The organism is Ahrensia marina, from assembly GCF_042140245.1.
Taxonomy (GTDB): Bacteria; Pseudomonadota; Alphaproteobacteria; order Rhizobiales; family MH13; genus MH13.
In genome coordinates this window covers 967,189-1,024,125 of record NZ_CP159483.1, presented here as the reverse complement: position 1 = coordinate 1,024,125, position 56,937 = coordinate 967,189, and the positions used below count along the sequence as shown (strand labels likewise).

Genomic DNA, 56,937 nt, shown 5'->3' with positions numbered 1-56,937 from the left:
AGCTGGGTGGCCGGGTCAAGCCCGGCCATGACGTTGGGTGGAAGGTAGTTAAGCCGCGTGCTTCTCCAGCACGCCGCCAACAGCATTGCGGATATCGGCCAAGGAGAACGGCTTCATGATCACGTCCTCGACCAGTGATTCAAGCCCATGGGCCCGTTCGCGCTGATTGGCATAACCGGTCATCAGCAAAATCGGCAGGCCCGGATAATCACGCACAGTGGAAAGTGCCAACGCGATACCGTCCATGACGGGCATCTGAATATCGGTCAAAAGCAGATCGAAAGCGCCGCTTTCTTCAGCCAACACTTCCAGTGCCATAGCGCCGTCCTCGGCGGTGCGCACCTCATGACCGTCCAGCTCAAACGCTTTTTCTAGAAAGGCCCGAACGGCCTCGTCATCCTCTGCAACCAACAGCCGTGCCATCGCGATGCCGTCCTATGTTTCTTTGGCAGACGCAAAAGGTGATTCTGTTCAGTTTAACACGGCGTGAACATCGGGCCAGATAGGCCGATTGGCCACAGTTTGCTGTCAGTTGATCGCGCCCGGAAGGCGCTCGTCTTCTTGCAGAAAGCGGACAGAAACGCTGGCAACGGTTTCAGGCGGTGCAGTCAGTTCGCTAAAAACGGGCACGCTTTGCTCTGGCAGCAGCTCGGTGGCAGCCGGGTCCACCCGCCAAACAAAAAGCTCCGCGCCAGTTTCTGCAAGCAATGCCATGCGCAGCGGCGCAACGGCGCGTGTGCTGTCATCGGCATTCACCATGCTGCCTTCAATGCGCAACACTGTCAGCCCGGCAACCAAAGCGCGCTCAGCGGTGAAAGGCGAGAACTCGATGCCACGCACGTTCACATCCAAACCAACCATTTGATAAAGCCGCGCCAAATCCGGCACTGCGCGTACAACGGCATCACGCGCCGGGATCGCCAACACAAGACCAATCAAGCCAAGGGCAACACCGGCAGGCGCAGCGACAGTGGCAGCTCGACGCAGAATCTGTTCAAATTTGGATGGACCAGAGCGTTGGCCTTTCAGGCGAACCCGGCGATGCTTACGTGGAACCGGTGCTTCAACCCCGGCATCAACCGGACCCGATGCTAATGCATCTTGCGTGGCGTCGGTCGCAACCTGGCTCTCGTCCCAACTGGCAAAGTCACCATCACCCTCGCCGACACCGTCCTCAGCCACAGCGGCAAAGCCATCCATTGCATCGCCACCACCAGCCATCGCCTCCTCGTTCTGGACATCACCAGCCTCGAAAAGAGCATCGATGTCAGCAGTCGACGCTATCTCTTCTTCTGGCACAGCGTGCCAGATCTTTTGGCATGAGGCGCATTTCACCTTGCGCCCGTTGGGGCCAAGCATATCGTCAGCGACGTCATAGTCAGACGAACAATGGGGGCAGACAATTTTCACAGGCGGGCCATTTTGTCACCAAAGACCTCAGAAAGGTCGATCCACAACTGGTAACGCGCGAGCGTTAAAGGGCTGTTAACCATGAAGGGTGCGAGTGGTATGCAACGAACGATTGCCGCGCGGGCCCGGGCGCATGACGGGTTGGGCAGGAGCATGCAGCTGTGCTGACGATGGAAAATGTAGGCCTACGCTACGATGGAGGGCCGGAGGTACTCTCCGACCTTTCCTTCGATATTGAGCCACGCAGCTTCCAATATCTCACCGGTCCTTCCGGGGCGGGCAAAACGTCGATGCTGAAATTGATGTCGCTGGCCATGCGCCCAACGCGCGGCGGCGTGACCGCCTTTGGTAAGAACACAGCACGCGCCAGCGCCCGCGAAATTCCCGCTCTTCGCCAACGCATAGGTGTCGTGTTCCAAGACTTCCGCCTGCTGGACCATCTGACCACCTTTGAGAATGTGGCACTGCCCTTGCGGGTTCAGGGCAAGGATGAATCCACCTATGGAGCCGATGTCCGCGAACTTCTTGGCTGGGTGGGTCTGGGCGAGCGTATGTACGCTATGCCCCCTGTGCTTTCAGGCGGTGAGAAACAACGCGCAGCCATCGCGCGTGCTGTGATCGGTCAGCCCGATCTGCTGCTCGCCGACGAGCCAACAGGCAATGTCGATCCGCAATTGGGCCGCCGCCTGTTGAGGCTTTTTGTTGAGCTGAACAAGCTTGGAACCTCCATAGTCATCGCCACCCATGATGTTCTGCTCATGCAACAGCATCAAGCGCGCCGGTTGGTTCTGCATGACGGTCAGGTGCAGATCTATGACTAGAGCGTCCTCAGCAGAAGTGAGCACCAGTTTTGCGTCCAGAAACGCAACAAGCCAAAAATTCGGTCCAACATCATGTTGAGACCTGAACGCGCCAGCACCAAAATGCAGGAGCGTGGCCCCGCCCATGCGGCCGAGAAACCTGTGCGCGACACCTCCAAGCCCGAACCCATTGTGCCGGAGCGATCCATTGCAGGCACCGCGCTGATGCTGGTGATCGCGATCATGGGGTGCTTGGCTTGTCTGTCAGTGGGTGCCGTCACCCTCGTTGATCGCGCCGCCAGCAATTGGAGTGCAGACATCGGGCGGGAACTAACCATTGAGGTCTCCGCCGTCGATCCGGCAACCATGGACCAGCGACTAGACCGCGCTGCCGACCTTGCCCGCGTATCACCAGGCATTGGATCGGTCTCTATCGTCAGCGAACAGGAAACGCGCGCCCTTCTTGAACCATGGCTTGGCATCTTGGGGTCCGAAGCAGCGCTGGCTGAACTGCCAATTCCTCGCCTAGTGGCGATGACCGTAACAGACACCAGCTTGCTCAACCTCACCACCTTGCAGGCCGCTCTTGATCAAGAGGTACCAGGCGCCACCGTTGATGATCACCGGGTCTGGACAGATCAGCTGGCCCGCATGGCGGGAGCCATGGTGCTTGGGGGTCTCGGTGTCCTGATCTTGGTGCTGTCAGCGACCATTCTGTGCGTGATCTTCGCCACCCGCGCAGCGATGGCCGGCAACAAGGATGTGGTGGAGGTGCTGCACTTTGTTGGCGCCAGCCACACTTTCATTGCGGGGCAATTTCAGCGGCACTTCTTGATGCTTGGCATGCGCGGTGGATTGATCGGTGGGGTCAGCGCGATCCTCATCTTTCTTATCTTCCAGCTCTGGGTCATGGCACGGCGCGGTGCCGCCGATGCGGCCCAAGTTGAAGCGCTGATCGGCTCACCAGCACTTGGGCTTTATGGCTATGCAGGTTGCGCGCTGGTGGTTTTCTTGATCGCCTTCCTGACAGCCGCTACCTCGCGCATCACGGTCAGCCGGTTCCTACGTGGGCGCTGACACATCTACTGCCAGTACCTGCATGCCAAAAACACGCCATTCACCCACCACAGTTTCACCCAATCGGCAGGTTAATTGATTTGCCGCATTTGACGCACTGACATCGCAAGGCGAAACTGAAGTGTATCGTGAACTCTGATTCCGCAACCATGTCCACGCAGGCCACAGAACCGACCAACAGTGCCGCAAACCCGCCTCGGCGGCGCAAGCGGACCGTTGCTGCACGCCTAGCAATGACCGCCACACTTGGCGGCTTGGCGGCGCTGTCGCTGGTTGCCTTTGCCGATTTTGTTCGCGATGTGAATGCGCTGGCAGCGCCCAGCCCGGTGGAAGCTGACGGTATCGTTGTGGTCACCGGTGGCCAGGCCCGCATTGAGGTGGCCCTGCAATTGCTTGAAGATGGTGCTGCGCAACGCCTGCTGATCTCTGGCGTCCACGATACCACCAGTGCCACCTCGCTTGTTGCCCGCACCCATGCCGACCCATCTTTGTTTGATTGCTGCGTCGATCTTGACCGCGCCGCGATGGACACCGCAGGCAACGCTCGCGAGACGGCTGCCTGGGCACAAGAGCACGAGTTTTCCTCACTTCTGGTTGTCACCAGCGCCTATCACATTCCGCGCACCACCCGCGAAATCGCCCGCCTTCTTCCTGGCGTAGAACTGATCCCGTTTCCCATCGATCCGGCAGCCGACGATCAACGCGCCATTGCACAGGAAAGCAGCTCTTGGCCGGTCAGCCTGTTGGCGCGTGAGTTTATGAAACTGCAATTGGCGCGCTTGCGCCATCTTGTCGGGGCAGCCGGTTAGGCCGATAAGGCTGCGATCCGTTCCGCATCCTCTCCTGGCTCCGTCTATCAAACCCTATGCCGAGATTACGCTCCATTGCTGCCAATGCGGCCTTCTACATCAACGTCATCCTCTGGATGGTGGTGTGTTCGCCCATCCTGCTCGGCCCAAGACACTGGTCGATCACAGCCATGAAGGGTTGGGCAAAGTCCACCATGTGGCTCACCCGATTAACGGCAGGCATCGCTTGGGAAATCCGCGGCCTTGAGAACATTCCGCGCAATCCCGATGGCACGATGGCTGGCTGCATCATTGCCTGCAAACATCAATCGACGTGGGAAACCTTCGGCCTGCTGCCCTATCTGGACGACCCGGCCTATATTCTCAAGCAGGAGTTGATGCGCATTCCACTGTTCGGTTGGTTTTGCGCCAAAGCCGACATGATCTCAGTGGAGCGCGCAAAAAACGCGCAAGCCCTCCGCAAGATGACAAAAGCTGCCAAAAAGGCCGTGGACGCAAACCGTCAGCTCATCATCTTCCCCGAAGGCACACGCAAGGCTGTGGGTGCGCAACCAGACTACAAGTCAGGCACTGCCCATATGTACAAGCAATTGGCTGTCCCCATGGTGCCTGCAGGCTTGAACTCCGGGCTTTTCTGGCCGCGTCGGCAGGGCAAACGCTACCCCGGCACACTGGTGATCTCACTGCTACCAGCGATCCCCGCTGGGCAAGACACCAAACAGGTTCGCGCTGAGCTTGAAACCCTTGTCGAAGCCGAAACAGACAAGCTGGTTGCAGAGGCGCGAGAGGCTAATACTCAGCTGCCCGCCTGAAGCCGGGTGGATAGCCAATGCAGGGTGGCATCATGCACCCCGAGCTTCTCCAGCGCCTGCGATGTCTGAACGACGTATTCCGGGTTCTCACCCGACTGGCCGACCGCACCGCGCACGATTTCCAACTGCGCCTCACGCGATAGAGCACCGGCATACTGCTGATGGAGCCGATCCACGCAGTAGGTCACCGCGCGAACATTATGCGGCAAGCCTTCAGCACGATCCAAAAGATGCACCGGCTGCACACGCTCTTGGTACACCATGGTCGCCTGCTCGCGTTCGCGCAGATAGCGCATCACCTCAGCCGCATGCTCGCCATCCACATGGAACGCCACACCCTGGCACGACCCGCCGCGATCAAGCCCCATGACGAGGCCTGGCCGTTCAGGCGTACCGCGATGGACATGACTGTAAACGCACAACGAGCGATGGAAGCCAAACAAACGCGCCGGATAGGCTGCGCGATGCGCAAAGCCAGGTCGCCAGATCAACGATCCATATCCAAACACCCAAAGATCATTCACCGTGCGGCTCTCCTTCACTTGGCCATCAGGCGCTTGTAACCAAGCGCCGAGCATGGTGGAAGAAGCCACATGGCCAAAACGCCAAAACACAGACGTCAAGGATTGCTCCATGAGCGCAACACCAGCCGCAAGCGCCAGTCCCTTTGGTCGCAAAATCAAGTTCATGGCGATCTTCATCGCCGTGCTGGTGGTCTTGGTTATCGCCGGATGGTTCATCGGCGCGCAGATTTACCGCTCAGCGATTGATGAAGGGCGCGCCGCGCTAGCAAGCGAGGGCGTCACACTCACCTGCAATGATGAAAGCCTGGGCGGGTTCCCAGCCCGCTTTGAGTGGCGCTGCTCAAGCTTATCGCTTTCCATGGCGGGTGGCGCAGAGGTGTCAGGTGGTGCCTTCAACACGGTCTCGCCGGTTTGGAACCCGCTTTTCACCATCGCCGAGTGGACAGGCCCCTTCCGCAGCCTATCTGCCGATGGCTTTGACGCAGACATTGCCGCCGAGCTTCTGCGTGCAAGCATCCGCATCAACACATCATTGCAGCTGGAGCGCCTGTCCGCTGTGCTCGACCCTTTTTCGGTAACCCTTCAAGGTGCACCGCAAGCCATCGCATCCGGCAACCAGGCCGAACTGCATGTCCGCCAGCCAGTTGGCACCGTTGAAGGAAGCGCCACAACCCAACCATCAAGCGAGAACGACTTGGAGGTGGCACTTGTTCTGTTTGGTCTGGAAAGCCTGTTTCTCGGCGGCGTTGATCAGATCGACATGTCGATCACAGCCCTGATGGAAGACTTGGCAACTGTTCGCGCCCGTTCTTTGCAACAGGGCTTGCGCTCATGGGTGGAGCAGTCCGGCAGGATCACGCCCTTGGCAACTCGGTTGCGACTGGATGATCATGCCATCAATCTGGATGGCGATGCGGTGATCGGTACCGATGGCCGGATCGGGTTTGACGGTGCCATTGCCACCAATGATGTGGCCGCTTTGGTCGACCTTATGGGCATTGATGCCTCCAACAATGCCAGCGCCATCACGGCAGGCGCTACACTCTTTGGTCGTCAAACCACGATTGGTGAGGATCGCGCGGTCGAGCTACCACTGCGCATCTCACAAGGCACAGTCAGCATCGGTCCAGTACCCCTAGGGGTGTTGCCGCCACTACGGTTTTAGTCATCACCATAAGGCTTGGGCACGGGTGCAGCGGACCGGCGGCCAAAATCAACCTCATCGGTGTCCTGCCCAAGCTCCACAATACCTTGGCGAACAGCGCGGGTGCGCGCAAACCAGTCTTCCAGCTTGTCGCCATCTTCCCAGCGAATGGCACGCTGAAGGGCGGACAAATCCTCTGAAAACCGGCCAAGAACCTCAAGCACCGCCTGCTTGTTGTTGAGAAAAACATCCCGCCACATAACGGGGTCAGACGCGGCGATACGGGTGAAATCGCGAAAACCACCCGCCGAGTATTTCATCACTTCCTGCTTGGTCACGCTTTCCAAATCGTCCGCGGTGCCAACAATGGTGTAAGCGATCAGGTGTGGCAGATGCGACGTGATCGCGAGCACCAGATCATGATGCTCAGCTTCCATCACCTCAACCATCGCGCCCAGACGGCGCCAGAAACGCGTGAGATCTTGCAGCGCTTCGATGTTAAAGTCTTCGCCGGGCGTCAGGATCACATAGCGGTTCTCAAACATCTCAGCGAACCCCGCCCGTGGACCCGATTGCTCGCTGCCGGCAACCGGATGGCCAGCGATCACATGCACATCAGGCCCAAAGGCATCGCGCATCGCTCCCATGACAGAGCGCTTGACCGAACCGACATCGCTGACGGTGGCACCAGGTTTCACGTGCTTAGCGATCTGTCCACTCACCACGCCAACCGCGCCCACCGGCACGCACAGCATGACAAGGTCAGCATCACGAACAGCTTGAGCAGGATCGGTGGTGGCCAAACTGTCGGGAAAAAGCTCGCCGAGCACCTCAACAGCTTGTGGATCAGTATCAGCAAATTGCAGCAAGCATTCAGGGTCGCGCACCCGCACCGCATGGGCCAGCGACGTCCCAATGAGGCCTGACCCTATGATCGCAACGCGCTCGTAGGGCAGCCCTGTTGGCGAGGTCACGGTCATCACGACGGAACCGGTGCTTGAGCCATAAACTCGGTCAGTGTCTCGATCAGCAGTTCGTTCGCTTCGTCCGAACCGATGGTGATCCGCAGTGCGTTGGGCAGTTTGTAAGCGCCCACTTTGCGGGTCACAAGACCACGCTCCACAAGATAGGCGTCGGCATCATCTGCGGTCTTGCCTTGTGTTCCAGGGAAATGGACCAACAGAAAATTGCCAACACTTGGCGTCACACCAAGGCCAATGCCTTCAAACGCCTCGGTCAGCTTTGGCAACCAGCGATCATTGTGCGCCACGGCCTGCTCGATAAAGCCAACATCGCTCATCGCAGCGGCACCGGCAGCAATGGCCGGACCGGTCATATTGAACGGTCCACGCACCCGGTTCACCGCATCAATCACGTGCGCAGGGCCGTACATCCAGCCAATGCGCAGTTTGGCCAGACCATAGATCTTTGAAAAAGTGCGAGTCATGACAACATTGGGTGCGGTGGCCGCCAGCTCCATGCCGCTTTCATAATCGTTGCGCCGCACATACTCAGCATAGGCTGCATCGAGCACCAGCAGCACGTGGTTCGGCAAACCGGCATGCAGCCGCCGCACCTCAGAAAAGGGCATATAGGTGCCGGTCGGGTTATTGGGGTTGGCCAAGAACACGATTTTCGTGCGTTCGGTAACAGCGGCCAAAAACGCATCCACATCAGCGGTCAGATCAGTGTCTTTCACCTCAACCGGGCTCGCGCCAGCAGCCTTGGTTGCAATTGGATAAACCAAAAACCCGTGTTCAGAGAAAACTGTCTCATCACCAGCGGAGAGATAGGTTTGCGCCAGCAAGGCGAGCAGTTCGTCTGACCCATTGCCACAAACAATCCGGTCCGCTGCGATGCCATGACGTTTGGCGATCGCTTCGCGCAACTCAAGTGCCGAGCCGTCAGGATAGCCGGCCAAATCATCGGCGACGCTGTGAAAGGCTTCAATCGCCTTTGGGCTTGGGCCTAGTGGCGTCTCGTTGGAAGACAGTTTGTGCAATTTAACGCCTGGCACAGCTTTGCTGCGGCCAGGCACGTAGGCAGCAATATCAAGAACGCCCTTGCGGGGCTTTGGGTGGGGTGGAGTTGTACGCATCATCATTCAAACTTTTGGATCGATAAGCTTGAGCTTGTGCAGGGTTCTCAAGGCTTTTGCAATCAGCGTCTAAGGGCGAAACACCGGTGCATGGCTACCAACAATGACAGCCGTAGGGGAAACCGCCTGCATCGCCGCCAACGCCTCGTCCGTGTCAGCGCTAACCAAAACGCGCATATCGTCTCGTGCCAAGATATTCACGCCGTCAGGCAAGTTATCACCGTCTCGCAGTTCGACAGAAAGCACCGTCGCCGCCATCACTTCCCGATCAATCGGCGCATTGGCAACCAGCAGGCAAGGCATGCCGGCGGGATGGTCAGACCGCTCCACAAAGGGCAAACGTGCAATAACATTGGGGGCATCACTGGCCTCCAACGCGCGCCACCAGGCACCATGGCTTGAAAGCGGGATCACGCCCAGAGCATCACCACGGGTGCCGACACGCTCCAAAACCTCACCAGGCTCATCCACCGCTACAATGGGCACCGTATAGCCGAAGTGAAACCGGGCAACATCACGCATGGAAAGCCCGTCGCCGCCACGGGCATAGATCACATCATAGGGCGCCTGAACGTAGGTGAAGGTGGAGATGATCACCCGCCAGATGCTTTCTACAGTATCAAGCGGCAAGAGCCCCGTATGACGTTCGACCATCTCGCGCATCATTGACGCTTCACGGGCGGGGCGAAAGGCCGATGTACGCCGTGCCGGATCATCACCAGCCTGCACTGGCTGAACTTTCTTGATGGCAATGAGGTCAGAAATCACCGCGCTCCGTTCAATCAGCAGCGCATGCATCGCCGCATCGATCCGGTCGATTTCCTCGCGAACCTCAGCCAAGGTCGTTGGCCGTGCGGCTTCGTGCGTATGTGGGGCGCGGTCTTGCATCGCCCACCCTTTACTGCGCTCAGCGTCAAACGCCAACCATGTTGCGTGCCTGGCACCTCTTTCCTGTGTCCAGTAAAGGGTTTAGGGAACATCGCTCGACCCATGTTCGATCCCTTTAAGAGCTTATGACCGCCCCAACGACTGATCCCAATACCACCACGGCATCCGGCACCCTGTTTGAGGTGACCGAACCCTTCGTGCTGGCCTCTGGTGAAACGTTGGATCGGTGTCAGATCGCCTACACGACCTACGGCACGCTAAACGCGGACAAGTCGAACGCGATTCTTGTCTGCCACGCGTTGACCGGTGATCAACATATGATCGGGACGCACCCCGTAACCGGCAAAGGCGGCTGGTGGGAGACATTGGCTGGACCTGGAAAGCCGCTCGATACCAACCGCTATTTTCTCATTTGCGCCAACGTGCTTGGCGGCTGTATGGGCTCCACCGGGCCAAGCTCACCGGACCCCAAAACGGGTGAGATTTACGGGCTGTCCTTTCCGCTCGTCACCATCGCAGACATGGTGGATGCGCAGGCCAAACTGATCGACCATCTTGGAATCGACACGCTTCTTTCTGTCGTCGGTGGCTCCATGGGTGGCATGCAGGTGCTGCAGTGGGCAGCGCGCTATCCGCAGCGCGTGACAAGCGCCATTCCCATCGCAACCGCCGCCAAGCACTCCAGCCAGAACATCGCTTTCCACGAGGTTGGGCGCCAGGCGGTGATGGCCGATCCAGACTGGCATGGCGGCAAATATGCCCAACAGGGCACGCGCCCGACCAAAGGGTTGGCAGTTGCGCGCATGGGTGCACACATCACCTACATGTCCGATGAAGCCTTGCAGGGTAAATTCGGCCGCAGCCTGCAGGATCGCTCAAACATTTCCTTTGGGTTTGATGCTGATTTTCAAATTGAAAGCTATTTGCGCCACCAGGGCATGACGTTCGTCGATCGTTTTGACGCGAACTCATATCTCTATGTCACGCGTGCAATGGACTATTTCGATCTCGCCGCCGACCATGATGGTGTGCTCGCCAACGCTTTTTCAGGCGCAACGACGCGCTTTTGCGTGATCTCCTTCACGTCTGATTGGCTGTTTCCAACCTCCGAAAGCCGCGCCATCGTACACGCGCTCAACGCAACCACGGCGAAAGTCTCGTTCGTCGAAATTGAGTCAAGCCGCGGCCATGATGCATTTCTGCTTGATGAACCGGAGCTTTTCGCCACCGTGCACGCGTTTCTGTCCAGTGTTGCCGATCGTGAAGGCATTCCATCATGACGGTGCCAGATAGCCGCGTTGACTATGCCATCATTGAAAGGTTCGTGCCCGAAGGCGCACGCGTGCTTGATGTAGGCTGTGGTGATGGCACACTGTTAGCGCTGCTTGAGGCCAAAAAGAACATCGATGGTCGCGGCCTGGAACTCTCCCAAGACGGCGTGAACGAGGCCGTGGCACGGGGGCTCTCGGTTGTGCAGGGCGATGCCGACACCGACCTTGCCACCTATCCCGATGGCTCGTTCGATGTGGTGATCTTGTCGCAAACCTTGCAGGCCACACAAGCGCCCAAGAAAGTGCTGCAAGAGCTGCTGCGCATTGGCAAGCGCGTGATCGTGACAATACCCAATTTCGGCAATTGGCGTGCTCGGCTGCACCTTTTGATCCAAGGTCGCATGCCTGTCACAAAATCACTGCCTTACTCGTGGTATGACACGCCCAACATCCACTTCTGCACGCTGCGTGATTTTCTCAATCTCGCAGAAGAAGTGAATGCCACCGTCGAGGACTCCGCAGCTCTCAATGCACAGGGTCAGCGCCTGGCGCTCAGTGCCCCCTGGGCCATTTGGAACTTGATCGGAGCGCAAGGCATCTTCGTGCTGACATCCGATCAAAACGTGACCTAGGTTGACCAACCTGCCACCCCCCTCATCCGCGCAACCCGATCAGTCCGGCGACAACATCAAAGCCATCATCTTGATGGCGCTTTCCATGGTGCTGTTTGCCTTCGACGATGCAGCCATCAAAGCAGCAGGGAATTTGGGTGAGAGCTCTGCCTCTCCAGGAGAAATTCTCATCATCAAGGGTGTACTCGGCACGGTGGTTTATGGCGCCTTGATGTGGCGCGAAGGCAATCGAATGACGCCTGCCTTCGTTCTTGCAATGCTGAAGGACAAGGCCATTGCCTGGCGCACCTTTGGCGATCTGCTCGCTGCTGGCGCCATCGTCACGGCGCTTACACTGATGCCTCTCTCCAATGTTGCCGCAATCTTACAAGTGCTGCCGCTGGTGGTGACGCTGGGCGCAGCACTGATCCTGCGTGAGGCTGTCGGCTGGCGGCGTTGGAGTGCGATCTTGGTTGGTTTTTTCGGCGTGATGATCATCATTCGGCCGGGCACAAGCGGGTACGACATCAACACCATATGGGCGCTGCTTGCCGTGCTTGGCCTGGCGATCCGTGATATCGCCGCGCGCCGGATGCAGGCACGCTTTTCCACCTTTTCCATCGTCACCATGGTGGCCGCACTGTTGATCCCTACCGGGCTTGGCATGCATTGGGTGATGGAAAGCGAACCGCTGCTAACTGGCATTTCACCGCTGGCCTGGTCCTACATTGTCGGCGGCGGATTTTTTGGCATGGCAGCCTACTACGCCATCACACTCTCAACCCGTATGGGCGAACTATCCGTGGTCGCGCCGTACCGCTACACACGCCTCGTTGCCGCGCTGATCCTGGCCTATCTCTTCTTTGGCGAAGTGCCGGATATCTGGATGATCATCGGCGCCACACTGGTCATCGGCGCAGGTCTCTTCACGCTCTATCGGGAGCAGAAGCTGCGCGTGGTGAAGAGCGTTTAGCCGAGCGCGCCGCGTAGTTGTCTAAGCCCGTCTTGAAATGATATCTCGCAGAGCTTCCTGGAAGCCAGGTGCGATGTCAGGTCGCGACAGAGCGAACGCGACGTTGGCAGCCAAAAAGCCCGACTTGGCGCCACAGTCATACGTTGACCCAGTGAACGGCATGGCAAAGAAGGGGCTCTTTTCATGCAGCGTGAGCATCGCATCGGTGAGCTGAATCTCTCCTCCAGCTCCAGCCGCCTGGTTTTCCAGAATGCTCATCACCTCAGGCTGCAAAATATAGCGTCCAGAGATGTAGAAATTGGAAGGAGCTGTGCCAGGCGCTGGTTTCTCCACCATGGCCGTCACCTCAAAGCCGTTGGGCACGTCATCACCTTTGCCGACGATGCCGTATTTTGAGGTTTCCTCCGGCGCACACTCTTCCACCGAGACGATGTTGCCTCCGGTCTTGGCGTAGACATCCATCATCTGGGAAAGGCAGCCCTTCGGTGCCTGCATGATCATATCCGGCAAAAGCACCGCAAAGGGTTCATCGCCCACCATTTCACGGGCGCACCAGATCGCGTGACCAAGGCCGAGCGGCTCCTGTTGGCGGGTATAGCTGACACTGCCAGCTTCCGGCATCTGGCCATCCAGAGCCTCCAACTCAGCAAACTTGCCGCGCTTGGCAAGCGTGTCACGCAACTCCACCTGCACGTCGAAATGATCCTCGATGACGGACTTGTTGCGCCCCGTGACAAAGATGAAATGCTCGATCCCAGCCTCACGGGCTTCCTCAAACACATATTGAATGACCGGGCGATCAACGACGGTCAGCATCTCCTTAGGCATTGCCTTGGTGGCAGGAAGGAAGCGGGTGCCGAGTCCAGCAACCGGAAAAACAGCCTTACGAATGCGCCGCGTCATGCTTCATTTACCTTATGTCTTCATGAATCGTTGAGCGAAGTCCTAGGGCATGAAGCCCGACTTTGGAAACCTTGTGAGGCCGGTAAGGTTCCACAAGGGAATGAACCAAGTGTGAGCGATTCAATGAGTGTGCTGTCATGACTGTTCTTGTAACCGGTGGGGCCGGGTATATCGGCTCGCATATGGTGCACGCTCTGGCCGATCGCAGCGAGCCACTGGTGGTTGTCGACAACATGACAACCGGCTACCGCCCGAACTTGCCAGATGATGTGAGGCTGGTGATCGGTGACATCGGTGATCAGATCTTGATTGAGCGCGTCATGCGCGATCATGATGTCAACGCTGTGGTGCACTTTGCAGGTTCCATTGTGGTGCCGGACTCTGTGGCCGATCCACTGGGCTACTATGCCAACAACACGGTGAAATCACGGTCACTGATGGCCGCTGCGGTCAATTGCGGTGTGAAGCACTTCATCTTCTCTTCCACCGCCGCGGTTTACGGCATGCCAGATCAAGCCATGATCGCCGAAGAGGCAGCAACCGTACCGATTTCGCCATACGGGTCATCGAAACTGATGACAGAAATGATGCTGGCCGACTCCGCACACGCTCATGATTTTGCCTATACGGCGCTACGCTACTTCAATGTCGCTGGCGCTGATCCTGACGGGCGCACCGGCCAAAGCTCGCCGCGCGCCACCCACCTCATCAAAGTGGCAAGTCAGGCCGCGCTGGGCCAGCGCAGCCATATGGAAATCTATGGCACTGACTATGACACCGACGATGGCACGGGCGTGCGTGACTACATTCACGTCAGTGATCTTATTGCCGCCCATGTTCTTGCGCTTGATCGGCTGCGCGCCGGTGGTGACAGCCAGGTGATGAACTGCGGCTATGGACGTGGCTATTCGGTGCGCCAAGTTGTGGATGCGGTAAGGCGTGTGTCTGGCGTTGATTTTGAGGCTCGCGAAACCGGTCGCCGTGCTGGCGATCCAGCCACACTGGTGGCGATTGCTGACCGCGCGCGTGCTGAGTTGGGCTGGGTGCCAGCCTATGATGATTTGGATGTCATTGTTGGCCATGCCTATGCCTGGGAAACCAGAATGGCCGGTCGCAACACTGCTGGGGCATAATCTGTTTCGCGCGGCGTGAGGGACGCGCGATTGAATGAGGAATCGACCATGATCCGCTTTGTTTTTGCTGGTTTTTTGGCCGTGTGCGCCAGCCTTATGGTAGCGCCAACCACCGTGCGGGCTGACGCTGCTTTCCAGAACTGGCTTGCACAATTTCAAGCTGAGGCTCGCCGTGCTGGCATTTCAGATGCTGTGCTTGCCCAAGCCTTCTCCGGTGTGACCTCACCGGATGACAGCGTGCTGCAATCGGCGCGCTACCAGCCGGAATTTGTTCGTCCCATTTGGGAGTATTTGGACAGCGCGGTGTCGTCCAGGCGCGTTTCGACCGGCCAAGACGTGCTGCGCGAGCACGCCGTTGCGCTCGACCGTATTGAGCAAGCAACGGGTGTCTCCAAATTCGTGGTGGTGGCCATATGGGGCATGGAGTTGTCCTACGGGGCGGTCCTGCAAAACCAGAACATCGTGAAACCGGTCATCCGTTCGCTGGCAACACTGGCCTATGCGGACGACGACCGTCGCCGGTTCGGCCATGAGCAGCTCTTGGCGGCGCTGCAAATTCTCCAGCGCGGCGATACCACGGCCGGCAACATGTATGGCAGCTGGGCTGGCGCGATGGGCCACACACAGTTCATTCCCACCACCTATCTCGCCCATTCAGCGGACTATGACGGCGATGGTCGCTCAGACATCTGGCAAAACGTCCCTGATGCGCTCTACTCCACAGCCAACTATCTTCGTGCATCCGGCTGGGTCCCCGGCCATACCTGGGGCTATGAGGTACGCATCCCACAAGGGTTCGACTGGCGCTATGCCGACGAATCCACGCAGCGCTCCTTAGCGCAGTGGCAGCAGATGGGAATCGTGCGCACTGGGGATCGGCAGTTTCCACGCCCGAATGACCAGGCCAGGCTCGTCGCACCGGCCGGGTCCGGCGGGCCAGCCTTTCTGATGCTGCACAACTTCGAAGTCATCAAGCGTTACAACAATGCCGACAGCTACGCGCTAGCGGTTGGTCATCTTGCCGACCGCTTGAAAGGACTCGGTGGCTTCCAGTCTGCTTGGCCGCGTGACTCGCAGCCGCTCACACGCGCTCAGGTGGAGCAGATGCAGCGTCTTTTGACCCAGCGAGGGTTCTCAACCGGCGGCGTGGATGGGCGCGTTGGCCCAATGACACGTGGTGCCGTTCGCGGGTTCCAGGCCTCTATTGGCCTGACGCCTGACGGCTATGCTTCAACCGCCTTGCTCGGGCGCCTGGGAGGATAGTCTCAGCGCCTGGTGGAGACCTGACAAGAGCGCCTTTTTTTCACTGATAAGCCTGTGCTAAAGGGGATCCATGAGAGTGGTTCCCCTTTTGCGTTGCGACACGCCCATAAAAGCCCTGGCAGTCGCTGCGGTGTTGGCCATTGGCGCACCGCTGATGGCCGCCGACAGCGCTAAAGCGCAGACATGGAGGCAAGATGATCCCAGCGCCATCGTATTGCCCAGTCAGCCGGATGGCTCTGGTGCCAGATCAGGTGGCAATCGTGGCGGCCTCTTCCGCATTTTCCGCTTTGAACCGCAGCGCCAGACGCGCCTTCTCCCGCAGCCGGAACTGGAAGTGGCGCCGATCATCGACTTACCGCCACCCAAAGACCCAGATGCGATCACGGTCGTGACGCTAGGCGATGAATTCGCTGATCAGTTACGCGAAGGACTGGTGGATCGCTTTGATGGTGACCGGTTGATCGCTGCCGAAGGCGCCTCGATCCCAGGCAGCGGGATGACCAACCTGGAAGAGTTCAACTGGAACACCGAAGCGCTTCGTCGCCTGGACGATTACACCCAAATCGGTGCGATCGCGGTTGCCATTGGCTACAGCGACCGCCGCTCTTTGATTGATGGCGAGCGCATCTATGCATTTGGAACGACCGCGTGGCGTGATGTCTATCGCAACCGTGTCTCAAGCTTCGCCCTCACATTGGTCACCGAGGGCTACCCTGTGATCTTCGTCGGCCTGCCGCCTATGGGCGATCCAGCGCTGGATGAGGACATTCGGCTGATCAACCAAGTGGTGGAAGAGGCCGTGGCGCCAACGCGCGCGCGCTTCGTCAGCGTTTACGCCGGATTTGCAGACCTTGCTGGCAACTACACACGCGCTGGCCCCAACATGGCGGGCCAAGTCGAGAACCTGCGTCGGGCCGACGGCATCTTCTTCAACCGTGCAGGCCGCGAAAAATTCGCCCATTTTGTCGAACGGTTCGTGCCGCGCGATGGTCAAGTCGGCCCAGAACCAGAAGTCTCGTCTGTGGTGTTCGAGGGCAGCAACCTCTCCGCCGATGGGATTGGCCCGACCATCCTCATGACGTCAGGCTTTGCCGACCCAACGGCAACACTCGTTCGTGATCCAAGCGAGGTTCTGCCTGAAGAGCCCGAAACACGTGCACGCCTGTTGCAAGGCGCTGCGGCGGCGCCGCCGCCAGGACGGGCCGACTCCTTTGCCTGGCCCGAGGGCTCCGGCAGCTAGAGCGCTTCCAGCATCTCCAAGTCACATAAAAAGCCGCCATGCTCATTCCAGCATGGCGGCTTTTTGTTTGGCTGATAGGCCTAATGCAACGCGCCGTTAGCGCGGCAGTGTCGTCTCGCCCATTAGATCCAGATCGATGGCGCGGGCGGCTTGGCGGCCTTCACGGATCGCCCAAACCACCAGGGACTGTCCACGGCGGATATCACCGGCAACATAAAGCCCATCTATCGATGTCTTGTAGTCATCATCATTGGCAAGAATATTGTCGCGGCGGTCACGGGCAAGCTCAGCACCAAAAGCATCAGCAATGCCATTTTTCTTCGGGCCAGAAAAACCAATGGCGATAAGAACAAGATCAGCACGCAGCACAAATTCTGTGCCATCAATCGGCACACGCTTCTCATCCACGCGGGCGCATTCCACACCAACCACTTTGCCGTCTTCATCGCCCTTAATGCCAAGGGTCGCAGCGGAAAACTCGCGCTCTGCACCTTCAGCCTGCGAAGAGGATGTGCGGAACTTGGTTGGCCAATAGGGCCAGATGTTCAGCTTGTCTTCCAGCACAGGAGGAATGGGACGAATATCAAGCTGCGTCACAGACAGACACCCTTGGCGGATTGACGTGCCGATACAATCGGACGCCGTATCACCGCCACCAATCACCACCACATGCTTGCCTTGGGCGTGGATGGGTGGCTCCGGGATTGTCTTTTCTTTGTTCACGCGACGGTTCTGCTGCACCAGATAGGGCATCGCATAGTGGCAGCCGGTGAGGTCCATACCTGGCAGCTCAGGGTCGCGCGGGTGCTCCGCACCGGCGGCAATCAAAACCGCATCATGCTTTTCCATCAGGTCGGTTGGTGCGATGCCCTTACCACGCGAGTCATCGCCGATGGCGGCATTGTAGTGAAAGGTCACACCCTCAGCTTCCATCTGCTCAACGCGGCGCTGAATGTGGTGCTTTTCCATCTTAAAGTCCGGGATGCCATAGCGCATCAGACCACCTGCATCTGGCTCACGCTCATAGACATGAACATCGTGGCCAACGCGCGCCAGCTGCTGAGCGGCCGCCATGCCAGCCGGTCCAGAGCCGATAACGGCGACCGATTTTCCAGTTTTGGTCGATGGTATTTGCGGCGCGACCCAGCCGTTTTCCCAGGCCTTGTCCGCAATCGCCTGTTCAACTGTTTTGATGGCAACCGGCGTGTTTTCAAGGTTTAGCGTGCACGCTTCCTCGCACGGTGCGGGGCAGATACGGCCAGTGAACTCAGGGAAATTGTTGGTGCTGTGAAGATCGGCAATCGCGCCTTCCCAGTCGCCTGAATAAACAAGATCGTTCCAGTCGGGGATCTGGTTGTGGATCGGGCAGCCGGTCGGGCCGTGGCAATAGGGAATGCCACAGTCCATGCACCGCGCGGCCTGTTTTTTCACATCGGCTTCCGACATGGGGAGCGTGAACTCCTTGAAGTGCCGGATGCGGTCGCCTGCCGGTTGGTATTTGAGATCCTGGCGGTCAATTTCCAGAAAGCCGGTGACTTTACCCATACTCTTGTTCTCCTTGGTCCGGCTTATTCCGCCGCCACGCCTTGCAGCTGCATGGCTTCCATCTCTTCCAGCGCGCGGCGGTACTCCACAGGCATCACCTTCACGAACATCGGGCGGTAAGTGTCCCAATCATCCAGGATCATCTTGGCACGCTCTGAGCCTGTGTAGCGGGCATGGTTAGTGACCAACTGGAACAGACGCTCCTCATCAAAACGGGTCATGTCGGAGGAAAGGTCCACACGACCTTTGCTCTCCAGGTCACCGCCATGGTGATGGAGCTTTTCCATCAGATCATCTTCTTCAGGTACCGGTTCCAGCTCGACCATCGCCAGATTGCAACGTGCTGCGAACAGCTTGTGCTCATCAAGCACATAGGCAATGCCACCGGACATGCCGGCGGCAAAGTTGCGACCGGTTTCGCCCAGCACAACGATCACACCGCCTGTCATGTATTCGCAGCCATGATCGCCACAGCCTTCCACGACGGCAACGGCACCGGAGTTGCGCACGCCAAAGCGCTCGCCTGCGATGCCCTGGAAGTAGCACTCGCCCTTCACCGCACCATAAAGGGCCGTGTTGCCGATGATGATCGACTTCTCCGGCGTGATGCGGGTGTTTTCAGGTGGACGCACGACCAAGCGACCCCCACAAAGACCCTTGCCGACATAGTCGTTGCCGTCACCCACCAGATCGATGGTCACACCGCTGGCGACAAAGGCACCAAAGCTTTGACCGGCCGTACCTGAGAGCTTGATGGCGATGGTGTCATCGCGCAGGCCTTTGTACCCGTAGCGCTTGGCCACTTCGCCCGAGAGCATCGCACCAACAGAACGGTCGACATTCTTCACCGGCAGATCAATCTGCACCGGCGTTTTGTCATCCAGTGCAGGCTGGGCCAACTCGATAAGCTTGCGATCAAGAACATCGTCAATTGGATGTTTTTGAAGCTGCGTCCAGCGGATATCCTCTGGCTCAGCATCCGGCTTCCAGAACAGCCGAGTGAAATCGAGGCCTTGTGCCTTCCAATGATCGATCGCGGCATCTTTATCGAGCCAGTCGGAACGACCCACCAGATCATCAAACTTCTTGATGCCAAGTTCGGCCATCATGGCCCGCACTTCTTCGGCCACAAAGAAGAAGAAGTTGATCACATGCTCCGGCGTGCCCTTGAAGCGTTTGCGCAGCACGGGGTCTTGCGTCGCGATACCGACGGGGCAAGTGTTGAGATGACACTTGCGCATCATGATGCATCCGGCAGCAATCAACGGCGCGGTGGAGAAACCAAACTCATCCGCGCCAAGAAGCGCGCCGATGACGACATCGCGTCCTGTGCGCAATCCACCATCCACCTGCAAAGCGATACGCGAGCGCAGACCGTTGGTGATCAGCGTCTGCTGCGTCTCGGCCAAGCCAAGCTCCCATGGCGCACCGGCGTGCTTGATAGAGGTGAGCGGAGAGGCACCGGTCCCACCTTCAAAACCGGAGACGGTGATGTGGTCCGCGCGTGCCTTGGCAACGCCGGCAGCCACTGTGCCGACGCCGACTTCCGACACCAGCTTCACCGAGATATCAGCGGCAGGGTTGGTGTTCTTCAGATCGAAAATCAGCTGCGCCAAATCTTCAATCGAATAGATGTCATGGTGTGGCGGCGGGGAAATCAGACCTACGCCCTGCGTTGAGTGACGCACCTTGGCGATCACCGCATCCACTTTATGGCCTGGCAACTGCCCACCTTCACCAGGCTTGGCGCCCTGAGCGACCTTAATTTGGATCATGTCAGCGTTGACCAGATATTCGGTCGTCACACCAAACCGGCCCGACGCGACTTGTTTGATCGCCGAGCGTTTCGAGCGACCGTCGGGCATCGGCGTGAAGCGTTCCACTTCCTCGCCACCTTCACCGGTGTTGGATTTGCCGCCAATCGCGTTCATCGCAATCGCCAGCGTTTCATGGGCCTCACGACTGATCGATCCGAACGACATCGCACCGGTGGAGAAACGCTTTACGATCTCTTCAGCTGACTCCACTTCATCCAGCGCGATGGGTGTCGTGCCGATCTCATCAGCGTTCTTGATGCGGAACTGACCACGCATCGTGAAGCGGCCATTCTCCGCATTCACGGCTTTGGCGTACTCGTCCCACTTCTCAGGCACGTTACCGCGCACGGCGTGCTGCATGTTCGCCACGATGTCGGGCGTCCACATGTGATCCTCGCCGCGCTGGCGGAACATGTACTCCCCACCAACAGCCAGGTTGTGCGCGAGCGTTGGATCATCGGAGAACGCATCGAAATGACGTTCCACACTTTCACGCGCCACTTCATCCAAACCAACGCCGCCCACCATGGACGCGGTGCCAAAGAAGAACTCATCGATGAAGGCTTGGCCGAGGCCCACAGCATCAAAGATCTGCGCGCCGCAATAGGACTGATAGGTTGAGATGCCCATTTTGGACATCACCTTCAACAAGCCTTTGCCGATGGATTTGATGTAGCGCTCGACCACTTCGTATTTGTCGACAACGTCAGGGAAGAGTTCCTTGGCATGCATGTCGGCCAGCGTTTCAAACGCCAGATATGGGTTGATGGCTTCCGCACCATAACCTGCAAGACAGGCAAAGTGATGCACTTCGCGTGCTTCACCGGTTTCGACCACCAGGCCGACGGAGGTGCGGAGACCCTTGCGAATGAGATGATTGTGAACGGCTGCTGTCGCCAAAAGCGCCGGCATCGGAATGCGGTCAGGGCCAACCATCCGGTCGGATAGAATGATGATGTTGTAGCTGCCGCGCACAGCAGCTTCAGCCCGCTCGCACAGCATTGTCAGCGCTTCGCGCATGCCAGCCGCACCACGGGCTGACTCATACGTCATGTTGAGCGTCTTCGTCTCGAAACGGTCCTCGTACAGCGAGATGGAGCGGATTTTCTCCAAATCCTCATTGGTGAGGATCGGTTGGCGCACTTCCAGCCGCTTGCGACGCGACAGACCTTCCAGATCGAACAGGTTCGGTCGTGGGCCAATGAACGAGACCAGGCTCATCACCAGCTCCTCGCGGATCGGATCAATCGGCGGGTTGGTGACCTGCGCGAAGTTCTGCTTGAAATAGGTGTAGAGCAACTTCGACTTATCCGAGAGCGCCGACAGTGGCGTGTCGGTTCCCATAGAACCCAGCGCTTCCTGGCCGGTGATTGCCATCGGCGCGAGCAGGATTTTCAGGTCTTCCTGCGTGTAACCAAAGGCCTGCTGACGGTCGAGCAAAGACACATCAGCGCGTGAGGGACGCGCTTCAACAGGCTTGAGATCTTCCAGCACGATCTGGGTTTTCTTCACCCAGTCGGCATAAGGGTTGGCCGTGGCAAGCTCATGCTTGATATCTTCATCAGAAATGATGCGCTGACCCTCAAGATCGACCAACAGCATTTTGCCAGGCTGCAAGCGCCATTTCTCAACGATCTTTTCTTCAGGCACCTCAAGCGTTCCAGCTTCGGACGCCATCAGGATATCGCCGTCATCGGTGACGAGATAACGCGCCGGGCGCAGACCATTGCGATCCAGCGTCGCGCCGATCATCCGGCCATCGGTGAAGGCAACCGCCGCCGGTCCATCCCATGGCTCCATCAGGGCCGCATGGTACTCGTAAAAGGCCTTGCGCTCGTCATCCATAACCTGGTTGCCAGACCACGCTTCGGGCACCAGCATCATCACGGCGTGATGCATGGGGTAGCCACCCATGAAGAGAAACTCCAGCGCATTGTCGAAACAAGCGGTGTCGGACTGACCTTCATAGGAAATCGGCCAGAGCTTGGAGATGTCGTTACCGAAAAGCTCAGAGTCCACGGAAGCTTGGCGGGCCGCCATCCAGTTGACGTTGCCGCGCAGCGTGTTGATTTCACCATTGTGCGCCACCATCCGGTAGGGGTGGGCAAGCTTCCAAGATGGGAATGTGTTGGTCGAAAAGCGCTGGTGCACCAGGGCAAGCGAGGATGTGAAGCGCTCGTCCGAAAGGTCCTTGAAATAGGCGCCCAACTGATAGGCAAGGAACATGCCCTTGTAGACGATGGTGCGCGAAGACAGTGAGACAATGTAGAACTGCTCGCCTGAGGCAATGCCGCCATAAATGGTGTTGGAGATAACCTTGCGCAGAATGAACAAGCGACGCTCAAAATCATCACCGCCGGGCGTGGTGTCGCCACGACCGATGAAAACCTGGCGATGCACAGGCTCGGAGGCCCGAATATCTGGCGCTTGCGACAGACATGAATTGTCCACCGGCACATCACGCCAGCCAAGAAGCACCTGACCCTCAGCCGCGATGACGGACTCCACAACCTCTTCACAACGCGCGCGCAGCGCATCGTCCTGCGGCATAAACAGGAAGCCGACCGCATAGTCTTCGGTGGCTGGTAGCTCCACACTTTGTTTGCCCATTTCCTCTCGGAAAAACGCATCTGGCTTTTGCAGAAGCATGCCGGCGCCATCACCCATCAACGGGTCAGCCCCCACGGCACCGCGATGGGTGAGGTTTTCCAGAATTTGAAGGCCATCACGCACGATACGGTGCGAGGTCTCACCCTTCATGTTGGCGATGAAACCAACACCGCAGGCATCACGTTCATGGGTTGGGCGATAAAGCCCTTGGCTGGCTGCTTCAGCCCGCAAATCGGTGTGCGTACGGGTTGGAACGGCAGACTTATCCTTCGCCAGCGTATCAATCAGCGTCACGCTGTTACCGCTCTGGCCTGGCGCCTGAAGGTTGCTCATGGTCCTCATCCTTCCCGTTTTCCGCTCCCTTTTGTCGCGCGTCTGGCTCAGTGTGAGCAAAACGACGAGGAGCGTAGGGCGCAGGCCGGGTCGCACCTTGGTGCGGCTCGTTGGTCTGCGCCAACCGTGTGTTTGTTGTGCCAAGCCCGCCCGACCCATGATGGCCAGTGGCGGAAGGCTTTAGTCCGATGGGCGGGGTAAGCGCCCTCTGCCGGATAAGGGGGCACACCCCCTTTGACCGTGTTCGCCGTGACATGACCCGCAGCGGCGGGAAGCGTCAAGCGTTCAGATCACCAGACCCCTTGTTCGTGGGCAAACCGGTGATTGGATCAGTGTACGACCAAAATTAGGACAATATCACTGACCTTTCACGAGGGTCTTTGCCAGAAACTCCGGCACCGCTCAACCCGCAAATTGGCGCATTCGCATCAAAAGGCGAGGTTGAAGGGGGCAAATTGAAATTATCATGCTCTTCAACGACCAATTATTTCAATAACGGCGACCACACGCTCGCGTGAACGACGATCACGCGCACGCACCGACGCGTGAGGTTTGGGTGCGTGAAACTTCCTGTCTTTGTCATTTCCTCTTTATTAGCACCTCCGTCATCTTCTGGGTCGAGAGGCGATCACGCTTCTTCCCCTATTGAACGCCGGTGCACAGCCTGGTCTGGCACCGACCCTCCAATGTCTTGAAAGGACATATCCAATGAGCATCTCTCGTCGTGCTGTGAACACCGCCGTTATCGCCGCTGCTGTTGCCGGTGTTGCTGCTTCTGTTACCGCTGTTGTGCCTGCCCACGCCCAAGGCCAAGAAAAATGCTACGGCATCTCGCTGGCTGGCGCCAATGATTGTGCCGCTGGCCCAGGCACCACATGTGCTGGTACATCGACTGTTGACTATCAGGGTAACGCTTGGACCTTCGTCGACGCTGGCACTTGCGAACAGTATGGTTCGGCTTCCATGATGGACGACGACCTTTATCTGCCAGACGGCCGCACGGGTTCGCTGGAAGAACTGGACCGCGATCTGCCAGCATAAGCTGAAGCCGTTCGCTTACCGGATGGTCGGAGTGTCGATGCACAGGATCACGCTCTGACCATCTGGACCAACCTTTTTACGATCTTAGGCCCATCATGTCTGTTTCCAGTCTTCAAACACCTGCTGCACCCATGATCACCGACGCTCTGGCGGGCGTTGGCTTCAAGCATGAGCACGCGCAGGACGTGTTTGAAAGCGAGCACAGCGTGGCCTGGTTTGAGGTCCACCCTGAGAATTACATGGGCGAAGGCGGCATGCCGCACCGCCTGCTGACAGATTTGCGCGAGCGCTTCGGCCTTTCACTGCATGGTGTGGGCCTTTCCATTGGCGGTGAAAAGCCATTGAACAAAAGCCATCTGGCGCAGCTCGCTGAACTGAACGAGCGGTATGAGCCCGATCTGTTTTCCGAACATTTGGCCTGGTCAAGCCATGATGAGGGCTATCTCAACGACCTTCTGCCCTTGCCTTACACCCAAGCCACGCTGGACCTTGTGAGCGATCACATCGACGAGGTTCAGGAAGCCCTAGGTCGCACCATTCTGCTTGAGAACCCCTCCACCTATGTGGTGTTTGAGGGCTCGCAGATGAGTGAGACCGATTTTCTCAAAGCCATCGCCAAGCGCACTGGTTGCGGGCTGCTGCTGGACGTCAACAATGTGTTTGTGTCCGCCACCAACCACCAAACCTCTGCTGGGGATTATCTCGCTGATTTTCCTGTCGGTCATGTCGGTGAAATCCACTTGGCAGGCCACGCCTCAGTTACACTCAGCGATGGCGCAGAGCTTTTGATCGATGCGCATGACCGCGCGGTCTCCGACCCGGTATGGGCGCTTTACGAACAGCTGATCAAACGCATTGGACCACGCCCAACGCTGGTCGAGTGGGACAATGATGTGCCCGCCTTCCAAGTGCTTGCCCATGAGGCCGAGCAGGCGCAGGCGATCCTCTGCAAGAACGACCCGATCCTTGGCTGCCGTCATGTTGCCTGAGATGACCAAGAGCGAACATCATCATGGTGATTTTGCTGCAGCGGTCCTCAACCCTGACAAACCTGTCCCCGATGGAATCGCCCGCGCCAATGGCGGCGATCCGCTCGAAGCGTTCAACGTCTATCGCAACAATGTTGTGGCGAGCCTGGCAGATGCGCTGAAGGGCGCGTTTCCGGTGACCTCTCTGTTGCTTGGCGAAGGATTGCAACGCGCCTTGATGGCCGACTTCGTGCGCGCTCACCCACCAAAGAACGCCGTGCTTTCCACCTATGGCGGCGACTTTCCTGGTTACCTTGCCCAACATGAGGCAACAAAGGCACGCCCTTTTCTGGGTGACGTCGCTCTGTTGGAGCACCGCCGGATCGAGGCCTATCACGCCGTCGATGCACCGGTTTTTGATGGTTCGACGCTCGGTGGCATTGATCCTGAAATTCTGTCCGCTGGCACATTGATGGTGCATCCAGCGGTCCGGCTGATTTCCTCGCGCTTTCCGATTGCGACCGTCTACGCCATTGAGAAGGCAACACTTGACGGTGTCGAACCACCCGTTGACCGCTCCACCGTCAATATGCGCAAGGGCGAAGCGGTTTTGGTCGCGCGCCCTTTTTATGACGTGACATCTCAGCCGATCGGCCAAGGTGATTTTGCCTTCATCAAAGCCTGCGCCCGTGGCGTACCGTTTGGCGCAGCGGCGGATGCAGGTTTTCAGGCTGATCCAGATTTTGATTTCCAGGCAAGTCTTGGGCTTTGCCTTACCGCCGGCGTGTTCACCGCCTTCCAATCCACACCCAATTTCCCTAAGACGCTGGAGTGATTCCCAATGGCCTCTTTAGATCAGTCTGACACGATGATGAGCATTTCACCTGATCCTGCCGACTCTCCAACGCTGATTGGAAGCATTCGTTCGATTTGGAAAGAGATCACCGACTCTATTGAGTGGCTCACAGCAGCTTGGCTGCCGGGGCTTGCGGCGCGCTTCGTCTTTTTGGCCACACTGTTCGGCTACTATTGGAACGCAGCGCTGACCAAAATCGATGGCAGTATTTTTGAACTCTCCACGGGCGCCTATGCGCAGATCATCCCGCCCATTATCGAAGCGGCAGGCTATGACAAAAGCGCCGTCGCCCTGCCTTGGACGGCACTTGTCTATGCCGGCACCTACGCCGAATTTGTCCTACCGGTTCTCCTGGTCATCGGCCTGTTCGGGCGCCTTGCTGCGCTTGGCATGATCGGTTTCGTGATCGTTCAATCCTATGTTGACCTCACCTTCCATGGTGTCGATGCAGAAACAGCTGGCGCCTGGTTTGACCGATTCCCTGACTCGATCATTTACGATCAGCGCCTGCTTTGGCTCTTCCCACTGATCTATTTGGTGCTGAAAGGCCCAGGGCTCCTGTCGGTCGACGGTCTTCTTGGACGGATGTTCAAAAAAGCTTGATCCGGCTTGGTTCAGATTGGTCTCGGTGATAGAGCCGACGCCAACTGAACCACGGAGCCGCCATGTTTTTTGGAAGTGACAATTGGGCTGGGGTCTCACCACAAGTGGCTGAGGCCCTTTCTGCTTGTACGGACGGTTTTGCCAGCGCCTATGGATCGGACGACCTAACAACCCAGGCCCGCGATGCGCTGGGCACGTTCTTTGACCGCGATGTGGATGTGTTTTTCACCGCCACAGGCTCTGCCGCCAACATGCTCTCTTTGAGTGCGGTGGCCCGCCCTGGCGGCGTAGTGTTTGCCCATCGCGACGCGCATATTTTGGTCGATGAGGCCGCTGGCCCAGAGTCTTTGGTCGGCATGAAACTGCATGCGCTTATAGGTTGCCAAGGCCGTATCAATGCCAAGGAGCTCACCGAAGCCCTTGCCACCTACCCGCGCGAGCACGTGCACCGTGGGCGCGGCATTGCTGTTTCGATGACGCAAGGCACGGAGCTTGGCACCACCTACTGCGTGATGGATGTGGCCGCCATTGGAGCCATAGCACGCCGCAACAATCTCGTTTTGCATATGGATGGTGCGCGTTTTTCCAACGCGCTGGTGGCGCAGAACGTAACCCCAGCCGCCATAACCCACGAGTCCGGTGTCGATCTGCTCTCACTAGGCTTTACCAAGAACGGCGCCTGGGCATCTGAGATGGTGGTGAGTTTCCGCGAAGATTTGCGCGATGATCTCACCTATCGCCAGAAGGCGATGGGCCAAGTGTTTTCAAAAAACCGTTTCGCTGCGGCCCAAGCGCTTGCCATGCTGAAGGACGACCATTGGAAGGTTCTGGCAAGCCATGCCAACGGGATGGCCAAGAAACTCTCAGACGGCATCACCAACTTGGATGGATGTCGGCTGGCGGCACCAACAGAGATCAACGAAGTTTTTGCAATTATCCCACAGGCGATGGCGCAGCAACTTGAAGATTCCGGCGCCATCTTTGCCGACTGGCCCGAAGACTCCGCCGAGGCCGACATAGCTCCGGGCGAGGGTGAGATGATGATCCGTCTGGTGGCGAGCTTTGCCACGACGGATGATCATGTGGATCAGTTCTTAGACGCTGCACAACGAGCCGAGGCGGCCTAGCACCGTCTCAGCAGACCGGGTCCTAAGCCATGGTGCTTAAATCGTGGCTTCGATGAGAAACGGCCCTTGTGTGGTTGCTGCTTTGGCCAGCGCCGCTTCAAAGGCTTCTTCGGTCTCCACCTTTTCACCTGGAACACCATGACCTGCTGCCAGCGCCACCCAGTCAAGCAACGGGTCTTCGATATCAAACATGGCGCGAGCATTGCGACCGGGCTTCGGTGCGCCTTGGGCCTCAAGCTCATGATGCAAGATCTGATAGCCTCGGTTGGCAATAATCACGAAGGTGATGTCCATGCGCTCGCGGGCGGCTGTCCAAAGACACTGCAGCTGATACATGGCCGACCCATCACCTGAGACGGCGAAAACCGGACGATTGGGGCAAGCCACCGATGCGCCAATGGCGTTCGGTAAGCACTCACCAATCGAACCGCCGGTGTTGTTGATCCGGTCATGAGGCGCTGCCTTGTTGACCGGTGGCCAGATATCAAAGCCGGCGGTAACCGCCTCATTGACCATGATCGCGCCCTCAGGAATAGCGCGGGCGAGACCACGACCGATGCCTTCAGCTGTCAGGGTCCCGGTGTGGGCGGAAGGAACAGCGTGCTCGATACGAGCGATGGTTTCGCTGCCATCAACGCCCACGGCATCGGCCAAAGCTTGTAGGGTCCACGCAACATCCCAATCGGGGAAGCAGAGCTTGTGGATCGCGCATCCCGGTGGTTCAGGCGTGGAGGGTTTGCCGGGATACGCAAAGAAGTTCACCGGAGGATCGGCACCAAGAAGAACGATGCCGGTCACATCTTGCAGCATCTCGGCGGTTGCATCGGCGGGATAGGGCAAGATCTCAAACGCCACCGCTCCACCACCAAGGGCAATACGCGGCGCAAAGAAGGGCGCAAGCAACCGGCAACCGGTCCGCGCTGCGATCTGTCCTACCAAATCGGCCTTGGGCCCGAACAAGGCCGGGCCGTTGGCCAAAAGCGCAGCACCTGGTTCGCGCAGCGCCTTGGCAGCTGCAGCGATACGCGCCTCATCGGGTCGGTGCTTTTGTGCTGGTGGCTTGGCCTTCTTTGGCCCCGAAACGCTGTCACCCCAGGCCGCATCCGCCTGCAGAATGACGGTTGCGATCTGGCCATTACGGGCAACGCGAATGGCGTCAGCGCCAAGCTCCGCCACCATCGATCCATCTGTGGCACGCCGCACCCAATGGGACACAGAGTTCGCCACACCGTCCAGATCGGAGGTCAAAGGCGCGTCATGCTTCAAATGATAGCCCGCATGATCTCCAACAATGTTGACGATTCCAGAATGGCCTTTGCGCGCATTGTGCAAATTGGCCCAGCTGTTGCCAAAGCCTGGGCCAAGATGAAGCAGGGTTCCAGCCACATTGCCGCTCATCCGCGCATAGCCGTCCGCGGCGCCGGTCACGCCCCCTTCGAAAAGGCAGAGAATGCAGTGCATGTCCGGGTGCGTGTCCAAGGCCGCCACGAAGTGCATTTCTGATGTGCCAGGATTGGCAAAACAGACCGTGACGTTTGAGGCCAACAACGTCTCGACCAAAGCTTCTGCACCATTCATGACGACCCCCTTTTTGGTTGGCCGCACTGTTCACCAGATGGTGCCGAAGGTCCATGTGGAAATTCTGCACTTTTCTGGCAATCCTTCGCACATTGCCATGTCAACGAACGCGCGTTGATCAGTTAGGTCGCGGCAAACCGAACGCTTTCTTGTGGCAGCGAGCCCGGAGCCTCAGCCAATCAAGCAGCCTGTTTCAAGGTGTCGTGATGCATCTCAACGATGGGGCGGAAGGCATCAACCAGATGGGGGTCCAGCTTGCCCTTCATTGATGCCAACACTTGATACGCTTCATAGGGCACCATGGCTTGCTTGTAAGGTCGGGTATCAACCAAGGCACTGTAGATATCTATGATCGTGGAACATCGAACAGGGTCACTGATCTCATCCCCGCTTATCCCATTGGGATAGCCTGAGCCGTCCAGAAGCTCGTGGTGAGAAAACGTAATGTCCTTGGCCAGCTGACTCACCTTTGGATTTTTCTCCAGTATTTTTAAGCCCTCAGCAGGATGGATCTCAATAACAGATCGCTCCCCGGGGGTCAGTCGAGAGGGCTTGTCGAGAATCTCCAACGGTATGACCACCTTGCCAACATCATGCAGCAAAGCGGCTTCGGTAAAGCGAGGCCTATCAGCCTTCGAAAAGCCCAATGTCGCGCCCCATTGTGAGGCAAAGCCCGCCACGCTCATACAATGGCGTGCTGTGTAGGAATGATGTTCAGCAACCGCCATCATCCAAGCATCAAATCCCAATTCGGTAACAGCGCCATCGACTGTTACCGTCGACTCCAAAATCGTCTCAACGCAGTGCTCTTGCGCGTCCTCGTCGTTGGCCAGGAACGTGCTAAATGTGTTGGACAAAGTCTGCGTCGCTTTGGTCGCCAAAACCACGGATTTCGATTGCAGTTTGAAGGTTGGATCAGCTTTCTTGATTGCGTGGAACAATCGATCCCGATCGGTGGGAAGCGACACCACTTCGGCCGAAAAAAGCTTCAGACGGCTTGCATAATGCGCTTTGTCGTTGATCGACACACAAAGCACCAACCGATTGCGCAATCCCTTGAAACGTGTCTCGAGCAAACTCGCCAAAGCGTTCAAAATTCGCTCGCTGCATTTTGACAGTGCAACCACAACCAAAGATGGTGGTTTTGACGGCATTTGCGACATGCGTGAGATAAGCTGCACATCGACTTGCGCATAACCATCGAGCAGACTGATAGCCTGACTCGTTTCCTTCGTTCCATCTGTGATGGCAAGAATATTCATAGTGCGTGTCCCCCGACCGGAGGATTTGATACGTTAAACTGGTTGCTTAAGACTAAACGCGCCCGATGCCTTGCAGGCGACGATGGAGATCCCGGGTGCCCAATCGCGACAAAACCTGGCGCAAATTCCACGAGACATCACGTTAAATTTAGCACTGGCTAATGCACGTTTTGGTGGCGCAGCCACAGTGTGTTGCAGATGCGTATCGCCCTCGCTCATCTTCAACAAGCCAATAGGGGCGTAAGGTCACTTTGGGATGTGAAGGGGCTAGTTTGGCACCGCTCCGACCGGAACGAGCACGGGTTTGGCGCGCACTTTTGCCCCCTCAGTCACGGGTAAGCCACGGAACATGTGCTTGGTCGCTTCCAAGATGATCACACCGCCCAAAGGCGACACAACACTTTTTCCCATACGTTCAAAAAAACTGGCAGTGCGAAGCGCCATTCGGTTTTGAAACGGGAAAAAATGTAAGGCTTCCGACCACGCCGTCGGCGAGAACTGCGTATCGCGGCATAGGCGGATCATCTGCCCTTTGGAGAAGGGGCGCCCATGGCCGAAGGGCGTGGAATCCACCCGCGCCAGCAATCCACGACGATTGGGCACCACCGCAATCATCCGCCCACCCGGGGCAAGCACACGCCACACCTCTTCCATCAGCTCGCGTGGATGAGGTGAGAACTCCAACGCGTGAATCAACAGCACCCGGTCGAGCGTAGCGTTGGCCAACGGCAGAGCATCTTCATCCACCAGCACCGAGGCATTTGGCCCGCGCGATGGCCAGTTCACACAGCCTTGCACGGCCGGCATGAAGCTCATCAGCCGCTCAGCTTCCTCGTGAAACTGACCAAGATAAGGATTGGCAAACCCAATGCCCGCCACGTCCATGCCCTTTGCATCGGGCAAGTGCCTGCGCAGCGCCGAGCGTAGATAGCCACGCGTTCGCAAACCCAACGGGCTGGTGTAAAAATCGCGCAGATCGATAATATCAACTTGCATATCAACCGTTCTACCGTGAACCTGCCCAAACGACCATAAAGGCACATCCTAAAATGCCAGCAAGCTGTCATCTCTATCCCTGCCGATCTGACAATTATGGTGTGCTGGTGCGCGATGAAGCCACTGGCAAAGTGGCGTTGATCGATGTCCCCGAAGAGATGGCCACGCGTGAGGCGATAGAAGAAACTGGTTGGGCGCCGACCCACATCTTCATCACCCACCACCACGCCGACCATATCGACGGCGTGGGTGGCATCCGCTCCAGCTATGATGTGGAGGTTGTTGGCAACGCGGCAGACGCGCACCGCCTGCCCCGCCTTACCCATGCGGTGAACCCTGGCGACACGGTGATGCTGGGCGAAACGGCGTTTGAGATTATCGACACGCCCGGCCATACCGTTGGCCACATCGCCTATGTTGCGCGTGAGGAAAAGCTGGCCTTTGTCGCCGACACGCTGTTCGCCATGGGTTGCGGGCGGATGTTTGAAGGCACACCAGAGCAGTTCCATGCCAGCCTGCAAAAACTGGCCACGCTTGATCCAGAAACCGACATCTATTGCGGCCATGAATACACCGCGGCCAACGCCCGCTTTGCGGTCGCCATGGACCCTGACAGCTCGACCCTTGCCGATCATGCCCGCCAGATCGAGGGACTACGCGCCGCTGGCATGCCCACAGTCCCCACCAAGCTCAAGACTGAACTTGCCTTCAACCCCTTTTTACGCGCCAAAGACGTGGCAGATTTCGCCCGGCTGCGCGCCGCCAAAGACAACTTTTAAGGACCAGCATCTTGAGCACCGAGTTTTTGATCACATCCCTCATCGTCGTGCTGCTGCCTGGCACCGGCGTTCTTTACACGCTCGCCATCGGTCTTGGCCGCGGTTTCCGCGCCAGCATCGCCGCAGCGGTTGGCTGCACGCTTGGCATCGTCCCGGCCATGATTGCCAGCATTGTCGGTTTGGCAGCGCTGTTCCACACCTCTGCACTTGCCTTCCAACTGATCAAATACGCCGGCGTCGCTTATCTTTTCTACATGGCCTGGAACATTTTGCGTGAAGGTGGCGCCTTGGACGTGTCGGAGGATCGTCGACCCTTGAGCGCATTTCAAACAGCGCGCGACGGCGTATTTCTCAATGTGCTGAACCCGAAACTCTCACTGTTCTTCCTGGCATTTCTACCGCAGTTCGTACCGGCAACGGCAACCAACACAACGCTGACCATGGTGATGCTGGGTCTTACCTTCATGGCGCTCACCTTCATCGTGTTCATCGGTTATGGCGCCTGTGCGTCCTTGGCGCGGGACTATGTGGTCTCCAAACCATCGGTCATGGTGTGGCTGCGCTGCTCGTTCGCCGCGACTTTCGGGCTGCTCGGCCTGCGTTTGGCACTGGCTGAGCGATGAATTTTCAGGAGGTCATCACCGCGCTTGATCTTCAGCCGCACCCGGAAGGCGGCTACTATCGCGAGACCTTTCGCGACCTGCAGGAAAAAGATGGCCGCTCTGTCGGCACGGCGATCTACTACGCTTTAGGTGTTGGCGATTGCTCAGCCTGGCACAAGGTCGACGCCGCCGAGATCTGGCACTGGTATGCTGGGAGCCCTTTGGCGCTCACACTCTCATCCAACGGCCATGACGCAGAAAGCCATCGCCTCGGCCCCAACCTCACCCAAGGCGAGCGTCCACAAGTGGTGGTACCCGCGGATTGGTGGCAAACAGCAGAAAGTCTTGGCGAATGGACGCTTGTCGGCTGCACGGTGGCGCCGGGCTTTACCTTTGACGGATTTGAGATGGCACCGCCCGACTGGCGTCCAACACCACGATCATCGTCGTCCTAAGAGCATCTCTTTAGCAGCAATCACAGCACCCAACGTGACCAACAGGCACGCAGCGACAACCGGCCATGTGAAAGCACCAAAGCCGAACGCGATGAGCAACAGCGTGGAGAGGATCGGCGTGGCGTAGGCCGCCGCGCCCAGCACCTGAATATCCCCGCGCTTCATCCCGATGTCCCAGACGAAAAACGCTGCTCCTACAGGAAAGAGCCCGAGTGCAACCACACCCACCCAACCGGTAAGCGTTGCTGGCCAGACCGTTGTCTCAAACAGAAGGTGACAACCCAGCGACAGAACGGACGTGATAAGACACGCGCCCGTCACAGCGCCGGTCGGCACATCGGGAAAAAGGCGCGAGAGCACCGAATAGCTGGACCAGAAAAGCGCCGCACCCAATGCTGCGGCATAGCCAAGGGCAAAACCACCTTCGAAAGACGCGCCCTGCGCGACAATCAAAATCCCAGCACCGGCAAAACCCAGCGCTGCGCCGAGCCCATGAAACCAGCGCAATCGCTCGCCTGGCAAAAGACCGGAAAACACCACGATCAAAAGCGGCCAAAGATAGTTGATCAAATTGGCCTCCACCGCAGGCGCGTTACGCAGCGCGGTGAAGTAAAGTGCGTGATAGCCAAAAAGACCGGCCACCGTTAACGCCAAAGCTTTGGGGGTGGTCGCGATCACATCACGCAACCGACCTTGACCGGCCAGAATAATCAGCGCGAGCGCGCCTGCCAGACCAAAGCACAGCGTATTGAGCTGAAAGGGCGGCACCGATTGCCCAGCAGATCCCCCGCCAGATGGGGCATCTGCGCCAGTCATCGCAGTAAAAAGGCCAAGTGTTGACCACATGCCAACCGCCGCAAGACCAACCAAAGTTGCGCGGCGACGTGCCTTCACCTTTTCAAAATCACCTAAGGTCAAGTTTAACCAATCTCATTTTTGCCGTCTTCTACGCCCCTCCTAGAACTTGATGGTGGGGCAACGCCATCGAAAATCTGCATTAACCGCATGGTGGGGTGGCGCTTGTCGCCGCAAAGGCCCTGCCATACGACCGCATTTCCAACGCGTTTGAAGCAACATCAAAGAGGGCCAACCACCATGATGACCAGCGTATTGCTTGTCGATGTCCAAGGGTTCGAAGCGCTGGCCAAAGGTCAAGCCAATCCCGTAGCACTTATCAGTGAGCTTTCTCACACCATGCATGGGATGACCCGGCAGATCGCAGTGATGCGTGCCTATTGCTCCAATCGCGTGTCAAGCTACCGCCGCACGGCCTATCGCGAAGCAGGCTTTGAGATCATCGAAACCGCTGGTCCTGACGAAACACTGATCCGCATCAGCGTCGATCTGCACAAGTTCGCCACCAGCACCGCCACGTATGAAGAAGCGATTATGCTCGGCGGCACCACCGATTACACCGGTCTGGCGCGCATCGCCCGCGAGCATCTGATGATGGTATCTGTGGTGGATCATCCAACCATTTCTTCTGCTCTGGAAGCACTGGCCGACGGGCTGGTTGACCTGGAAGATCTGGACATTGACCGCAGTGCGAGCATCGCCCCCGCGCCGAGCTTCAAGTCACGTGATCGTGCGCCCATCGAGCCATTAACGCCGCGCACGCCCCTCAGCAGCCGGTCGGGCAAAGCTGACAACAAAGCAGCCGAAGACAAGCCAGAACTGGATCACCCCGAAGATCATAAGCTCGACACAGAGGGATCCGACGGTGATGCTTGGCCTGATCCAAAAAGCGGGTCGATTTTGGTGGCGGGCGCAGCCGCCGGTGCTGGCGCTGCCGCGTTGATGAGCAGCACAGCCAATGGCGCGGAGACCGAAGACGTTTCAGTCACTGACGACGCTGAATCAGATGCAAGCGCCAAAGACGCAGGCGAGGCAAAGGCCGACAGTGTTGAAGCCGCCGCTGATGTCGAAACTGACACGGATACAAAGGCCGAGGCCAAAACGGAAACTGCGACAACAGAGGCGGACATTGAAGCAGAGCTGGAAGATGCCCTCACCGCGTCACTGAGCGATGACCTGGCTAACAGCCTGGACGAGGATCTTAGCAAGAGTCTGGCTGAAGAGAATGCCAGCGACGATAAAGCCAAAGAGGATAAAGGCAGCGATTTTGGCGACGATCTTGATGCCGAGTTGGAAGCTGAACTGACCGCTGAGCTTGTGCCAGATTTGGCCGCTGGTGCTGACGACGGCGCGGCCGAGAAAACCAATGCCAATGGCGCACACGACACCTCCGATGTTTCGGTCGACGATGACAGCACCATTGATGCGCTGTTTGCCGACATTGCCGGTGGCGATGACAAGCTTGGGTCAGCCCAAGCAGACACCACGGCCGTTGACCCCGCGGTTACCGCGGCGCCCGTCGACATTCCCATGATGGCAGATGCAAAGGCTGACGCTGATGTCGATCAGCTGCTCTCACGCTTGATGTCAGATGATCTGGCAGGCGACGCCGAGCCGAAAAAAGCTGAACTGGATGTGGTCCCAGAGCGTTAAGCGGTTGTTCTGAAAGAACAGAGCGACCGTGTTTGGTCCGTCCGCGATCAAAGCCTAAGCGCTAAGCGGCGATGGACTCGCTAGATCTAACGCCCATCAAGATCGAAGGTGGACAGCAAACCACGATGGTTGGACCCAATTGGGTCGTCTATCAGCTGCACATCCACTGGCGTGATGTCACCACGCACCAGCACATGGTCGATGGCAAAGCCCGCCAAGGATAGCGGCAAAGATGACAGCGCAGGCCATGTGGGCTGCAGGCGCGAGGCCAGTTGCATACCGGCCTCGTCGATCAGATGGGTACGAAATGCGTGCACAAAGGCTTGGCTGTTGAAGTCTCCAGCCAGCACCACCGGCCCATTGATCTCGGCCAGAACCTTCACCAGCTGATCCATTTGAAGGTCATGCCAACCGCCCCAATAGGGCTTGGTCAAATGCGCGGCCAGCAACGTAACGTCCTGCCCATTGATACGCATCTGCGCACGGATCAAGCGACCATCAACTGTGAAGAACGGGATGATATCCACATCGCCAAACGGGTGTTTGGAATAGATCGCCATATCACAGCGTGAGCTGGGCCAGCACCCAGCCCGATGGGGAAAAGCCGCATTGATGACGTCCAAGTCTCCGGCAAGCGCAGGTGCTTCGAGGACAAATGCCACGTCTGGGTCCTCTTCCACCAGATAGGCAGCGATCTCGCTGCCGCGTGGATTGATGCCAAGCACGTTGAATGAGATCAGTGTGAAATCGGCCTGTCGATCATTGGCCATAGGTGCCAAGCTGCCCAGCGCAAAGAGCGCGATGCTTGCCAGCATCACAGCCCCGACCACAGCGCTTACAAAGGCGCGCACCGGTGCCCGCAACACAAACAAAACCAAGGCGCAGGCAATGAAAGCAATGCCAGCGTGCAGCCGGCCTTGATCAAGATGCACAAACGGCGTGGACGGTAAGAGATGCGGCAACGCCGCCACCATAGCCAGCCCCGCAAAGCCGACCATCACCACACCAACAGCCTCATCACGCCAGCGCCAGCGTTTGGCGGGAGCAAACAAAGCCGTAAGGCTGCTTGTGGATGCTTCAGAAGACGAAAGGTCGGCCAAACTGGCCCTCGCGCGCGGTGATCGGTTCGCGCTTGACCTACCAGCCACGCGTTAAAAGGATGACACCAGAGACGCTGAAAGCCGGTTAACGCTCGTCAACCAAAGGGCGGGCCGCTCACCGCGACCCACCCTTCATCATAGTCTGTGTCTCTGACTTAAACGAAGAACTGCGCGCCGTTGGCTGAAATGGTCGAGCCAGAAATGAAACCCGCATCGTCCGACGCCAGGAAGGTCACGCAGCGTGCGATCTCTTCGGGTTCACCCAAACGTCCCACCGGAATCTGCGGTATAATCTTTTCGTTCAGCACATTTTCCGGAATCGCCCGCACCATTTCGGTGCCGATGTAACCCGGGCAAACGGCGTTGGCGGTGATGCCAGCGCGTGCGCCCTCTTGCGCCAGTGACTTGATGATACCGAGATCACCAGCTTTGGTGGCGGCGTAGTTCACCTGACCGAACTGACCCTTCTGACCGTTGATCGAGGAAATCACGATCACGCGGCCAAACTTGCGCTCGCGCATGCCCGGCCAAACCGGATGAATGGTGTTGAAAACGCCGGTGAGGTTGGTGCCAATCACCTCATTCCACTGATCCGGTGTCATCCGGTGGAAAGGTGCATCGCGGGTGATGCCAGCATTGGCAACCACGATGTCGATGGGACCATTTTCTTCTTCCACCTTGGCGATGCCAGCGGCTGAGGCGTCATAGTCGGCAACGTTCCATTTGTACGTCTTGATGCCGGTTTCAGCGGTAAAGGCGGCTGCCTTTTCATCATTACCGGCATAGGTGGCGGCAACTGTGCAGCCCTCTGCCTTCAAAGCTTTTGAAATCGCTTCGCCGATACCGCGCGAACCGCCTGTTACAAGTGCCACTCTGGCCATGGATGTTTCCTCGATTGTTTTAAATTGATCTGTGTTTCCCGTCGGTGCTGATCTTGGCGTCAGTTTCCATCGGGGTCGTGTTGTTAGTCGGGTCTGGTTTGGATTCTGTGCGTTCGGGCCTTTCCTCATCTCCCAATTCTTGAAGGGAGATTTCACCCCAAAAAATGCGTTTCAAGCCCCTCACGATCGCGAACATGGTCGCGATCACACAGGCAACTGCAAACAACGCCATAAGTCCAGGTCGATCTACCAGACCAACGAGAACGTCCAGCCCATTCAAGAGACGCGTCCGCCTACCTTAGCGTTCCACGCAGAGCGCCACGCCCATGCCGCCGCCGATGCAAAGCGTCGCAAGACCTTTCTTGGCGTCACGCTTTTGCATTTCAAAGAGCAGCGTGTTGAGCACGCGCGCGCCGGACGCCCCCACTGGGTGACCGATGGCAATCGCGCCGCCATTGACGTTCACGATGTCGGGGTTCCAGCCCATGTCCTTGTTCACGGCGCAGGCCTGGGCGGCAAAGGCTTCATTGGCTTCAACCAGATCAAGGTCTTCCACTTTCCAGCCGGCTTTCTCGAGCGCCTTGCGCGAGGCTGGGATCGGGCCTGTGCCCATGATCGCTGGATCAACGCCTGCGGTCGCCCAGGAAACGATGCGTGCCATCGGCGTAATGCCGCGTTTGCTCGCCTCCTCTTCGCTCATCAAAACAGTGGCAGCACCGCCATCATTGATGCCCGATGCGTTGGCGGCCGTCACCGTGCCTTCCTTGTCGAAAGCCGGACGCAGCTTGGAAATGCCTTCCACCGTCACGCCGTGCTTGATGTACTCATCTTCCTCAACCACCGTATCGCCCTTGCGACCCTTGATGGTGTGGGCAACGATTTCGTCTTTGAACTTGCCAGCCTTCTGCGCGGCCTCAGCTTTGTTCTGCGAGTTGACTGCAAACGCGTCTTGCTCATCACGTGTGAGCTGCCACTGCTTGGCAACGTTCTCTGCCGTGGTGCCCATCAGGTACTTGTGAAAAGCATCCGTCAGCGCATCGTACATCATGGTATCGACCATCTTTGCGTCGCCCATCTTCACACCGCCGCGCAAGTGCATGGTGTGGGGTGCCATCGACATCAACTCTTGACCGCCAGCCACGATCACATTGGCATCACCTGACGTGATCTGTTGCATGCCAAGGGCCACAGCGCGCAGACCCGAGCCGCAAAGCTGGTTCAGGCCCCAGGCCGTCGCTTCCTGTGGAATACCAGCAGCCATCGCTGCCTGACGAGCCGGGTTTTGGCCTTCACCGGCAGAAAGGATCTGACCCATGATCACTTCATCCACATCAGCCGGATCAACGCCCGCGCGCTGCAAAGCACCGGCAATCGCGGTGGCGCCAAGCTGATGCGCTGGCACGGTGCCAAAGGAACCATTGAACGATCCAACGGCGGTGCGCGCCGCCGATGCAATAACCACTGACGTCATGAAATATCTCCCGGTCGGCCCGCGATGAAGGGCCATGATGGTGAAGGCAAACCGTCGAAACGGTCAGAACGATAATACCACTCAAACACACAGCGGCCTGTCGGTTCAATTGATCAAAAGACCCTGATGATCCTTGATCGTCATCAAGGTATCACTAGAGATAGGCTGCAGTTGTGCTTTGCAGCAGAGTGCGTCATAGCTAATGCCACTGTGCGTTGCACAAGGCCGGAACTGAAATGACCGGTGGCGTGACGCGGCGCCAGCAATAGGAGAGTGATCGATGGCCATGCCTTCGGATACGGATGCCGGTTCACCGGCCACCATCATCAAAAAATACGCCAACCGTCGCCTCTACAACACCGGCACGTCGACCTATGTGACGCTGGATGACTTGGCCGAGATGGTCAAAGGCGGTGAAGACTTTTTGGTGCAAGACGCCAAGTCGGGCGAGGATCTCACACGCTCTGTGCTCACGCAGATCATCTTCGAGCAGGAAAACAAGGGCACCAACCTTCTGCCGATCACGGTTCTGCGCCAGCTCATCCGCTTTTACGATGACAGCATGCAGGCCGTGGTGCCGAGCTATCTGGAGCACTCCATCAACGCCTTCGTGGCTGATCAGGATGCGATCCGCGAAAAGATGGCCAACAATTTCGGCGCTGGCCCGTTGGGCGCTGTCGGTGCCATGAGCGGCGCGATGCAAGAACAGACACGTCGCAACATGGAGCTGTTCCAGAACGCCATGTCGACAGCGATGACCATGTTTGTGCCGTTCTCCGGCGCAAGCACCGCAAGCGAGCAAGAGCCGGAAAAGCAGAACGACAGCTCCCTGGAAGAGTTGCGCGCCCAGCTTTCGGCCATGCAATCGAAGCTCGATTCCATCAGCGACAAATAGCTGATCAGCGTTTACCACGCTGCTTCACCATGCCGGTTTACCCCGCCACTTTACCTTGGCGGGCGATTGCACTTTTGCGCGCGCGCACCATCTGATAGTTTAACGAAACGTTAACAGCCGCTTTCGCGCCAGTTTCACCCTGAAACAGGCTCTGCTAGCGGCGATCAGAGGCAGAGCGTTGATCACTCCACCCATCAGACAGATCGGTTCACACGGTGCGTACAGCAAAAAAGCTGCCCGCGGCGCTCAGACCAATGCTGATGCGTTTCGTGTGGAGCCTGTTCGTGCTGTCAATCCACGCCTTGAACGACGCTCGACCGAAACCACGGCCAACGCTGCCGCGTTGCGCATGGGCATTGCCGCCCAGATGTTGAGTTCGCGCGAAGCCATTGACGAGGATGTCTTGGTGCTACCATCGCATCCGGCCATGCGCTCGGCAGCCCGTTACGCCTCCACAGCCGAAGGTCTTGCACCGGTCGATACGCTGGGCTTTTCACGCACCATCTAGTCGATCTAGATACCGGCTGCGCACCCATCCTTGCGCGGATCAGACCCGCCGGTCAGCGCGCCTGTATCCGGGTCACGCCAGATCGCCTGACCGCCGCCAATAGCGCGCGTGGCATAGGCTGTTTCGCGGTGTCCCCGAGCGTTCAACGCCCCGATCATGCCGTCCCCAAACGGACTTTCAATGATCGGGTTCTTGGTCTCAACGTTCCAAAACACCCGTGGCGCATCCAGGGCTGCCTGAACATCCATGCCGTAATCGATCATGTTGGAAATCACATGGGCATGACCAAGCGGCTGATAGGCCCCGCCCATCACGCCGAACGCCATGACCGGCACACCGTCCTTCAATGCCATCGCCGGAATGATCGTGTGCATCGGGCGCTTGCCACCAGCAAGCTCATTGGGGTGCCCCTCTTCCAGACTGAAACAGGCGCCGCGATTTTGCAGCACAATGCCGGTTGCCTCGGTCGCGGTGAGCGCACCGAAATCATCGTAGATGGAGTAGATGAGCGAGACCATCCGGCCTTCCTCATCGGCAACGCTTAGATAAACGGTGTCAGAGTTTGGAATCTCCGGCAGAGCAATCTCATCAGCACGGCGATCAAGAGTGATCTGCGCCGCCAACCGATCGATCACTGCCTCATCGATAAGATGCTCTGGATCAACACTGGTCTCAGGGTCACCCACATACACATCGCGCAGGCTGTAGGCTGCGCGCGCAGCCTCAAGCTCCAGATGCGAGCGGTCAACACCATTGGCGTCCATCGCTTTGACATCAAAGCGTTCCAAGATTTTCAGCGTGATCAGCGCCGTCACGCCCTGCCCATTGGGTGGCAGTTCGGCGATTGTCAGGCCGCGATAGTCAGCCATGATCGGCGTCACCGCATCCGCCCGGCAGTTGGCCAGATCTGATACGGTCATCACACCGCCGCGCTCGCGGATATGACCGACAATGTCGCGGGCAATCTCGCCAGTGTAGAACGCATCCACACCATCGCGTTGGATCATCTCCAGAAGTCTTGGCAAGCTGCGGCCAAACCAACCGATCACCAGCAACCGGCACACGTCCTTGCGGGCGAAACACCCGAGTGAGAACGGGATCCTGATCCACATCGCGCGGATCTTTGGGGTGCGCCATATCGTGGGCAACGCGGTCGGTGAGAATCCAGCCATCGCGAGCCAGTCTGATCGCTGGTTCCACCAACTCACGGAACCGTTTGGTGCCAAAATGGCTGGCCATATACTCAAAACCGCGCAGCGCGCCCGGTACGGTGATCGCGTGCGCACTGGTTGGCGGCACCTGTGTGTGCCCCTCGGCTCGCAGCATATCAGCCGAAAGCATCGCCGGGGCTCGACCTGATCCGTTGACGCCGTGAATGGACCCATCTGGCTGCGCGATGATGGCGAAGCAGTCTCCACCTAGCCCGGTCATCTGCGGCTCAACCACGGAAAGAACGGCAGCTGCGGCCAGCGCCCCATCAACGGCATTGCCACCCTTGCTCATCTCGTTCAGCGCAGCCGTCGTTGCGGCGGTGTGAGAAGTTGCCGCCATCATGCGCACGCCACGGGCTGGCGAGCGCCCTGGAACCTGAAAATCGCGCGATATCTGGGACATAGATGATCCTCATAGGTCGAGAATTGGTAGGTCGCGCAACCAAACGCCTTGGGCTTGCGCACGTGGGAACCACGCGGTACGCGCCTAGCATACATAGCTCACCGGAAAACCCCTCAAGAGAGAAACAACCAATGCCATTAACGCTCGATCACGCCAACACACTCATCGCTGCCGCCATCAAAGAGGGTGAAACCAGAGGCTTTGCCCCGCTTGCTGTTTGTGTTCTGGATGCTGGCGGCCATGTTCAAGCGTTTCAACGCGCTGATGGTGCCTCCATGATGCGCTTTGAGATCGCCAAGGGCAAAGCCTATGGCGCCCTAGCAGTCGGCAAAGGATCGCGCTGGCTAAACGCCCAAGCCGAAGGCCGCCCCCATTTCTTGGAAGGCCTGTCGAATGTCTCCGGCGGCAAGATCGTTCCCGTGCCCGGCGGTGTGCTGATCAAGGAAGAGGACGGCACACTTCTTGGTGCTGTCGGCATCACAGGCGACACATCCGACAATGACGAGATCGCTGCGCTTGCCGGTATCGCCGCCATCGGCAAGGTTGCCGTCACCGACTGAGCGGTTGTGCAGATCCCCAAAGCGAGGACACACCCACACCATCATCATCGATAAACCTAACCCTAAGCGGGTGCGGGCACTTGCCACGAGCTCATTGATCTCTTCAATTGGCGGTGCAAACGAGGCATGGTGCTGAGCATAGTGCTAACCACGCGCTTGCGCTGGAGAGAACGGACATGATCGACCAAGCCACACTCATTTTGTTTTTGGCCACCGTAGGCGTGTTCATTATAACGCCGGGGCCAAACATGATTTTTTGCGTGGCACGCGCCATTGCTGGCGGCCCGACCGCAGGGATCTACAGCGCCATCGGTGTCTGTGTGGGCCTTACGGTGCATGCAACAGCGGCGGGACTTGGTCTCTCGCAGCTCTTCAAATACTTTCCCTTGGCCTATGACATGCTCAAAATCGGCGGAGCAATTTATCTTCTCTGGCTTGCGTGGCTGTCCTACAAAGCCTCTCAAAGCGCAACAGCTGAGGCTCTGGAACTGAACCAGAAGGTGGTGAGTGGTCGCAAAACTGCGTTCAGCCTTGCGACACAAGGGGCATTGAACGCCATTCTCAGTCCCAAAGCGGTGTTCTTTTATCTCATCTTGTTTCCGCAGTTCCTGGACCCCGCCCAAGGCAACTTGCTTGGCCAAAGCTTGCTCTTAATCGGCATCATCAACGCGATTAACTTCACGGTGATTGCAGGTTTGTGCCTTGCTGCTGGACGCTCATCGCAGTGGCTTGCGGGAAACCCTCGTTTTCTCGCCTGGCAACAGAAAATCGTCTCGATGGTGTTTGTTGGACTGGCTGCGCGCGTGGCCTTGTCCAAAGCCCCAGGTTGACGGCAACTCTCTGGGCTTGAGCGGCCAGAACGTATTGGACGGCACAGGCCCTAAAACGAACCACCAGGCGAGATCGCAACATCTCGGCGGGCAACATTAAGGCTGATCCAAAGCCCGGCCAGAACATCCACTAGGGCGATCAGCATCAGCAGTGCAAACAGAGATGTCGACGCTGGCTCCCAAACGATGAACACCACCACATAGACCATCACGATCAGCACCGAGAGAACATGGTCAAGCACCGGTGCAAAACCGATGCGCGTGGCTTTGACCACCTCCAGAAACAAGATCACCACGCCAAAGGCCAGCAATCCATCGCCCTGAGTCAGGGAAACAGTACCGCCAGAAATCATTGCCTGGCTGAACAGCTCGCGGTCGAAGGCGAACACACCGCTCGCCCCCGTCGCTAGCACAACGTAAAGGGCCAACGGGATTATGGTCAGCGGCAGAGCGAACAAATAGCGCATGGAAAACTCATCGGGTTAAAGTCAGCAAGGCCGGGCGAACAACCCAACGAAAAAGGCCGATCCAACGACCGGCCTTATCAAAACACATAAGCTGCATGTCAAAAAGACGACGGTTTGTCCGTCCTGTTGACCGAGTTTTCACGAGCACACAAATCTGCCACCCCAGTTCAAGTTTAGGGCCTAACTTGTGCTGAAAACGCTCTACTCGTCTTTTGGCTCCAGCACCTGCTTGCCGCGATACATGCCTGATTTCAGGTCAATGTGATGCGGGCGGCGCAGCTCGCCGGAATCCTTATCTTCAACATAGGTCGGTGCAGCCAGGCCATCAGCCGAGCGGCGGAAACCGCGCTTCATGCGGCTAACTTTTCTCTTTGGAACGGCCATTGTCGTAACTCCAAAATGGCAAGCGTGTCGGGTGACGGGTGCGAGCCTCTGCAGCGCGCCAGAGGGGCTCAAGAGCGCGCGTGCCTCATCGTCCGTCAAATTCGGAAGGCTGCTCTATACAGAGCATCGACCGGTCTGCAAAGCCCCAGCGGGCGAAATTGTACTGATTTCAGGGCGGTTTTACGCTTCCGGCAGTGCCAAACACTCAATATAACCGCCCATACGCTGGGCCCGCGAAGAAATCACATCCGCCAACGACAATTGACGGCTGGTTGGATTGGCCGGGTCGCGCTGCGATGGCAGGGGCAATGTTGCCACCAAAAGCGCTGCCTGACGACGCGAAACATCCCTGGTCGAGCTTCCAAATGCGCGCTGCGCGGCCGCTTCAAACCCATAGAGCTGTGGCCCAAGCTCAGCCACATTGATGTAAACCTCCATCATCCGCCGCTTTGACCAGACCGTATCGATCAGCACCGCGAGGGGCACTTCCAGCCCTTTGCGAAACGCCGAGCGACCCTGCCAAAGGAAGAGGTTGCGGGCCACCTGCATGGAAAGGGTCGAAGCACCGCGCGCCTCTTCACCAGCCCGCCAGCGGTCGAATTGATCGCGCAGATCACGCCACGCTACACCATTATGCGAACAAAAGGTCTGGTCTTCCGAGGCGATGATGGAATTCTCCAGCACCGCGGCAACATCGTCCAACGTGACCCAATCGCGATCATAGCCGCGCAGCAGAACGAGGTCGCGCAGCATCAACGTGGAAACCGGGGGGATCACCGTGTAAGCCAGGGTGAGAAAAACCGGGAGCCCGACAAAAAGCGCCGCAAACAGAATGATGGCGCGTTTTGCAAAGCCCCGAAGCGATGGCAGACGCCAGCGTCGTTTTGCGGCGGCCTTGGCCCTTTTGGCACGTCCGGTAGCCCTTGTTTCTGACGGCCCCATTGGCTACGCCCAACCTTGTTTTTCGTCAGCGAAAGAAAGCGGCTCGCACCATGCCAGACCCCAAAGCGTCTGATCCAAAAACGCATCTGGTGGATCTGGCCACCAGCATCACGCGCGATATGGACCAGCTTCTGGCCGATCTCAAGGCTCCTGAACGTCTGGTTGGTGCCATGCGCCATGCTGTGCTGGCCGGCGGCAAGCGCTTGCGACCGGTCTTAGTGCTTGAAACCACACACCTTTTGGCCTCCGGCACACACGCCAAGACCCAGCTTCCCCCTGGCACACCGCAAGTCGCGATGGCGCTGGAGTGCATCCACACCTATTCGCTTATCCACGATGATTTGCCCTCCATGGATGATGATGATCTGCGGCGCGGCCAGCCCACCGTGCATAAGGCCTTTGATGAGGCAACGGCCATTTTGGCCGGTGATGCCTTGCAAGCCCTGGCTTTTGAGCTGGTGGCCACCAGCGGTCATCCCAAAACACCGATGATGATCCGCGATCTGGCCCGTGCCTGCGGCGCCGATGGCATGGTCGGGGGGCAGATGCTGGACTTGGCCGCTGAAGGGCGTTTTGGCCAAGCGACGGAAATCAAGGACACATTTGCGCTCGCCGCCATGCAAGCCATGAAGACCGGCGCACTGATCGAGGTGGCCTGCAGCCTGGGAGCGCACCTGGCCTTGGCGCCGGAAGAAGAGCGGCAAAGGATGTCCCAATTCGGCCAGTCCCTCGGGCTGGCCTTCCAGATTTCTGATGATCTACTCGACATCACCGCGACAGCTGATGAAGCGGGCAAGCGTACCGGCAAAGATGAAGATGCTGGCAAGACCACCTGGCCGGGCCTCCTTGGCAAAGAGAAGGCCGAAGCGACACTCGACGCCACCATCAATGATGCGTTGGCCACTTTGGCGCCCTACGGTGAACGGGCGAGCAATCTAAGCTATCTGGCGACAAGCCTACGCGACCGAACTCGCTGATCGCCTTTAACCAGACGACAGTTGAAGTTTGGGCGGACGAACGGCAGACCGTCTGCTCCATCCGGCGGACCGTCCTCCTTTTTTGAGCGGACCGTCTGCTTGTCGTCCGCTCACATTCTAAGAAAACGCGATGGCAGCGTTGCCGCGCAACCGATCGATCAATGTGCGGTACAAATCGGCTTTGAACGCCACCGCTTTGCCCGGCATTTCTTCGATCGGCACCCAAGCCCATTCATCGAACTCAGGCTTTTCGCCTTCAGGCGGATGGACGACATCAATCTCGCCATCTGACCCCTCAAAACGCAGCACGAACCAGCGCTGTTTCTGGCCGCGAAACTTGCCTTTCAAAGCCACGCCGATCAGATGGTCGGGCAGATCGTAGGTGAGCCAACCATCAATAGCTGTGACCAACGAAACCGAGCGGATAGACGTTTCTTCGTAAAGCTCACGCAAGGCCGCTTTTTCAGCGTCTTCACCCTCATCAATCCCGCCTTGGGGGAACTGCCAAAGTCGCGCGTCGCCGGTGTATTCCTCGTTCGGCAACCGACGCCCGGCCCACACCAAACCTTGGCTGTTGACGACAATCACCCCCACACACGGACGATAGGGCAACGCCGCCTTTTGCTCAGGCGACAAGTCAGGGCGTTTTTTGCTCATGGAAGGTCCTAAAAACGAACGATGCTCGATACCGGTACAAGCGCAATGCCCTTTGCGGCAAGGCTCGCAGTCCACTCTTCCAGCGAGGTAATGGTCAAAGGCAACGCTGTTGCGACACCCACCGCCGACCCGCGTTCACGGGCAATGCTCTCCAGCTGTGCCAATCGATTGTTGATCGACTGTTGGTCAGCCCGCGCATCGATCACCACATCGGCCCGTAAGACCGGCGCATCAGGAGACGCCACATGGCTCATTCGGCTACGAGCGGAGCGACCATCATCGACGACCATCAAACCGCGACCAACAGCATCGGCAATGATCGGTGCAAGATCGCCTTCTTCAGAGGCAAAACGTCCGCCCATATAGTTCATGAACCCGATCGGCGTGGGCAAGCGTGAGAGCGCCCAGTGCAGCCGTTCAAGATTGGCCTGCTCCGTCAAACCCACCTGCAAGGTGTGCGGGCCTGGATCATTGTTGGGGTAATCGAACGGCTCCATGGGAACCTCGATCAGATACTCGTGCCCATCCTGCCGGGCACGGCTCGCCCAGCGCGATAAAGAACTGCCATAAGGCGCAAACGACAAGGTGGTCGCCGCAGGCAGGCTGTTGAGCACCTCATGGGTGGATGTCTGTGACAGCCCAAGGCCACCAACAATCAACGCGATGCGCGGCTGACCGGGCACAATAGTGCCCGCTTCCAGCGGCCGAGCATAGGCGTCCAGCGCCCGCTCACCGTGATTGCCAAGGATTGGCATAAAGCTGTGATCGTCAAAACGTTCCACCAGGCCAGGATTGGCCACAGAGGGCAAACCGCCACGGCCATCAAACCGAGGGGCGCTGGCTGATGAATTGCCCGCAGACGGCGCGGCACCACCAGGCGTGCTGGGATCAGCGCCATCGGGCGATGGCACACGCAGCACGCGCGGTTCACCAGGGGCAAGCTCTGGTGGAGGCGGCAGCGGCTGGGCCAGATTGTCGTTACCGCTGGATATGATCAAACTGGGGTTACCGGCAGCATTGCCGGGCGCATTGGGGCTGCCTGCGGTCTCTACCGCACTTTGCGTGCGCGGCTCACCGCCCAGTGGATCATCGATGAAGAAAATCCAACCGGCCAGCAACAGCACCACCAGACCAAGCAAACCGCCACCGACACGGGTGAACCAATGCAAGGCGATAGCCAGCTTGGGCTGCCACGCGCGCCATACATCGCCGAGGCGCGTAGGCGGCATCAACGGTTTGTGCAGATCACCTTCAACATCGGTCGCCATCGATACGCGCACCCAAACCCAACGGTAGTTACCAATGCTCGTTCTATGTGCGCGTTGCCAGAGCAAAGCACCCAACAGAACAGAGCCAACAAAAAACCCTCGCACCATGTCTAGTGCGAGGGCTTTAAGGTTCAGTTAACCAAGAGCTTAAAGCCCTTGATAAGGTCTTTGGCGCGCCTTAGTTCGGCAGCGGCGCATCCGGGTCTGGTGGGAAGGCCGCATGGACTTCCTCACCGCGCAGCAAGCTCAGCGCATACTGAAGCTGCGTATCCAGCTCTGCATCTTGCGGCACATAGACCGAAGACCCAGACCGCTCCACCTCATCTTCGTTCGACAGATGACCGTCCAGCGAAGCTTCGCCGCCTGGCATATCAAGACCTTGAAGTTCTTCAGGAAGGTTCTCCTGCAGCACCTCAATATCGGGGTCGATACCACGTGCTTGGATCGAGCGACCGGCCGGCGTGTAGTAGCGGGCGGTCGTCAAACGCACTGCGCTGGTTGCCGACATTGGGATCACGGTTTGCACCGAGCCTTTGCCGAAAGACAGCGAGCCCACCAGCGTTGCCCGGCGATGATCCTGCAGGGCACCGGCCACGATCTCAGAGGCCGAGGCCGAACCGCCATTGATCAGAACCACAACCGGCAGACCACCAATCAGATCGCCAGAGCGCGCATTGTAGCGACGGGTGTCGGCTTCGGTGCGTCCACGGATGGAAACGATCTCTCCGCGATCCAAGAAAGCATCGGAAATTTCCAACGCCTGGTTGACCAGACCGCCGGGGTTGTTGCGCAGATCAAGCACATAGCCTGAAATCTCAACACCAGCCTCTTCAGCCTCTTCATTGACCGCCAAGATTTCGCGCTCCAAGCCATCGCCAGTTTGGCCGGAGAACTGGGTGACACGCAAATAACCAATATCGCCTTCCAGACGGCTGCGCACCGAGGCAATGCGAATGGTGTCGCGCTGCAAGGTGACGTCAAAGTCTTCGGCGCCTTCACGGCGGATCGTGATCGTGATGGGTGTCCCAACCACACCGCGCATGCGCTCCACAGCTTGGCTGAGATCCAAGTCCTGCACGTCTTCACCATCCAGGCTGATAATCAAGTCATTGGCCAAGATGCCAGCGCGCGCGGCAGGCGTGTCGTCAATGGGAGAGACAACCTTCACAAAGCCCTCTTCCATCGTCACCTGAATACCAAGACCACCAAACTCGCCAGTGGTTTGCTCTTGGATCTCTTCAAACGCATCCGGCCCCAGATAGGCAGAGTGCGGATCAAGCGAGGTGAGCATGCCGTTGAGAGCATTCTCGATCAGCTCAGATTCATCCTGCGGCTCAACATAGTCGTTGAGCACGCGCTCAAAGACATCGCCAAACAGTTTGAGTTGGTTGAACGTTTCGGCTCCGGCCTGTGCCTGCGCACCAATCGGCCCAAGCCGATAGTGGGTTACCCCGAAGGTCACAGCGACCCCCAGTGCCAAGCCCAGCACGAAAACCGGTATCTTCTTCATCATCCGTCAGTCCTTTGACTGTCCCGTTGCGTTGCCCCATCGCTATCCGCCCACCATGACGAAGAATTGATAGAACGTCCATCCTCGCGCAACTCAACAAACAACACAGGTTGCGGCGTTTGAGTTGACCCATCGGCCAACACGACAGAGCCGCGTTCACCCATGGTTGCGATCGGTTCTCCCATCAAGACAAACTGTCCCAATGCGACATTAATGCGGCTCATACCCGCCAAAATCATGCGGAAGCCATCGCCCATATCCAGGATAACCACCTGGCCATAGGCACGAAACGGCCCGGCATAGAGCACCCAACCGTCGGCCGGTGCGATAACGCGAGCATCCGCTCGCGTTGCTATATGGAGCCCTTGGCTGGTTTCGCCAAATCGATCTTGGTCACCAAAGCCTAGGATTTCTTGCCCGCGAACAGGGGAACGGATCATGCCCTGAGCGCTACCAAAGGCAAAAGCTGGCGTCATGCGGCCTGTGTCACGCAGGCTGGCCAACGCCTCACGATCATCTGCCTCAGGCGGGCCTTCTTCCTGCGCCCGCTGGGCATCCGCCATGGCTTGGCGCACGCTGTCGAGCTCACTTTCCAGATCGTTGAGCAGGGCTTCTAAGCTTGTTGCCTCGCCTGCCAGCAGCGCCGCGCGCTCGCGTTCGCGCTCCAAAACGCTCTGATTCTCCTCACGCAGACGTGATCGCTCAAAGAGCACCAGCTCGATGCGTTCTTCTTCTTGCGCCAGTGCTTCGGCATCAGCGAGCAGCAAATCAAGTGCTTCATCAAGCTGCGTGCGGGCATCATCAAGCGCTGCCAGATCATCAGCGAGCACCCGTGATTCGGCGGCAAGTTCCGGGAATGCAACGCCAAGAAGAATGGCAGAGCGTACCGAACGCAGCGCATCATTGGGCGAAACGAACAGCGCCGGTGGTGGCGCGCGGCCAACCCGCACCATGGCAGACAGCAGCACAGCGATGCGCTCGCGCTGCGCTTGCAAAGACACTTCGAGCGCTTGGGCGTTTTCATCCAACACGCCAATGCGCTGGCGCTGCACATCGATGCGCGCGGTGATCGTTTCGGCCTGATCGGTGGTGCGGATCAAAAGCTGGGTCAGCTCCTCCACATCGGCGTCAATATCGGCAAGTTCCTCTGCCAGCATCTCCTGGCGGGCCTCGGCGGCATTAAGATCAGCGCGTAACCGCTCCAGCGCATCAGCGGCCACATCACGCTCTTGCTCCAGCTCTTGCTGGGCAAGATCCTCGCCGCCCGCCTCAACAGGCTGCTCCAAGCCACGCAGCACAAAGCGATCTAGACCGTCGGTGTCCGGCTCTCCTGGTTGCAGCCGATCTTGCGCACTCGCCCAAAAGGGCGCTGCGATCACAAGCAGGCTGGCAAGAAGGAGGCGAGATGCGAGCATAGAGGTTCAGATAGCGTTGTCAGATGGCAACCGTAAGCCCGCGCCGCTAAACCTTTCGTTAACCACGTCTTTCAACGCTTAGACGCGATGATAGGGATGCCCGCTGAGCACCGTCATGGCGCGGTAAAGCTGTTCAGCAGCGAGCACACGCACCAATTGGTGGGGCATGGTCATAGCACCGAAGCTGATCACAAGATCGGCGCGCTGGCGCACACTGCCATCCAGCCCATCTGGTCCACCGATGATCAAGGCCACCGGCTTGCCGGTATCTTTGAAACTTTCAAGCTTTGAGGAAAACTGCTGCGTGGTGATCGGCTTGCCGCGCTCATCCAGAGCGATCAGCGCAGCACCATCGGGCAGCTTGGCGAGCAACTGCGCGGCCTCATCAGCCTTACGCGCATCGGCAGAGCTCTGCTGACTCTCGCGCAGCTCAACCACGTCTCGCGCACCGAACCCAAGCTGCTTGGCCATCGGTGTGGCGCGCGTCCAATAGCGCTCAAACAGCTCCCGCTCTGGACCCGCCTTCATGCGGCCCACAGCCAGCAAACGCACCATCGTGAACCCTAACGCCGCTTAAGCGTTGGGCGTGTCGGACCCTAAGGTCTCGGCGAAGCTGTCGTCCCACAGCTTCTCCATATTGTAGAAGCTGCGCACTTCAGGACGGAAAAGATGCAAGATTACATCGCCGGTGTCGATCAGCACCCAATCGGCATGGGGCAGACCTTCAACGCGCGGTGATCCATGACCAGCCTCTTTGAGTGCCCGCTGCACATGGTCGGCAACGGCCGAGACATGGCGGTGCGAACGCCCGGACGCGATGATCATCGTGTCGGCAAGCGCGGATTTTCCGTCAAGATCGATGGTGATGATGTCCTCGGCCTTGGAGTCTTCCAAGACAGACTGGACAGTAGAGAGGATGCTCGCGCCCGATGCGTTCGCACGGGTGGCAAGCGACGCCGTCGCTTGGGGATCAACGGCAGTGTTTTGCGGAGTCAAACCGGCAAAAGTCCTTTCACAATGGCTCTGGGAGAAGGAACCACAGGTCAGCCGGTCAGAACAGGCCGAACCTGCATACCTTGTGCGGGCGAACCGAACACCGCACGACTCACAATGTGGAGGGGATTTCTAAACGTTTCAAGACGGTGAGGGTTTTTGCATCCCATTGGCCGCCCGGATAGCACTGGAAGAAAGCGGCGAAAGTGGGCCGCGAATGAATGTCCAAACCGGTGGAGCAAGGTGGGAGAGCTGCGCGGCATCCTCACCATCGAGCCGCCTCCCTGCCATCGCCCGTGCTGCTGGCGCCGACAGCGAGGCATGGCGCGACCCCGGCCTGTCGATCACCGCAATGGGCACACGATCAGCAATTGAGCGCCATTGGTTCCAGCGATGAAACCCCGCCAGATTGTCCGCGCCCATCAGCCAAACAAACCGTACATCGGGACGCATGGTTGTCAGCATCGCCACGGTGTCGGCGGTAAAACGGACATCCAGCTGCTCTTCGATGCCAAGCACTTTGCGTCGCGGGTGACGTGCTTCGCCGCGCACTGCCGCCATGCGCGCCTGCAATGAATGGGCAGGATCATGGGTCTTCAGCGGGTTGCCAGGCGTCACCAGCCACCACACCCAGTCGAGCTTAAGCACCTTCAGCGCCCGCTCCGCGACCAGCACATGCCCATCATGGATCGGATCGAACGAGCCACCATAGAGCCCAACCGACTGGCCGGGCGCGACATGGGGCAGCCGCACCCGCTGAGGTGGAAACATGGGATTCACGTTAGATCAGTCGCATCATTTCGGGCGCACTTGCCCTGTGCCGCGCACCACATAGTGAAAGCTTGTCAGCTGCTCCAAACCCACTGGTCCGCGCGCATGCATGCGGCCCGTAGCGATACCAATCTCTGCACCCATGCCGAACTCACCGCCATCAGCAAACTGCGTCGATGCGTTGTGCATGACGATGGCTGAATCGCACTCGGTCAAGAATTTGGTCGCAACCGCCTCATCCTCGGTGAGGATGCTTTCGGTGTGCGAGGAGCCGTAAGTTGCAATGTGATCGAGCGCGCCATCGACGCCATCGACGACGCCAACCGTGATGATCGCATCGCCATACTCGGTTGACCAATCCTCCTCTGAGGCTGGCTTCACACCCTCGGCAAGACCGCGAACAACCTCATCGCCGCGCACTTCGCAGCCTGCGTCCTGCAACGCTTGAACCAAGGGTGTGGTGAACTGTTCCGCCGCCGCACGATCAATCAGCAGCGTCTCAGCAGCCCCACAGATGGAGGTGCGGCGCATTTTGGCGTTCACCGTGACATCCAATGCCATCTGCATATCGGCAGCCTTGTCGACATAGATGTGGCAAATGCCTTCCAAATGCGAGAACACAGGCACACGCGCCTCAGCCTGCACCCGGCCCACCAGCGACTTGCCACCGCGCGGCACGATCACATCCACCGTGCCATTGAGCCCCGTCAGCAACGCTCCAACGGCAGCACGATCCGTGATCGGTACCAGCTGCACGACATCGGCGGGCAGACCCACACTCTCCAAACCTTCGGCAATCGCACCGTAAAGCGCCTGGTTGGTTTCAATCGTATCCGACCCACCACGCAGAATAGAGGCGTTGCCCGACTTCATCGCCAGCGCCGCGGCATCCACCGTCACATTGGGGCGCGATTCAAAGATGATGCCAATGACACCCAGCGGCGTGCGCACCCGCGAAATTTTGAGGCCGTTGGGCCGCTCCCACGCCGCCATTTCATCACCAACAGGGTCCGGCAGAGCGGCAATGGCTTCAACAGCCTGGGCAATCGCTTCGACACGGGTCTCGTTCAACGTCGCACGCTCTTGATAGGCCACTGTCACATCGCGCTGGCGCATCCCGGCCAAATCCCGCGCATTGGCGGCCAGCACTTCATCAGTGCGAGCACGAATACCAGCAGCAATGGCTGCCAGGGCGGCGTTCTTGGTCTCGGTTGAGGCAAGCGCAATCGCCCGTGCGGCAGCACGCGCCCGGTCACCCATGTCTTGCATCAAGTCGGCGACATCGACCGTCGCATCGCTATCCAGTAGTGCCATAACTCAAACTTTCTCTTCGTCCGTTGTCGCTCCGGTCTTCGCTGACGCGTAACCGACCGCTCCAGCGGTGTTTCGCCCTGTCAGGGCGAGATCATCCCTATGCACCATAGCGTTGCGCCCGGCATAGCCCAAAATCGCTTCGATATCAGCGCTCTTACGTCCCGCGATCTTTTGCGCATCAGCGCTATCATAGGCGACCAGGCCACGCGCAACCTCAGAGCCCTCAAGCGTCACGATGCGTACTGCGTCCCCGCGCTCGAATGCGCCCGACACCGAGCGAATGCCCGCTGGCAGCAGCGACTTGCCCTGCGCCAAAGCCCGAGCCGCCCCCTCATCGATCATCAGATCGCCATGCGGGTCGAGCGATCCAGCGATCCATCGCTTGCGGGCCGTTGCGGGGTTTCCATCGGGGGCGAACCAGGTGCACCGGACACGCGTGTCGTTCGCACTGTCATCAATAGCCTTCAGCGGGTTCATCACCTTGCCTGAGGCAATCACCATCGCAGCCCCGGCGCCAACAGCCATCTTGGCGGCATCCACCTTGGTCTTCATGCCGCCGCGCGAGAGGTTAGAACCCTCACCGCCAGCCATAGCCTCGATCTGCGGCGTCAGTGCCTCCACCAAAGGAATGTGCTGCGCATCCGGGTTCGTGTTCGGCGGCGCGGTGTAGAGCCCGTCAATATCGCTGAGCAGCACCAACACGTCCGCGCCAATCATGGACGCCACGCGCGCCGCCAGCCGATCATTGTCGCCATAGCGAATTTCTGTGGTCGCCACCGTGTCATTCTCGTTGACCACCGGAATGGCACGACGCGCAAGGAGCGTGTTGATGGTCGCGCGGGCGTTCAGATAGCGCCGCCTTGCTTCGGTATCCCCCAGCGTCAGCAGCACCTGCCCTGCCACCAGGTCGCGCTGCCCAAGCGCCTCTGCATACGCCCGGCCGAGCGCAATTTGACCGACGGCAGCGGAGGCTTGCGCATCTTCAAGTCTTTCCGGGCGCGCCTGCATGCCAAGCATCACGCGGCCCATAGCGATGGACCCGGACGAGACGAGCACAATCTCCGCGCCTCGTCGCGCAAGCGCTGCCAAATCATCGGCCAAGGAGGCAAGCCATGCCTCTTTCAAAACACCCGTTTCAGCATCCACCAGCAGCGAGGAGCCAATCTTGATGACGATGCGCTTGTGCCGCGAAAGTGGAAGAAAGCGCGCGGTTCCGTTTAAGGTCTCCACGGCGCATCCTCCTGGGTGGGATAGTCAGGCTCCCCTGCCTGATCGCCATCGATCATCCGCATCACTGCCCGCAGCACCTGTGGCACGCCTTCGCGGCTTGCCGCTGAGACCAACATGGGCCGTTGACCGCATGCTTTACCAAGAGCGGCCAGCTTCTCCGCTCGCTCCTCTTCGGTGATCGCATCAGCTTTCGACAGCGCCACCAGTTCCGGCTTGTCCTCCAGGCCGTGGCCATAGGCGTCCAGCTCACCACGGATCACCGTGTAGGCCTCAGCCACATCCTCTTGCGTGCCATCGACCAGATGTAAAAGCACCTTGCAGCGCTCCACATGGGAGAGAAAACGATCCCCCAACCCAATGCCTTCCGATGCCCCTTCTATGAGCCCTGGAATATCAGCCAGCACAAACTCGCGCTCATCCACGCCCGCCACGCCAAGATTGGGGTGCAGTGTCGTGAAAGGATAGTCGGCGATTTTTGGCTTGGCGGCGCTGGTGGCCGCCAGAAAGGTTGACTTACCCGCATTGGGCTGACCGATCAGCCCGGCATCGGCGATCAGTTTCAACTTCAGCCAGAGCCAAGCCTCTTCACCCTCTAAGCCCGGGTTGGCATTGCGCGGCGCCTGATTGGTGGACGACTTGAAATGCGCGTTGCCAAAGCCTCCATTGCCACCCTTGAAGAGCAAGACACGCTCGCCAATTTCGGTCATGTCAGCCAGCGCTTCATCGGTTTCAGCATGGATGATCTGCGTACCCGCGGGAACGCGTAGCACCACATCATCGCCCTTGGCACCGTTACGATCACGGCCCATGCCGTGCATGCCCTTTTTGGCTTTGAAATGCTGCTGATAGCGATAGTCAATCAGCGTGTTGAGACCGGCAACGCATTCGGCCCACACATCACCGCCGCGCCCACCATCACCGCCATTGGGGCCGCCATACTCAATGTACTTCTCACGGCGAAACGACACGCAGCCCGCCCCGCCGTCACCGGCTTTGACATAGATTTTGGCTTGATCAAGAAACTTCATATCGAAACAGTGCCCGTGAATGTCAGATTTGTGCCGAAAAGGGCGGAGCGCGAGAACCGGCGCGGAGCATACATCAAGGTATGTGA

The 56,937-nt window shown here is 58.3% G+C and carries 56 protein-coding genes; 25 read left to right on the top strand and 31 right to left on the bottom strand.

Annotated elements, in window-relative coordinates:
* Positions 1–48 precede the first annotated feature (48 nt).
* Both ABWH92_RS04995 and ABWH92_RS04990 read right to left on the bottom strand, forming a co-directional pair.
* Complete coding sequence (locus tag ABWH92_RS04995) at positions 49–423, bottom strand: response regulator (RefSeq protein WP_375572706.1); 375 nt, start codon at positions 421–423, stop codon at positions 49–51.
* A 105-nt stretch (positions 424–528) separates the two neighbouring features.
* Complete coding sequence (locus ABWH92_RS04990) at positions 529–1,410, bottom strand: zinc-ribbon domain-containing protein (protein WP_375572704.1); 882 nt, start codon at positions 1,408–1,410, stop codon at positions 529–531.
* A 161-nt stretch (positions 1,411–1,571) separates the two neighbouring features.
* On the opposite strand from ABWH92_RS04990, the gene ftsE reads away from it, so the two are divergent.
* From ftsE to ABWH92_RS04970, 4 genes are all read left to right on the top strand, one after another.
* Positions 1,572–2,231, top strand: coding sequence for a cell division ATP-binding protein FtsE (gene ftsE, locus ABWH92_RS04985; protein WP_375572702.1), 660 nt, complete (start codon positions 1,572–1,574; stop codon positions 2,229–2,231).
* 72 nt (positions 2,232–2,303) lie between these two features.
* Complete coding sequence (locus ABWH92_RS04980) at positions 2,304–3,287, top strand: cell division protein FtsX (protein WP_375572700.1); 984 nt, start codon at positions 2,304–2,306, stop codon at positions 3,285–3,287.
* 128 nt (positions 3,288–3,415) lie between these two features.
* On the top strand, positions 3,416–4,096 hold the full coding sequence (locus tag ABWH92_RS04975; RefSeq protein WP_375572698.1) for a YdcF family protein: 681 nt from the start codon (positions 3,416–3,418) through the stop codon (positions 4,094–4,096).
* Between the two features lie 56 nt (positions 4,097–4,152).
* Entirely contained in the window at positions 4,153–4,908 is a 756-nt protein-coding gene (locus ABWH92_RS04970) for a lysophospholipid acyltransferase family protein (protein WP_375572696.1), read from the top strand.
* Here the strand turns inward: ABWH92_RS04970 and ABWH92_RS04965 are convergent.
* Positions 4,893–5,432 carry a gamma-glutamylcyclotransferase gene (locus ABWH92_RS04965; RefSeq protein ID WP_375574191.1) on the bottom strand — a complete coding sequence of 180 codons (540 nt, stop codon included), beginning with the start codon at positions 5,430–5,432 and terminating at the stop codon, positions 4,893–4,895. The genes ABWH92_RS04970 and ABWH92_RS04965 overlap by 16 nt on opposite strands.
* Positions 5,433–5,541: 109 nt before the next feature.
* Here ABWH92_RS04965 and ABWH92_RS04960 point away from each other — a divergent pair, with 109 nt between their 5' ends.
* Complete coding sequence (locus ABWH92_RS04960) at positions 5,542–6,597, top strand: DUF2125 domain-containing protein (RefSeq protein WP_375572694.1); 1,056 nt, start codon at positions 5,542–5,544, stop codon at positions 6,595–6,597.
* On the opposite strand, the gene ABWH92_RS04955 is transcribed toward ABWH92_RS04960, so the two are convergent.
* The 3 genes from ABWH92_RS04955 to ABWH92_RS04945 form a co-directional block, all read right to left on the bottom strand.
* Positions 6,594–7,556 (bottom strand): prephenate/arogenate dehydrogenase family protein, encoded by a 963-nt coding sequence (locus tag ABWH92_RS04955; RefSeq protein ID WP_375572692.1) that lies wholly within the window; start codon positions 7,554–7,556, stop codon positions 6,594–6,596. The genes ABWH92_RS04960 and ABWH92_RS04955 overlap by 4 nt on opposite strands.
* Entirely contained in the window at positions 7,556–8,677 is a 1,122-nt protein-coding gene (gene hisC, locus ABWH92_RS04950; RefSeq protein ID WP_375574190.1) for a histidinol-phosphate transaminase, read from the bottom strand. Before hisC ends, ABWH92_RS04955 begins: the two co-directional genes overlap by 1 nt.
* Before the next feature lie 66 nt (positions 8,678–8,743).
* Entirely contained in the window at positions 8,744–9,562 is an 819-nt protein-coding gene (locus ABWH92_RS04945; protein WP_375572690.1) for a chorismate mutase, read from the bottom strand.
* 125 nt (positions 9,563–9,687) lie between these two features.
* Between ABWH92_RS04945 and ABWH92_RS04940 the strand changes: the two genes are divergently transcribed.
* From ABWH92_RS04940 to ABWH92_RS04930, 3 genes are read left to right on the top strand one after another with little or no spacing between them, the layout of a single operon-like run.
* Complete coding sequence (locus ABWH92_RS04940; RefSeq protein WP_375572688.1) at positions 9,688–10,842, top strand: homoserine O-acetyltransferase; 1,155 nt, start codon at positions 9,688–9,690, stop codon at positions 10,840–10,842.
* On the top strand, positions 10,839–11,465 hold the full coding sequence (gene metW / locus ABWH92_RS04935; RefSeq protein ID WP_375572686.1) for a methionine biosynthesis protein MetW: 627 nt from the start codon (positions 10,839–10,841) through the stop codon (positions 11,463–11,465). The genes ABWH92_RS04940 and metW overlap by 4 nt, the downstream gene beginning before the upstream one ends.
* Position 11,466: 1 nt before the next feature.
* Positions 11,467–12,417 carry a DMT family transporter gene (locus ABWH92_RS04930; RefSeq protein WP_375572684.1) on the top strand — a complete coding sequence of 317 codons (951 nt, stop codon included), beginning with the start codon at positions 11,467–11,469 and terminating at the stop codon, positions 12,415–12,417.
* Positions 12,418–12,438: 21 nt separating this feature from the next.
* Here ABWH92_RS04930 and galU read toward each other — a convergent pair whose 3' ends face one another.
* A complete protein-coding gene (gene galU, locus ABWH92_RS04925) occupies positions 12,439–13,320 on the bottom strand; it encodes a UTP--glucose-1-phosphate uridylyltransferase GalU (protein ID WP_375572682.1) in 882 nt (293 codons plus the stop codon).
* Between the two features lie 137 nt (positions 13,321–13,457).
* On the opposite strand from galU, the gene galE reads away from it, so the two are divergent.
* The 3 genes from galE to ABWH92_RS04910 all read left to right on the top strand — a co-directional run bounded on the left by galE (position 13,458) and on the right by ABWH92_RS04910 (position 16,956).
* On the top strand, positions 13,458–14,453 hold the full coding sequence (gene galE, locus ABWH92_RS04920; protein WP_375572680.1) for a UDP-glucose 4-epimerase GalE: 996 nt from the start codon (positions 13,458–13,460) through the stop codon (positions 14,451–14,453).
* Between the two features lie 48 nt (positions 14,454–14,501).
* Entirely contained in the window at positions 14,502–15,716 is a 1,215-nt protein-coding gene (locus ABWH92_RS04915; RefSeq protein WP_375572678.1) for a lytic murein transglycosylase, read from the top strand.
* Positions 15,717–15,786: 70 nt separating this feature from the next.
* Complete coding sequence (locus tag ABWH92_RS04910; protein WP_375572676.1) at positions 15,787–16,956, top strand: DUF459 domain-containing protein; 1,170 nt, start codon at positions 15,787–15,789, stop codon at positions 16,954–16,956.
* A 96-nt stretch (positions 16,957–17,052) separates the two neighbouring features.
* Here ABWH92_RS04910 and ABWH92_RS04905 read toward each other — a convergent pair whose 3' ends face one another.
* Together ABWH92_RS04905 and gltB are read right to left on the bottom strand one after the other, a co-directional pair.
* Positions 17,053–18,501, bottom strand: a complete 1,449-nt coding sequence (locus ABWH92_RS04905; RefSeq protein ID WP_375572674.1) for a glutamate synthase subunit beta — start codon at positions 18,499–18,501, stop codon at positions 17,053–17,055.
* A 23-nt stretch (positions 18,502–18,524) separates the two neighbouring features.
* The gene (gltB, locus tag ABWH92_RS04900; RefSeq protein ID WP_375572672.1) at positions 18,525–23,261 is read right to left on the bottom strand and encodes a glutamate synthase large subunit; all 4,737 of its coding nucleotides are present in this window, start codon (positions 23,259–23,261) and stop codon (positions 18,525–18,527) included.
* A 714-nt stretch (positions 23,262–23,975) separates the two neighbouring features.
* Between gltB and ABWH92_RS04895 the strand changes: the two genes are divergently transcribed.
* The 5 genes from ABWH92_RS04895 (at position 23,976) to ABWH92_RS04875 (ending at position 27,856) form a co-directional block, all read left to right on the top strand.
* Positions 23,976–24,302, top strand: coding sequence for a DUF2282 domain-containing protein (locus ABWH92_RS04895; RefSeq protein WP_375574189.1), 327 nt, complete (start codon positions 23,976–23,978; stop codon positions 24,300–24,302).
* Positions 24,303–24,397: 95 nt separating this feature from the next.
* The gene (locus tag ABWH92_RS04890; protein ID WP_375572670.1) at positions 24,398–25,291 is read left to right on the top strand and encodes a DUF692 domain-containing protein; all 894 of its coding nucleotides are present in this window, start codon (positions 24,398–24,400) and stop codon (positions 25,289–25,291) included.
* A gap of 1 nt (position 25,292) precedes the next feature.
* Complete coding sequence (locus ABWH92_RS04885) at positions 25,293–26,105, top strand: putative DNA-binding domain-containing protein (RefSeq protein WP_375572668.1); 813 nt, start codon at positions 25,293–25,295, stop codon at positions 26,103–26,105.
* Between the two features lie 6 nt (positions 26,106–26,111).
* Positions 26,112–26,729 carry a DoxX family protein gene (locus tag ABWH92_RS04880; RefSeq protein ID WP_375572666.1) on the top strand — a complete coding sequence of 206 codons (618 nt, stop codon included), beginning with the start codon at positions 26,112–26,114 and terminating at the stop codon, positions 26,727–26,729.
* Between the two features lie 62 nt (positions 26,730–26,791).
* Complete coding sequence (locus ABWH92_RS04875) at positions 26,792–27,856, top strand: threonine aldolase family protein (protein ID WP_375572664.1); 1,065 nt, start codon at positions 26,792–26,794, stop codon at positions 27,854–27,856.
* Positions 27,857–27,892: 36 nt separating this feature from the next.
* Here ABWH92_RS04875 and ABWH92_RS04870 read toward each other — a convergent pair whose 3' ends face one another.
* The 3 genes from ABWH92_RS04870 to ABWH92_RS04860 form a co-directional block, all read right to left on the bottom strand.
* On the bottom strand, positions 27,893–29,434 hold the full coding sequence (locus tag ABWH92_RS04870; protein WP_375572662.1) for an acetolactate synthase large subunit: 1,542 nt from the start codon (positions 29,432–29,434) through the stop codon (positions 27,893–27,895).
* Positions 29,435–29,613: 179 nt separating this feature from the next.
* Positions 29,614–30,696 (bottom strand): HD-GYP domain-containing protein, encoded by a 1,083-nt coding sequence (locus ABWH92_RS04865; protein ID WP_375572660.1) that lies wholly within the window; start codon positions 30,694–30,696, stop codon positions 29,614–29,616.
* A 267-nt stretch (positions 30,697–30,963) separates the two neighbouring features.
* Positions 30,964–31,692: a class I SAM-dependent methyltransferase gene (locus tag ABWH92_RS04860; RefSeq protein WP_375572658.1), complete on the bottom strand. Its 729-nt coding sequence runs from the start codon at positions 31,690–31,692 to the stop codon at positions 30,964–30,966.
* A gap of 53 nt (positions 31,693–31,745) precedes the next feature.
* Between ABWH92_RS04860 and gloB the strand changes: the two genes are divergently transcribed.
* The 3 genes from gloB to ABWH92_RS04845 are packed head-to-tail and all read left to right on the top strand — an operon-like array spanning position 31,746 to position 33,528.
* Positions 31,746–32,471 carry a hydroxyacylglutathione hydrolase gene (gloB, locus tag ABWH92_RS04855; RefSeq protein ID WP_375572656.1) on the top strand — a complete coding sequence of 242 codons (726 nt, stop codon included), beginning with the start codon at positions 31,746–31,748 and terminating at the stop codon, positions 32,469–32,471.
* Between the two features lie 11 nt (positions 32,472–32,482).
* Positions 32,483–33,094 carry a LysE family translocator gene (locus ABWH92_RS04850; protein ID WP_375572654.1) on the top strand — a complete coding sequence of 204 codons (612 nt, stop codon included), beginning with the start codon at positions 32,483–32,485 and terminating at the stop codon, positions 33,092–33,094.
* A complete protein-coding gene (locus ABWH92_RS04845) occupies positions 33,091–33,528 on the top strand; it encodes a cupin domain-containing protein (RefSeq protein ID WP_375572652.1) in 438 nt (145 codons plus the stop codon). Before ABWH92_RS04850 ends, ABWH92_RS04845 begins: the two co-directional genes overlap by 4 nt.
* Here the strand turns inward: ABWH92_RS04845 and ABWH92_RS04840 are convergent.
* On the bottom strand, positions 33,514–34,374 hold the full coding sequence (locus ABWH92_RS04840; protein WP_375574188.1) for a DMT family transporter: 861 nt from the start codon (positions 34,372–34,374) through the stop codon (positions 33,514–33,516). The two genes, ABWH92_RS04845 and ABWH92_RS04840, sit on opposite strands and share 15 nt — an antisense overlap.
* Before the next feature lie 249 nt (positions 34,375–34,623).
* Here ABWH92_RS04840 and ABWH92_RS04835 point away from each other — a divergent pair, with 249 nt between their 5' ends.
* The gene (locus tag ABWH92_RS04835) at positions 34,624–36,036 is read left to right on the top strand and encodes a hypothetical protein (RefSeq protein WP_375572650.1); all 1,413 of its coding nucleotides are present in this window, start codon (positions 34,624–34,626) and stop codon (positions 36,034–36,036) included.
* 86 nt (positions 36,037–36,122) lie between these two features.
* On the opposite strand, the gene ABWH92_RS04830 is transcribed toward ABWH92_RS04835, so the two are convergent.
* The 3 genes from ABWH92_RS04830 to ABWH92_RS04820 form a co-directional block, all read right to left on the bottom strand.
* Positions 36,123–37,136 (bottom strand): endonuclease/exonuclease/phosphatase family protein, encoded by a 1,014-nt coding sequence (locus ABWH92_RS04830; protein ID WP_375572648.1) that lies wholly within the window; start codon positions 37,134–37,136, stop codon positions 36,123–36,125.
* Between the two features lie 155 nt (positions 37,137–37,291).
* The gene (gene phbB, locus ABWH92_RS04825) at positions 37,292–38,017 is read right to left on the bottom strand and encodes an acetoacetyl-CoA reductase (protein ID WP_375572646.1); all 726 of its coding nucleotides are present in this window, start codon (positions 38,015–38,017) and stop codon (positions 37,292–37,294) included.
* A 298-nt stretch (positions 38,018–38,315) separates the two neighbouring features.
* The gene (locus ABWH92_RS04820; RefSeq protein ID WP_375572644.1) at positions 38,316–39,488 is read right to left on the bottom strand and encodes an acetyl-CoA C-acetyltransferase; all 1,173 of its coding nucleotides are present in this window, start codon (positions 39,486–39,488) and stop codon (positions 38,316–38,318) included.
* A 280-nt stretch (positions 39,489–39,768) separates the two neighbouring features.
* Between ABWH92_RS04820 and phaR the strand changes: the two genes are divergently transcribed.
* Positions 39,769–40,383, top strand: a complete 615-nt coding sequence (gene phaR / locus ABWH92_RS04815; RefSeq protein ID WP_375572642.1) for a polyhydroxyalkanoate synthesis repressor PhaR — start codon at positions 39,769–39,771, stop codon at positions 40,381–40,383.
* Positions 40,384–40,561: 178 nt separating this feature from the next.
* Positions 40,562–40,891: a hypothetical protein gene (locus ABWH92_RS04810; RefSeq protein ID WP_375572640.1), complete on the top strand. Its 330-nt coding sequence runs from the start codon at positions 40,562–40,564 to the stop codon at positions 40,889–40,891.
* 5 nt (positions 40,892–40,896) lie between these two features.
* Here the strand turns inward: ABWH92_RS04810 and ABWH92_RS04805 are convergent, their stop codons facing one another.
* Both ABWH92_RS04805 and ABWH92_RS04800 read right to left on the bottom strand, forming a co-directional pair.
* Complete coding sequence (locus ABWH92_RS04805; protein ID WP_375574187.1) at positions 40,897–41,856, bottom strand: gamma-glutamyltransferase family protein; 960 nt, start codon at positions 41,854–41,856, stop codon at positions 40,897–40,899.
* Positions 41,753–42,505, bottom strand: coding sequence for a gamma-glutamyltransferase (locus ABWH92_RS04800; protein ID WP_375572638.1), 753 nt, complete (start codon positions 42,503–42,505; stop codon positions 41,753–41,755). The genes ABWH92_RS04805 and ABWH92_RS04800 overlap by 104 nt, the downstream gene beginning before the upstream one ends.
* A gap of 131 nt (positions 42,506–42,636) precedes the next feature.
* Between ABWH92_RS04800 and ABWH92_RS04795 the strand changes: the two genes are divergently transcribed.
* Positions 42,637–43,065, top strand: coding sequence for a heme-binding protein (locus tag ABWH92_RS04795; protein WP_375572636.1), 429 nt, complete (start codon positions 42,637–42,639; stop codon positions 43,063–43,065).
* Between the two features lie 176 nt (positions 43,066–43,241).
* The gene (locus tag ABWH92_RS04790) at positions 43,242–43,895 is read left to right on the top strand and encodes a LysE family translocator (protein ID WP_375572634.1); all 654 of its coding nucleotides are present in this window, start codon (positions 43,242–43,244) and stop codon (positions 43,893–43,895) included.
* Between the two features lie 50 nt (positions 43,896–43,945).
* Here ABWH92_RS04790 and ABWH92_RS04785 read toward each other — a convergent pair whose 3' ends face one another.
* The 3 genes from ABWH92_RS04785 to ABWH92_RS04775 form a co-directional block, all read right to left on the bottom strand.
* Positions 43,946–44,362, bottom strand: a complete 417-nt coding sequence (locus tag ABWH92_RS04785; RefSeq protein ID WP_375572632.1) for a hypothetical protein — start codon at positions 44,360–44,362, stop codon at positions 43,946–43,948.
* 201 nt (positions 44,363–44,563) lie between these two features.
* Positions 44,564–44,746: a 50S ribosomal protein L32 gene (rpmF, locus tag ABWH92_RS04780; protein ID WP_375572630.1), complete on the bottom strand. Its 183-nt coding sequence runs from the start codon at positions 44,744–44,746 to the stop codon at positions 44,564–44,566.
* 180 nt (positions 44,747–44,926) lie between these two features.
* Positions 44,927–45,688, bottom strand: a complete 762-nt coding sequence (locus tag ABWH92_RS04775; RefSeq protein ID WP_375572628.1) for a biosynthetic peptidoglycan transglycosylase — start codon at positions 45,686–45,688, stop codon at positions 44,927–44,929.
* A 50-nt stretch (positions 45,689–45,738) separates the two neighbouring features.
* Here ABWH92_RS04775 and ABWH92_RS04770 point away from each other — a divergent pair, with 50 nt between their 5' ends.
* Positions 45,739–46,665: a polyprenyl synthetase family protein gene (locus ABWH92_RS04770; protein WP_375572626.1), complete on the top strand. Its 927-nt coding sequence runs from the start codon at positions 45,739–45,741 to the stop codon at positions 46,663–46,665.
* A 117-nt stretch (positions 46,666–46,782) separates the two neighbouring features.
* On the opposite strand, the gene ABWH92_RS04765 is transcribed toward ABWH92_RS04770, so the two are convergent.
* The 10 genes from ABWH92_RS04765 to obgE form a co-directional block, all read right to left on the bottom strand.
* Positions 46,783–47,322 carry an RNA pyrophosphohydrolase gene (locus tag ABWH92_RS04765; protein ID WP_375572624.1) on the bottom strand — a complete coding sequence of 180 codons (540 nt, stop codon included), beginning with the start codon at positions 47,320–47,322 and terminating at the stop codon, positions 46,783–46,785.
* A gap of 8 nt (positions 47,323–47,330) precedes the next feature.
* Positions 47,331–48,590 (bottom strand): divergent polysaccharide deacetylase family protein, encoded by a 1,260-nt coding sequence (locus tag ABWH92_RS04760; protein WP_375572622.1) that lies wholly within the window; start codon positions 48,588–48,590, stop codon positions 47,331–47,333.
* A gap of 178 nt (positions 48,591–48,768) precedes the next feature.
* Positions 48,769–50,103, bottom strand: coding sequence for a S41 family peptidase (locus ABWH92_RS04755; protein ID WP_375572620.1), 1,335 nt, complete (start codon positions 50,101–50,103; stop codon positions 48,769–48,771).
* Positions 50,100–51,515, bottom strand: a complete 1,416-nt coding sequence (locus tag ABWH92_RS04750) for a murein hydrolase activator EnvC family protein (RefSeq protein ID WP_375572618.1) — start codon at positions 51,513–51,515, stop codon at positions 50,100–50,102. The genes ABWH92_RS04755 and ABWH92_RS04750 overlap by 4 nt, the downstream gene beginning before the upstream one ends.
* Before the next feature lie 78 nt (positions 51,516–51,593).
* Positions 51,594–52,070: a 23S rRNA (pseudouridine(1915)-N(3))-methyltransferase RlmH gene (gene rlmH, locus ABWH92_RS04745; protein ID WP_375572616.1), complete on the bottom strand. Its 477-nt coding sequence runs from the start codon at positions 52,068–52,070 to the stop codon at positions 51,594–51,596.
* Between the two features lie 18 nt (positions 52,071–52,088).
* Positions 52,089–52,511 (bottom strand): ribosome silencing factor, encoded by a 423-nt coding sequence (rsfS, locus tag ABWH92_RS04740; protein ID WP_375572614.1) that lies wholly within the window; start codon positions 52,509–52,511, stop codon positions 52,089–52,091.
* A gap of 138 nt (positions 52,512–52,649) precedes the next feature.
* Complete coding sequence (locus tag ABWH92_RS04735; protein WP_375572612.1) at positions 52,650–53,279, bottom strand: nicotinate-nucleotide adenylyltransferase; 630 nt, start codon at positions 53,277–53,279, stop codon at positions 52,650–52,652.
* A 24-nt stretch (positions 53,280–53,303) separates the two neighbouring features.
* Complete coding sequence (locus ABWH92_RS04730; RefSeq protein ID WP_375572610.1) at positions 53,304–54,593, bottom strand: glutamate-5-semialdehyde dehydrogenase; 1,290 nt, start codon at positions 54,591–54,593, stop codon at positions 53,304–53,306.
* Between the two features lie 3 nt (positions 54,594–54,596).
* Positions 54,597–55,823, bottom strand: coding sequence for a glutamate 5-kinase (proB, locus tag ABWH92_RS04725; protein ID WP_375572608.1), 1,227 nt, complete (start codon positions 55,821–55,823; stop codon positions 54,597–54,599).
* On the bottom strand, positions 55,811–56,851 hold the full coding sequence (gene obgE, locus ABWH92_RS04720) for a GTPase ObgE (RefSeq protein ID WP_375572606.1): 1,041 nt from the start codon (positions 56,849–56,851) through the stop codon (positions 55,811–55,813). Before obgE ends, proB begins: the two co-directional genes overlap by 13 nt.
* Positions 56,852–56,937: the final 86 nt, after the last annotated feature.

Excerpts from the sequence above, each read along its gene's own strand:
- galU (WP_375572682.1), bottom strand. The coding sequence starts at position 13,320 with ATGACGCGGCGCATTCGTAAGGCTGTTTTTCCGGTTGCTGGACTCGGC.
- ABWH92_RS04755 (WP_375572620.1), bottom strand. The coding sequence starts at position 50,103 with ATGATGAAGAAGATACCGGTTTTCGTGCTGGGCTTGGCACTGGGGGTC.
- ABWH92_RS04795 (WP_375572636.1), top strand. The coding sequence starts at position 42,637 with ATGCCATTAACGCTCGATCACGCCAACACACTCATCGCTGCCGCCATC.
- ABWH92_RS04775 (WP_375572628.1), bottom strand. The coding sequence starts at position 45,688 with ATGGGGCCGTCAGAAACAAGGGCTACCGGACGTGCCAAAAGGGCCAAG.
- ABWH92_RS04730 (WP_375572610.1), bottom strand. The coding sequence starts at position 54,593 with ATGGCACTACTGGATAGCGATGCGACGGTCGATGTCGCCGACTTGATG.
- metW (WP_375572686.1), top strand. The coding sequence starts at position 10,839 with ATGACGGTGCCAGATAGCCGCGTTGACTATGCCATCATTGAAAGGTTC.
- rlmH (WP_375572616.1), bottom strand. The coding sequence starts at position 52,070 with ATGGTGCGTTTGCTGGCTGTGGGCCGCATGAAGGCGGGTCCAGAGCGG.
- ABWH92_RS04875 (WP_375572664.1), top strand. The coding sequence starts at position 26,792 with ATGTTTTTTGGAAGTGACAATTGGGCTGGGGTCTCACCACAAGTGGCT.
- ABWH92_RS04840 (WP_375574188.1), bottom strand. The coding sequence starts at position 34,374 with ATGTGGTCAACACTTGGCCTTTTTACTGCGATGACTGGCGCAGATGCC.
- ABWH92_RS04890 (WP_375572670.1), top strand. The coding sequence starts at position 24,398 with ATGTCTGTTTCCAGTCTTCAAACACCTGCTGCACCCATGATCACCGAC.
- ABWH92_RS04945 (WP_375572690.1), bottom strand. The coding sequence starts at position 9,562 with ATGCAAGACCGCGCCCCACATACGCACGAAGCCGCACGGCCAACGACC.
- ABWH92_RS04770 (WP_375572626.1), top strand. The coding sequence starts at position 45,739 with ATGCCAGACCCCAAAGCGTCTGATCCAAAAACGCATCTGGTGGATCTG.
- hisC (WP_375574190.1), bottom strand. The coding sequence starts at position 8,677 with ATGATGCGTACAACTCCACCCCACCCAAAGCCCCGCAAGGGCGTTCTT.
- ABWH92_RS04870 (WP_375572662.1), bottom strand. The coding sequence starts at position 29,434 with ATGAATGGTGCAGAAGCTTTGGTCGAGACGTTGTTGGCCTCAAACGTC.
- ABWH92_RS04910 (WP_375572676.1), top strand. The coding sequence starts at position 15,787 with ATGAGAGTGGTTCCCCTTTTGCGTTGCGACACGCCCATAAAAGCCCTG.
- ABWH92_RS04880 (WP_375572666.1), top strand. The coding sequence starts at position 26,112 with ATGGCCTCTTTAGATCAGTCTGACACGATGATGAGCATTTCACCTGAT.
- ABWH92_RS04735 (WP_375572612.1), bottom strand. The coding sequence starts at position 53,279 with ATGTTTCCACCTCAGCGGGTGCGGCTGCCCCATGTCGCGCCCGGCCAG.
- ABWH92_RS04845 (WP_375572652.1), top strand. The coding sequence starts at position 33,091 with ATGAATTTTCAGGAGGTCATCACCGCGCTTGATCTTCAGCCGCACCCG.
- ABWH92_RS04905 (WP_375572674.1), bottom strand. The coding sequence starts at position 18,501 with ATGGGTAAAGTCACCGGCTTTCTGGAAATTGACCGCCAGGATCTCAAA.
- obgE (WP_375572606.1), bottom strand. The coding sequence starts at position 56,851 with ATGAAGTTTCTTGATCAAGCCAAAATCTATGTCAAAGCCGGTGACGGC.
- ABWH92_RS04835 (WP_375572650.1), top strand. The coding sequence starts at position 34,624 with ATGATGACCAGCGTATTGCTTGTCGATGTCCAAGGGTTCGAAGCGCTG.
- ABWH92_RS04960 (WP_375572694.1), top strand. The coding sequence starts at position 5,542 with ATGAGCGCAACACCAGCCGCAAGCGCCAGTCCCTTTGGTCGCAAAATC.
- gltB (WP_375572672.1), bottom strand. The coding sequence starts at position 23,261 with ATGAGCAACCTTCAGGCGCCAGGCCAGAGCGGTAACAGCGTGACGCTG.
- ABWH92_RS04820 (WP_375572644.1), bottom strand. The coding sequence starts at position 39,488 with ATGACGTCAGTGGTTATTGCATCGGCGGCGCGCACCGCCGTTGGATCG.
- ABWH92_RS04765 (WP_375572624.1), bottom strand. The coding sequence starts at position 47,322 with ATGAGCAAAAAACGCCCTGACTTGTCGCCTGAGCAAAAGGCGGCGTTG.
- phbB (WP_375572646.1), bottom strand. The coding sequence starts at position 38,017 with ATGGCCAGAGTGGCACTTGTAACAGGCGGTTCGCGCGGTATCGGCGAA.
- ABWH92_RS04995 (WP_375572706.1), bottom strand. The coding sequence starts at position 423 with ATGGCACGGCTGTTGGTTGCAGAGGATGACGAGGCCGTTCGGGCCTTT.
- ABWH92_RS04980 (WP_375572700.1), top strand. The coding sequence starts at position 2,304 with ATGTTGAGACCTGAACGCGCCAGCACCAAAATGCAGGAGCGTGGCCCC.
- galE (WP_375572680.1), top strand. The coding sequence starts at position 13,458 with ATGACTGTTCTTGTAACCGGTGGGGCCGGGTATATCGGCTCGCATATG.
- ABWH92_RS04865 (WP_375572660.1), bottom strand. The coding sequence starts at position 30,696 with ATGAATATTCTTGCCATCACAGATGGAACGAAGGAAACGAGTCAGGCT.
- rpmF (WP_375572630.1), bottom strand. The coding sequence starts at position 44,746 with ATGGCCGTTCCAAAGAGAAAAGTTAGCCGCATGAAGCGCGGTTTCCGC.
- ABWH92_RS04955 (WP_375572692.1), bottom strand. The coding sequence starts at position 7,556 with ATGACCGTGACCTCGCCAACAGGGCTGCCCTACGAGCGCGTTGCGATC.
- ABWH92_RS04970 (WP_375572696.1), top strand. The coding sequence starts at position 4,153 with ATGCCGAGATTACGCTCCATTGCTGCCAATGCGGCCTTCTACATCAAC.
- ABWH92_RS04915 (WP_375572678.1), top strand. The coding sequence starts at position 14,502 with ATGATCCGCTTTGTTTTTGCTGGTTTTTTGGCCGTGTGCGCCAGCCTT.
- ABWH92_RS04785 (WP_375572632.1), bottom strand. The coding sequence starts at position 44,362 with ATGCGCTATTTGTTCGCTCTGCCGCTGACCATAATCCCGTTGGCCCTT.
- ABWH92_RS04760 (WP_375572622.1), bottom strand. The coding sequence starts at position 48,590 with ATGGCGACCGATGTTGAAGGTGATCTGCACAAACCGTTGATGCCGCCT.
- ABWH92_RS04940 (WP_375572688.1), top strand. The coding sequence starts at position 9,688 with ATGACCGCCCCAACGACTGATCCCAATACCACCACGGCATCCGGCACC.
- gloB (WP_375572656.1), top strand. The coding sequence starts at position 31,746 with ATGCCAGCAAGCTGTCATCTCTATCCCTGCCGATCTGACAATTATGGT.
- phaR (WP_375572642.1), top strand. The coding sequence starts at position 39,769 with ATGGCCATGCCTTCGGATACGGATGCCGGTTCACCGGCCACCATCATC.
- ABWH92_RS04885 (WP_375572668.1), top strand. The coding sequence starts at position 25,293 with ATGACCAAGAGCGAACATCATCATGGTGATTTTGCTGCAGCGGTCCTC.
- ABWH92_RS04800 (WP_375572638.1), bottom strand. The coding sequence starts at position 42,505 with ATGTCCCAGATATCGCGCGATTTTCAGGTTCCAGGGCGCTCGCCAGCC.
- ABWH92_RS04860 (WP_375572658.1), bottom strand. The coding sequence starts at position 31,692 with ATGCAAGTTGATATTATCGATCTGCGCGATTTTTACACCAGCCCGTTG.
- ABWH92_RS04750 (WP_375572618.1), bottom strand. The coding sequence starts at position 51,515 with ATGCTCGCATCTCGCCTCCTTCTTGCCAGCCTGCTTGTGATCGCAGCG.
- ABWH92_RS04790 (WP_375572634.1), top strand. The coding sequence starts at position 43,242 with ATGATCGACCAAGCCACACTCATTTTGTTTTTGGCCACCGTAGGCGTG.